The 55,213-nt window shown below is 59.5% G+C and carries 56 protein-coding genes and 1 pseudogene (2 of these 57 cut by a window edge); 26 read left to right on the forward strand and 31 right to left on the reverse strand.

Going from position 1 to position 55,213, the window contains the following annotated elements:
• Positions 1-613: the 3' end of a TonB-dependent Fe(3+) dicitrate receptor FecA gene (fecA, locus tag KKQ10_RS17345; RefSeq protein ID WP_215501787.1), read on the forward strand. 1,718 nt of this gene lie to the left of the window's left edge; only the last 613 of its 2,331 coding nucleotides appear in the window; its start codon lies off the left edge, out of view; it ends in the stop codon at positions 611-613.
• 211 nt (positions 614-824) lie between these two features.
• Here fecA and KKQ10_RS17350 read toward each other — a convergent pair whose 3' ends face one another.
• Both KKQ10_RS17350 and KKQ10_RS17355 read right to left on the reverse strand, forming a co-directional pair.
• A complete protein-coding gene (locus tag KKQ10_RS17350) occupies positions 825-1,229 on the reverse strand; it encodes an HPF/RaiA family ribosome-associated protein (protein WP_007968091.1) in 405 nt (134 codons plus the stop codon).
• A gap of 200 nt (positions 1,230-1,429) precedes the next feature.
• On the reverse strand, positions 1,430-2,377 hold the full coding sequence (locus KKQ10_RS17355) for a LysR substrate-binding domain-containing protein (RefSeq protein ID WP_215501788.1): 948 nt from the start codon (positions 2,375-2,377) through the stop codon (positions 1,430-1,432).
• A gap of 135 nt (positions 2,378-2,512) precedes the next feature.
• Between KKQ10_RS17355 and KKQ10_RS17360 the strand changes: the two genes are divergently transcribed.
• The 3 genes from KKQ10_RS17360 (at position 2,513) to KKQ10_RS17370 (ending at position 5,888) form a co-directional block, all read left to right on the forward strand.
• Positions 2,513-3,889, forward strand: a complete 1,377-nt coding sequence (locus KKQ10_RS17360) for an L-serine ammonia-lyase (protein ID WP_215501789.1) — start codon at positions 2,513-2,515, stop codon at positions 3,887-3,889.
• Positions 3,890-3,975: 86 nt separating this feature from the next.
• Positions 3,976-5,277 carry a serine/threonine transporter gene (locus KKQ10_RS17365; RefSeq protein WP_215501790.1) on the forward strand — a complete coding sequence of 434 codons (1,302 nt, stop codon included), beginning with the start codon at positions 3,976-3,978 and terminating at the stop codon, positions 5,275-5,277.
• Positions 5,278-5,570: 293 nt separating this feature from the next.
• Entirely contained in the window at positions 5,571-5,888 is a 318-nt protein-coding gene (locus KKQ10_RS17370; RefSeq protein WP_127651104.1) for a DUF3509 domain-containing protein, read from the forward strand.
• On the opposite strand, the gene KKQ10_RS17375 is transcribed toward KKQ10_RS17370, so the two are convergent.
• On the reverse strand, positions 5,885-6,385 hold the full coding sequence (locus tag KKQ10_RS17375; protein WP_003221775.1) for a phosphate-starvation-inducible protein PsiE: 501 nt from the start codon (positions 6,383-6,385) through the stop codon (positions 5,885-5,887). The genes KKQ10_RS17370 and KKQ10_RS17375 overlap by 4 nt on opposite strands.
• A gap of 339 nt (positions 6,386-6,724) precedes the next feature.
• Between KKQ10_RS17375 and KKQ10_RS17380 the strand changes: the two are divergent.
• A pseudogene (locus tag KKQ10_RS17380) lies at positions 6,725-6,979 on the forward strand (YebG family protein); the annotation flags it as partial.
• Between the two features lie 180 nt (positions 6,980-7,159).
• Here the strand turns inward: KKQ10_RS17380 and KKQ10_RS17385 are convergent.
• Positions 7,160-8,179 (reverse strand): Glu/Leu/Phe/Val dehydrogenase family protein, encoded by a 1,020-nt coding sequence (locus tag KKQ10_RS17385; RefSeq protein WP_127651106.1) that lies wholly within the window; start codon positions 8,177-8,179, stop codon positions 7,160-7,162.
• A 184-nt stretch (positions 8,180-8,363) separates the two neighbouring features.
• Here KKQ10_RS17385 and KKQ10_RS17390 point away from each other — a divergent pair, with 184 nt between their 5' ends.
• Positions 8,364-9,167, forward strand: coding sequence for a SirB1 family protein (locus tag KKQ10_RS17390; RefSeq protein ID WP_215501791.1), 804 nt, complete (start codon positions 8,364-8,366; stop codon positions 9,165-9,167).
• Between the two features lie 86 nt (positions 9,168-9,253).
• On the opposite strand, the gene KKQ10_RS17395 is transcribed toward KKQ10_RS17390, so the two are convergent.
• The 4 genes from KKQ10_RS17395 to hmgA all read right to left on the reverse strand — a co-directional run bounded on the left by KKQ10_RS17395 (position 9,254) and on the right by hmgA (position 14,029).
• Positions 9,254-10,609 carry an MFS transporter gene (locus KKQ10_RS17395; RefSeq protein WP_215501792.1) on the reverse strand — a complete coding sequence of 452 codons (1,356 nt, stop codon included), beginning with the start codon at positions 10,607-10,609 and terminating at the stop codon, positions 9,254-9,256.
• Between the two features lie 159 nt (positions 10,610-10,768).
• Positions 10,769-11,404: a maleylacetoacetate isomerase gene (gene maiA, locus KKQ10_RS17400; RefSeq protein WP_215501793.1), complete on the reverse strand. Its 636-nt coding sequence runs from the start codon at positions 11,402-11,404 to the stop codon at positions 10,769-10,771.
• Positions 11,405-11,416: 12 nt separating this feature from the next.
• The gene (fahA, locus tag KKQ10_RS17405) at positions 11,417-12,721 is read right to left on the reverse strand and encodes a fumarylacetoacetase (RefSeq protein WP_215501794.1); all 1,305 of its coding nucleotides are present in this window, start codon (positions 12,719-12,721) and stop codon (positions 11,417-11,419) included.
• A 3-nt stretch (positions 12,722-12,724) separates the two neighbouring features.
• Entirely contained in the window at positions 12,725-14,029 is a 1,305-nt protein-coding gene (gene hmgA, locus KKQ10_RS17410) for a homogentisate 1,2-dioxygenase (RefSeq protein ID WP_215501795.1), read from the reverse strand.
• 165 nt (positions 14,030-14,194) lie between these two features.
• On the opposite strand from hmgA, the gene KKQ10_RS17415 reads away from it, so the two are divergent.
• Complete coding sequence (locus KKQ10_RS17415; RefSeq protein ID WP_215501796.1) at positions 14,195-14,980, forward strand: IclR family transcriptional regulator; 786 nt, start codon at positions 14,195-14,197, stop codon at positions 14,978-14,980.
• Positions 14,981-15,010: 30 nt separating this feature from the next.
• Here the strand turns inward: KKQ10_RS17415 and KKQ10_RS17420 are convergent, their stop codons facing one another.
• On the reverse strand, positions 15,011-18,493 hold the full coding sequence (locus tag KKQ10_RS17420) for a dermonecrotic toxin domain-containing protein (protein WP_215501797.1): 3,483 nt from the start codon (positions 18,491-18,493) through the stop codon (positions 15,011-15,013).
• Between the two features lie 948 nt (positions 18,494-19,441).
• Between KKQ10_RS17420 and KKQ10_RS17425 the strand changes: the two genes are divergently transcribed.
• Together KKQ10_RS17425 and KKQ10_RS17430 are read left to right on the forward strand one after the other, a co-directional pair.
• Positions 19,442-19,888, forward strand: coding sequence for a hypothetical protein (locus KKQ10_RS17425; RefSeq protein ID WP_215501798.1), 447 nt, complete (start codon positions 19,442-19,444; stop codon positions 19,886-19,888).
• A 13-nt stretch (positions 19,889-19,901) separates the two neighbouring features.
• Entirely contained in the window at positions 19,902-20,159 is a 258-nt protein-coding gene (locus tag KKQ10_RS17430) for an immunity protein (RefSeq protein ID WP_215501799.1), read from the forward strand.
• A 52-nt stretch (positions 20,160-20,211) separates the two neighbouring features.
• Here KKQ10_RS17430 and KKQ10_RS17435 read toward each other — a convergent pair whose 3' ends face one another.
• The 5 genes from KKQ10_RS17435 to KKQ10_RS17455 form a co-directional block, all read right to left on the reverse strand.
• Positions 20,212-21,123 (reverse strand): SDR family oxidoreductase, encoded by a 912-nt coding sequence (locus KKQ10_RS17435; protein ID WP_215501800.1) that lies wholly within the window; start codon positions 21,121-21,123, stop codon positions 20,212-20,214.
• A gap of 201 nt (positions 21,124-21,324) precedes the next feature.
• Entirely contained in the window at positions 21,325-22,227 is a 903-nt protein-coding gene (locus tag KKQ10_RS17440; RefSeq protein ID WP_215501801.1) for an alpha/beta fold hydrolase, read from the reverse strand.
• The gene (locus tag KKQ10_RS17445) at positions 22,227-23,009 is read right to left on the reverse strand and encodes a class II aldolase/adducin family protein (protein ID WP_215501802.1); all 783 of its coding nucleotides are present in this window, start codon (positions 23,007-23,009) and stop codon (positions 22,227-22,229) included. Before KKQ10_RS17445 ends, KKQ10_RS17440 begins: the two co-directional genes overlap by 1 nt.
• Before the next feature lie 129 nt (positions 23,010-23,138).
• Positions 23,139-23,825, reverse strand: a complete 687-nt coding sequence (locus KKQ10_RS17450; protein ID WP_215501803.1) for an LrgB family protein — start codon at positions 23,823-23,825, stop codon at positions 23,139-23,141.
• Positions 23,815-24,201 (reverse strand): CidA/LrgA family protein, encoded by a 387-nt coding sequence (locus KKQ10_RS17455; RefSeq protein WP_127651118.1) that lies wholly within the window; start codon positions 24,199-24,201, stop codon positions 23,815-23,817. Before KKQ10_RS17455 ends, KKQ10_RS17450 begins: the two co-directional genes overlap by 11 nt.
• A gap of 97 nt (positions 24,202-24,298) precedes the next feature.
• Between KKQ10_RS17455 and KKQ10_RS17460 the strand changes: the two genes are divergently transcribed.
• Complete coding sequence (locus KKQ10_RS17460; protein WP_215501804.1) at positions 24,299-25,186, forward strand: LysR family transcriptional regulator; 888 nt, start codon at positions 24,299-24,301, stop codon at positions 25,184-25,186.
• On the opposite strand, the gene KKQ10_RS17465 is transcribed toward KKQ10_RS17460, so the two are convergent.
• Positions 25,176-25,631, reverse strand: coding sequence for a flavodoxin (locus KKQ10_RS17465; protein ID WP_215501805.1), 456 nt, complete (start codon positions 25,629-25,631; stop codon positions 25,176-25,178). The two genes, KKQ10_RS17460 and KKQ10_RS17465, sit on opposite strands and share 11 nt — an antisense overlap.
• Before the next feature lie 153 nt (positions 25,632-25,784).
• Between KKQ10_RS17465 and KKQ10_RS17470 the strand changes: the two genes are divergently transcribed.
• Together KKQ10_RS17470 and KKQ10_RS17475 are read left to right on the forward strand one after the other, a co-directional pair.
• The gene (locus tag KKQ10_RS17470; protein WP_215501806.1) at positions 25,785-26,261 is read left to right on the forward strand and encodes a PAS domain-containing protein; all 477 of its coding nucleotides are present in this window, start codon (positions 25,785-25,787) and stop codon (positions 26,259-26,261) included.
• Positions 26,262-26,316: 55 nt separating this feature from the next.
• Positions 26,317-26,922, forward strand: coding sequence for a hypothetical protein (locus KKQ10_RS17475; RefSeq protein WP_127651122.1), 606 nt, complete (start codon positions 26,317-26,319; stop codon positions 26,920-26,922).
• Between the two features lie 3 nt (positions 26,923-26,925).
• Here KKQ10_RS17475 and KKQ10_RS17480 read toward each other — a convergent pair whose 3' ends face one another.
• A complete protein-coding gene (locus KKQ10_RS17480; RefSeq protein WP_215501807.1) occupies positions 26,926-27,885 on the reverse strand; it encodes a MerR family transcriptional regulator in 960 nt (319 codons plus the stop codon).
• A 212-nt stretch (positions 27,886-28,097) separates the two neighbouring features.
• On the opposite strand from KKQ10_RS17480, the gene KKQ10_RS17485 reads away from it, so the two are divergent.
• The 6 genes from KKQ10_RS17485 (at position 28,098) to KKQ10_RS17510 (ending at position 31,189) form a co-directional block, all read left to right on the forward strand.
• Entirely contained in the window at positions 28,098-28,667 is a 570-nt protein-coding gene (locus KKQ10_RS17485; protein ID WP_127651124.1) for an antibiotic biosynthesis monooxygenase, read from the forward strand.
• A 131-nt stretch (positions 28,668-28,798) separates the two neighbouring features.
• Positions 28,799-29,509, forward strand: coding sequence for a dihydromonapterin reductase (folM, locus tag KKQ10_RS17490; RefSeq protein ID WP_215501808.1), 711 nt, complete (start codon positions 28,799-28,801; stop codon positions 29,507-29,509).
• A 21-nt stretch (positions 29,510-29,530) separates the two neighbouring features.
• Positions 29,531-30,091: a GTP cyclohydrolase I FolE gene (gene folE / locus KKQ10_RS17495; protein WP_215501809.1), complete on the forward strand. Its 561-nt coding sequence runs from the start codon at positions 29,531-29,533 to the stop codon at positions 30,089-30,091.
• Positions 30,092-30,463: a dihydroneopterin triphosphate 2'-epimerase gene (gene folX / locus KKQ10_RS17500; protein WP_047597813.1), complete on the forward strand. Its 372-nt coding sequence runs from the start codon at positions 30,092-30,094 to the stop codon at positions 30,461-30,463.
• A 98-nt stretch (positions 30,464-30,561) separates the two neighbouring features.
• Positions 30,562-30,858, forward strand: a complete 297-nt coding sequence (locus KKQ10_RS17505; protein WP_215501810.1) for a DUF1244 domain-containing protein — start codon at positions 30,562-30,564, stop codon at positions 30,856-30,858.
• Positions 30,851-31,189: a HopJ type III effector protein gene (locus KKQ10_RS17510; protein ID WP_127651126.1), complete on the forward strand. Its 339-nt coding sequence runs from the start codon at positions 30,851-30,853 to the stop codon at positions 31,187-31,189. The genes KKQ10_RS17505 and KKQ10_RS17510 overlap by 8 nt, the downstream gene beginning before the upstream one ends.
• Before the next feature lie 183 nt (positions 31,190-31,372).
• Here KKQ10_RS17510 and trxB read toward each other — a convergent pair whose 3' ends face one another.
• Positions 31,373-32,335 (reverse strand): thioredoxin-disulfide reductase, encoded by a 963-nt coding sequence (trxB, locus tag KKQ10_RS17515; protein ID WP_003221727.1) that lies wholly within the window; start codon positions 32,333-32,335, stop codon positions 31,373-31,375.
• Positions 32,336-32,646: 311 nt separating this feature from the next.
• Here trxB and cysZ point away from each other — a divergent pair, with 311 nt between their 5' ends.
• Entirely contained in the window at positions 32,647-33,399 is a 753-nt protein-coding gene (gene cysZ, locus KKQ10_RS17520) for a sulfate transporter CysZ (protein WP_215501811.1), read from the forward strand.
• A 54-nt stretch (positions 33,400-33,453) separates the two neighbouring features.
• A complete protein-coding gene (locus KKQ10_RS17525) occupies positions 33,454-34,653 on the forward strand; it encodes a glycosyltransferase family 4 protein (RefSeq protein ID WP_215501812.1) in 1,200 nt (399 codons plus the stop codon).
• 110 nt (positions 34,654-34,763) lie between these two features.
• Here KKQ10_RS17525 and KKQ10_RS17530 read toward each other — a convergent pair whose 3' ends face one another.
• The 3 genes from KKQ10_RS17530 to KKQ10_RS17540 form a co-directional block, all read right to left on the reverse strand.
• Positions 34,764-35,867: an NADH:flavin oxidoreductase gene (locus KKQ10_RS17530; protein ID WP_215501813.1), complete on the reverse strand. Its 1,104-nt coding sequence runs from the start codon at positions 35,865-35,867 to the stop codon at positions 34,764-34,766.
• Positions 35,868-36,066: 199 nt separating this feature from the next.
• Positions 36,067-36,549, reverse strand: a complete 483-nt coding sequence (locus KKQ10_RS17535) for a glutathione peroxidase (RefSeq protein WP_095190878.1) — start codon at positions 36,547-36,549, stop codon at positions 36,067-36,069.
• Positions 36,550-36,672: 123 nt separating this feature from the next.
• Positions 36,673-37,158, reverse strand: coding sequence for an FKBP-type peptidyl-prolyl cis-trans isomerase (locus KKQ10_RS17540; protein WP_025109439.1), 486 nt, complete (start codon positions 37,156-37,158; stop codon positions 36,673-36,675).
• On the opposite strand from KKQ10_RS17540, the gene KKQ10_RS17545 reads away from it, so the two are divergent.
• From KKQ10_RS17545 to yihG, 3 genes are read left to right on the forward strand one after another with little or no spacing between them, the layout of a single operon-like run.
• Positions 37,127-37,453, forward strand: a complete 327-nt coding sequence (locus KKQ10_RS17545; RefSeq protein ID WP_080593221.1) for a DUF3565 domain-containing protein — start codon at positions 37,127-37,129, stop codon at positions 37,451-37,453. The two genes, KKQ10_RS17540 and KKQ10_RS17545, sit on opposite strands and share 32 nt — an antisense overlap.
• Positions 37,454-37,513: 60 nt before the next feature.
• The gene (gene pta, locus KKQ10_RS17550; protein ID WP_215501814.1) at positions 37,514-39,613 is read left to right on the forward strand and encodes a phosphate acetyltransferase; all 2,100 of its coding nucleotides are present in this window, start codon (positions 37,514-37,516) and stop codon (positions 39,611-39,613) included.
• Positions 39,614-40,519 (forward strand): 1-acylglycerol-3-phosphate O-acyltransferase, YihG family, encoded by a 906-nt coding sequence (gene yihG / locus KKQ10_RS17555; RefSeq protein ID WP_127651130.1) that lies wholly within the window; start codon positions 39,614-39,616, stop codon positions 40,517-40,519. It begins immediately after the preceding gene.
• A 194-nt stretch (positions 40,520-40,713) separates the two neighbouring features.
• On the opposite strand, the gene cysN is transcribed toward yihG, so the two are convergent.
• The 3 genes from cysN to KKQ10_RS17570 all read right to left on the reverse strand — a co-directional run bounded on the left by cysN (position 40,714) and on the right by KKQ10_RS17570 (position 44,544).
• On the reverse strand, positions 40,714-42,612 hold the full coding sequence (gene cysN / locus KKQ10_RS17560; RefSeq protein WP_215501815.1) for a sulfate adenylyltransferase subunit CysN: 1,899 nt from the start codon (positions 42,610-42,612) through the stop codon (positions 40,714-40,716).
• Positions 42,613-42,621: 9 nt separating this feature from the next.
• The gene (gene cysD, locus KKQ10_RS17565) at positions 42,622-43,539 is read right to left on the reverse strand and encodes a sulfate adenylyltransferase subunit CysD (RefSeq protein ID WP_127651132.1); all 918 of its coding nucleotides are present in this window, start codon (positions 43,537-43,539) and stop codon (positions 42,622-42,624) included.
• A 246-nt stretch (positions 43,540-43,785) separates the two neighbouring features.
• The gene (locus KKQ10_RS17570; protein WP_215501816.1) at positions 43,786-44,544 is read right to left on the reverse strand and encodes a Nif3-like dinuclear metal center hexameric protein; all 759 of its coding nucleotides are present in this window, start codon (positions 44,542-44,544) and stop codon (positions 43,786-43,788) included.
• Positions 44,545-44,647: 103 nt separating this feature from the next.
• On the opposite strand from KKQ10_RS17570, the gene algW reads away from it, so the two are divergent.
• The 3 genes from algW to KKQ10_RS17585 all read left to right on the forward strand — a co-directional run bounded on the left by algW (position 44,648) and on the right by KKQ10_RS17585 (position 48,742).
• Entirely contained in the window at positions 44,648-45,805 is a 1,158-nt protein-coding gene (algW, locus tag KKQ10_RS17575; RefSeq protein WP_127651134.1) for a Do family serine endopeptidase AlgW, read from the forward strand.
• Between the two features lie 87 nt (positions 45,806-45,892).
• A complete protein-coding gene (locus tag KKQ10_RS17580) occupies positions 45,893-48,010 on the forward strand; it encodes a TonB-dependent siderophore receptor (RefSeq protein WP_215501817.1) in 2,118 nt (705 codons plus the stop codon).
• Between the two features lie 12 nt (positions 48,011-48,022).
• Positions 48,023-48,742 carry a DUF4198 domain-containing protein gene (locus KKQ10_RS17585; RefSeq protein ID WP_215501818.1) on the forward strand — a complete coding sequence of 240 codons (720 nt, stop codon included), beginning with the start codon at positions 48,023-48,025 and terminating at the stop codon, positions 48,740-48,742.
• A gap of 119 nt (positions 48,743-48,861) precedes the next feature.
• Here the strand turns inward: KKQ10_RS17585 and hisC are convergent, their stop codons facing one another.
• The 8 genes from hisC to mlaD all read right to left on the reverse strand — a co-directional run.
• Positions 48,862-49,914: a histidinol-phosphate transaminase gene (gene hisC / locus KKQ10_RS17590; RefSeq protein ID WP_127651137.1), complete on the reverse strand. Its 1,053-nt coding sequence runs from the start codon at positions 49,912-49,914 to the stop codon at positions 48,862-48,864.
• A 2-nt stretch (positions 49,915-49,916) separates the two neighbouring features.
• Positions 49,917-51,254: a histidinol dehydrogenase gene (gene hisD, locus KKQ10_RS17595; protein WP_003221712.1), complete on the reverse strand. Its 1,338-nt coding sequence runs from the start codon at positions 51,252-51,254 to the stop codon at positions 49,917-49,919.
• Between the two features lie 125 nt (positions 51,255-51,379).
• On the reverse strand, positions 51,380-52,015 hold the full coding sequence (hisG, locus tag KKQ10_RS17600; RefSeq protein WP_016771668.1) for an ATP phosphoribosyltransferase: 636 nt from the start codon (positions 52,013-52,015) through the stop codon (positions 51,380-51,382).
• Positions 52,016-52,281: 266 nt separating this feature from the next.
• Complete coding sequence (murA, locus tag KKQ10_RS17605) at positions 52,282-53,547, reverse strand: UDP-N-acetylglucosamine 1-carboxyvinyltransferase (RefSeq protein ID WP_115986701.1); 1,266 nt, start codon at positions 53,545-53,547, stop codon at positions 52,282-52,284.
• 22 nt (positions 53,548-53,569) lie between these two features.
• Positions 53,570-53,821, reverse strand: coding sequence for a BolA family protein (locus KKQ10_RS17610; RefSeq protein ID WP_127651140.1), 252 nt, complete (start codon positions 53,819-53,821; stop codon positions 53,570-53,572).
• 116 nt (positions 53,822-53,937) lie between these two features.
• Positions 53,938-54,243, reverse strand: coding sequence for an STAS domain-containing protein (locus KKQ10_RS17615; RefSeq protein WP_027610853.1), 306 nt, complete (start codon positions 54,241-54,243; stop codon positions 53,938-53,940).
• A complete protein-coding gene (locus KKQ10_RS17620) occupies positions 54,240-54,884 on the reverse strand; it encodes an MlaC/ttg2D family ABC transporter substrate-binding protein (protein WP_127651141.1) in 645 nt (214 codons plus the stop codon). The genes KKQ10_RS17615 and KKQ10_RS17620 overlap by 4 nt, the downstream gene beginning before the upstream one ends.
• 11 nt (positions 54,885-54,895) lie before the next feature.
• Positions 54,896-55,213, reverse strand: partial view of an outer membrane lipid asymmetry maintenance protein MlaD gene (gene mlaD, locus KKQ10_RS17625; RefSeq protein WP_007967220.1) — the 3' portion only. 150 nt of this gene lie beyond the right edge of the window; only the last 318 of its 468 coding nucleotides appear in the window; its start codon lies off the right edge, out of view — the gene reads right to left on this strand; the stop codon is at positions 54,896-54,898.

The raw sequence follows: 55,213 nt of genomic DNA on the forward strand, positions 1-55,213 counted from the left end.
CACCTGGGAACTCGGCACCCGTTATGACAACGGCGCACTGCGCGCGGAAATCGGCGCGTTTCTGATCAACTTCGACAACCAGTACGAAAGCAACCAGACCAACGATTCGGTGATTGCCCGTGGCGAGACCCGCCATCAAGGCATCGAGACCAGCGTCAATTACGCGCTGGACGACTTGAGCCCGGCACTGGCCGGTTTCGATGTGTACGCCACTTACGCCTACGTCGACGCGAGCATTCGTGAAGACGGGCCGAACAAGGGCAATCGCGTGCCGTTCTCCTCGAAACACAAAGGCACGATTGGCGTCGGTTATACCGAAGGGCCGTGGAAGCTCAACGTCGACAGCAGCTTGCAGAGCGACCAGTTCGCCGACAACGCCAACACCTCGACAGAAAGTGCCGACGGCAGCACCGGCAAGATCCCGGGCTACATGCTGTTCAGCAGCCGCGCGGGGTACGACTTCGGGCCGCAATTGTCGGATCTGAATGTGGCGGTGGGGGTGAAGAACATCTTCAACACCCAGTACTTCACCCGTTCGTTCGATGACAACAACAAGGGCAAGTACGTGGGTGAGCCGCGCACGGTGTATGTACAAACGTCTGTAGCTTTCTAAGGTATACGTCACCCACTGTGGCGAGGGAGCTTGCTCCCGCTCGGCTGCGAAGCAGCCGTAAATCCTTGGCTGTTAATGCCGTTGCAGGTTTTGGGGCCGCTTCGCAGCCCAGCGGGAGCAAGCTGCCTCGCCACACTGTTCACCAAAAGTAAAAAAAACGGGCCTGCATTCGCAGGCCCGTTCTCATTGGGTGGCTTGGAAAATCAGCGCATCAACTGTTGATCGCTGCCTGTTCGTTCTCCAGAAACTCTTCTTCCAGCAGTGCGTCATTCGCCTTGCTGAATGGCACGATGGCGGCGCGGGGTTTGCCCCGCAGTTTGCCAAACAGGTGCTCCAGCGCGTGTTCCAGTTTTTCGGCTGCACCATCGATCGCCTGTTCCAGCGAATCGGCCTTATGGGTGACGGAAATCGGTTGATGGCCTTTTGGCCGCGCTTCCAGTTGGCAGCGCAAGTCATGGGGACCTGGTTTGTCGCCGTTCTCGTCGCTCAGGTGGACTTCGACACGGGTCAGGTCTTCTTCATAACGGTCGAGCGTGCTCTCAATGGTTGTACGTACCCACTCCTCCAGTCGTTTACTGCTTTGAATATGGTTATCGCTGTTGACTTGGATTTGCATAGTTCATCCCTTATTTCAGCTAGCTCGCAAGAGGCCTTGAACAGGATTTCGTGACCCCTTGATTACAACAATCGGCCCGACTGACGAACATTTCAACCCCTGAAAAAAGATAAATATTCATTCGCAAAAAAAGCCGGACAACCGAGCAAGTCACTGGTAAGGTCGGGAGTTGGGTCGCCTCGCAACCCTGCAAAATCCGCTCACAATTGCCCGTCGTTCAACGGGTGCAAACTGCGGAAAATCCCCGCCTCCTCCACCAGCCAGTCATGCACGGCGCGCACGCCCGGGTGGCTCAGCGCCCCTGGCGCATACAGCAACACGTAACGTTTGTGATTGGGCACCGACAGCCCGAACGGCACGATCAACGTCCCGCGCTCCAGCTCATCGTTGAGTAACGTCCGCCGGGCAATTGCCACGCCCATGCCGGCGATCGCCGCTTCGATGGTCAGGTGATTGCGATTGAAGGTGTGTCCACGCCGTACGTCGGCGCCTTCGAAGCCGATCGCATTGAGATAAAACTCCCATTCCGCATATTCGTAACTGCCGCGCCAGGCCGTGATGTCGTGCAGCAGCGGGAAATGCACCAGATCCGCCGGCCCGTGCAGCGGCGGGCGTCCACGCAGCAGGCTCGGCGCACACACCGGAAAAATCTGCTCATCGAGCAAGGCTGTGGATAACAGTCCCGGGTAGCTGCCGTCGTTCAGGTCAATCGCCAGATCAAAGTCGCCCTCGTACAACGGTACGCTGCTGTCCTCGGCCACCAGGCGCAATTGGATGTCGGGATAGCGCTGTTGCAAGCGCGGCAGGCGCGGGGTCAGCCATTTGCTCAGAAATGACGGAATCGAACGCACCCGCAGAATCCCGCTGATCATTCCGGCATCCAGTCGGCGCAATTCGGCATCGATGCTGCCGTAGGCCTCATTGACCGTGATCGCCAGCCGCTGCCCTTCCGCACTCAGCTCCACACCCCGCGCCCGACGATGAAACAGGCGAAAACCCAGGCGCTCTTCCAACTGACGAATCTGCTGGCTGACCGCCCCCGGGGTGATGTGCAGTTCTTCTGCACAGCGGGTGAACGACAGGTGCCGCGCGGCACAGGAAAACACCTGCAGCCAGACGTAGGTCTGGGCATGCAATTGACGACTCATCGTTTAGTCCTGCTAAAGGCTTTCTTAGGAAGTTTCGTTGGTCACGTAGTACCGAGGTGGGCAGTATCGCCGACATTGCGCTTGGCCTACAAAAAATGGCAGCGATTCCTACTCCATTGCTTGTAAGGCTTTAGCATGGCTATCAGTGTTTTCGATTTATTCAAGGTCGGCATCGGTCCGTCCAGTTCCCATACCGTTGGCCCGATGCGTGCCGCCGCGACCTTCGCCCAGGCGCTGATCGACCAACGCTTGCTGAACGATGTGCGTCGGGTGGAAATCCGTTTGTACGGCTCGCTGTCGGCCACCGGCGTCGGCCACGCCACCGACCGCGCCACGGTCATGGGCCTGATGGGCGAATGGCCGGACAGTATCGATCCGGCGACCATCGACCCACGCATCCAGCAACTGCGCGAAAGCGGCCTGCTGCTCCTGGCCGGTCAGAAAGAAATTGCCTTCAACTGGCAGCACGATCTCCTGCTGCTGGACCAAAGCCTGCCCTACCACCCCAACGCCATGTCGCTGACAGCCTTTGGCGAAAGCGCCGAGCTGTTCACGCAGACGTACTACTCGATTGGCGGCGGTTTCATCATCGAAGCGGCGGAAGCCGAGTCCGGTGTGGCGCCTGCCGGTGATGTGGTGCTGCCGTATGAGTTTTCCAGCGCCGCCGAACTGCTGAGCCTGTGCAAGCAGCACAACCTGCGCGTGTCGGAGCTGATGATGGCCAACGAACGAGCCTGGCGCAGTGACGATGACATCCGCAACGGCCTGTTGCACATCTGGTCAGTGATGCGCGAGTGCGTCGAACAGGGTCTGCGCCACGAAGGCATCCTGCCCGGTGGTCTGAATGTGCCGCGCCGCGCCGCGAAACTGCACCGCAGCCTGTTGGAAATCGGCAAGCCGAATGTGATCAGTTCAACGCTGTCGGCGATGGAATGGGTCAACCTGTTCGCCCTCGCCGTCAACGAAGAGAACGCTGCAGGCGGGCGCATGGTGACGGCGCCGACCAACGGCGCGGCCGGGATCATTCCAGCGGTGCTGCATTACTACATGAAATTCAATCCGGACGCGTCCGACGATGACGTGGTCGCTTTCTTCATGGGCGCCGCCGCCGTCGGCATTCTGTGTAAGAAAAATGCCTCGATCTCCGGGGCCGAAGTCGGCTGCCAGGGCGAAGTCGGTTCGGCCTGCGCCATGGCGGCTGCGGGCCTGGCCGAAGTGCTCGGCGCGACCCCGGAGCAACTGGAAAACGCCGCCGAAATCGGCCTGGAACACAACCTCGGCCTGACCTGCGACCCGGTCGGCGGTCTGGTGCAAGTGCCGTGCATCGAGCGCAATGCCATCGCCGCGGTGAAGGCGATCAACGCCACGCAAATGGCCCTGCGCGGCGACGGCAAACACTTCATTTCCCTCGACCGGGTGATCCGCACCATGCGTGATACCGGCGCCGACATGCACGACAAATACAAAGAAACTTCACGGGGTGGCCTGGCCGTGAGCTGGGTGGAGTGCTGACGCGCATTCCCTGACCGCCCCGGCAGGCCGCAATCAGCGGTCTGCCAACCGTGAGCCCGAGCAAAAATAATAACGAGGCAAAAACGATGACCGATGTACGTACACCTGCTGCCGAAAATCCCGCTGTAGATCTCACACGCAACACCGAAACGGCCCACAAGGGCTGGAGCAAATTCGACACCACCTGGATGCTCGGCCTGTACGGCACGGCCATTGGTGCCGGCACCTTGTTCCTGCCGATCAACGCCGGTGTCGGTGGTTTCTGGCCGCTGTTGATTCTGGCGCTGCTGGCGTTCCCGATGACCTTCTTCGCCCACCGTGGCCTGACCCGCTTCGTGCTGTCCGGGCGTTCGGGCGACATCACTGAAGTCGTTGAAGAACACTTCGGCATCGGTGCCGGCAAGCTGATCACTCTCCTGTATTTCTTCGCGATCTTCCCGATCCTGCTGGTGTACAGCGTCGCACTGACCAACACCCTGAGCAGTTTTCTCGAACACCAATTGCACATCGCCCCGCCGCCCCGGGCGATTCTGTCGCTGGTGCTGATCCTCGGCCTGATGGCGATCGTGCGTTGCGGGCAAAACGTGATCGTCAAAGCCATGAGCGTGCTGGTCTATCCGTTCGTCGCCGCCCTGCTGTTGCTCGGTCTGAGCCTGATCCCCAACTGGAACGGTGCGTTCTTCGCCAGCGCCCAAGAGGCGATGCCGCTGTCGACGTTCCTCAAGACGATGTGGCTGGCGATCCCGGTGATGGTGTTCTCGTTCAACCATTCGCCGATCATCTCCGCCTTCGCTGTTGACCAGAAACAGCGCTACGGCGCCCAGGCCGAACGCAAGAGCAGCGGCATCCTCGCCATGGCCCACGGCATGATGGTGGTGACGGTGATGTTCTTCTGCTTCAGTTGCGTATTAGCGCTGTCGCCGGCGGATCTGGCAGCAGCGAAGGCGCAGAACATTTCGATCCTGTCGTACCTCGCCAACCACTTCCAGACCCCGGTCATCGCCTACGCCGCGCCACTGATTGCGCTGGTGGCGATCACCAAATCCTTCCTCGGCCACTACATCGGCGCCAGCGAAGGCTTTCAGGGCATGATCGTCAAGAGCCTGCGCAGTCGTGGCAAGGTGATGTCGGCGAGCTGGCTGAACCGTGCGACCGCGCTGTTCATGATCCTCAGCTGCTGGGCCGTCGCCACATTCAACCCGAGCATTCTGGGCATGATCGAAACCCTCGGCGGCCCGGTGATTGCCTGCCTGTTGTTCCTGATGCCGATGTACGCCATCCGCCGCGTGCCGGCCTTGCGCCAGTATTCGGGACAGGTGTCCAACGTATTCGTGGTGCTGATCGGCCTGATTGCACTGTCGGCGATCATCTACTCGGTTCTGCCCTGAAACGGGCCACAAATGACCAAGGCGAGCCAGGTGCTCGCCTTTTTTATGCCGTATCCATTGTCCAACAATTTTCCCGGCATGCCCCTTGCTATACCCCTGTAGGAGCTGCCGAAGGCTGCGATCTTTTGATCTGCATGACGCACATCAAGACGCTGAAGATCAAAAGATCGCAGCCTGCGGCAGCTCCTACATAAGCAACACACAGGCCACGGAATGGCCGATGATCCGGTATGGCGAACCAACCCGATCACGGCCGGTCAACAACTGCACGTTCAATCAGGCGGTGACGCATCATGGACAATCCTTTTCAGATCATTACCGATGCCTTCGCGCCGGACTATCAGATCAACCTGAGCATTCAGGGGCTGGACGGCAGCATCATGCTGACCCTGTCGAACAGCGGCCGCATCGTGGCCAAACGCATGATCAGCAGCGAACAACGCAATGATCCACAACGCTTGAGGCGGCTGGTGCAAAGCATTCAATTCGGCATCGCCATCGAACAGGGCCACAGCGCCATGGCGATCCTTGAAGCGATGACCAGCGGCAGCGGACTGCCCCCGCCACCGCAGCAAATCGACGGCCGGTCTCGACCGTCGGCTGGCCTTTAGAGTTCGCCTTTCTCGATCTCGGGGTGTTCACCGGAACCGGCGCCGAGTTTGCGTTGCGGCTTCTCGATCTTCACTGAGGGAAACTGCGACGAGGCGTAACGCACCACCAGGATCGAGAATGCCAGCAGCAGAATCCCGCCGCACAGGTAGATGATGCCCATGTCCGGCGGGTTGTGGTGCGAGACGTTGGAGATCAACAGGCGCGTCAGCGCAGTGATCGCCACGTAGATCAGGAAGCGCACCGGCATGTGGTTGGTCTTGAAATAAATCCCGACCATCGCCCCCAGTTCCAGATAGATGAACAGCAACAGAATGTCATCGATCTTGATGTGGCCCTCTTCGAGCATGCCGAGAAACTCCATCACCGCTGCCCACGCGGTCACCGCACCAATGGCGAACAGCGCCAGATAGTGGAAGGTCTCGACGAACAGGTTGCCCAGGGACTCGGCCAGTTGATGCACGTTTTGCCGCAGTTTCTCGGCCCAGTTTATTTTCACGATGATGTTCCTTAGCCCGACTCGGGCGGATGATGCGTGTTGGACGTGACGGTTTTCTGCACGTCTTGACGTTTCATGCAGAAAAGAGGCCACGCCATCATGGCGAGCCGGCGCAAAACCCGCGCCGTGGCGTTTGGTCGCACATGCCAGCCTGCACCGAACCCTGTGGGCGCGAGCTTGCTCGCGAATGGCCGCCACGCGGTCATCCCCTGACAAACCCTGAATCCGGTCTACATTAAAAAGCCACTACCCAAAGCGCAGGGATTCGCTTATCCTTTCGCTGTATATAAATACAGTATTCGCTAAGACAACTAAATGTGAAGGCATGTGAGGTGGTGAATGGCCGTCGAAGTGGTATACCGCAGCAGCCGAGATCTGGAGCGCTTGTTCATGGATAAAGCCGAAGCTGACCGTCATGACAAAATGCTCGAACTGGCCGAGATGCTGTCCGAAGTGTTGCAAAAAGCCGTTCCGTCGCTGAACGAGCAGCAGGTTGAAGAGGTCGGGATCTACATGGCGAAGAATCGCGATGTATTCGCCAAAGCCTTCAAGAGCCAGCCTGATGCGCTGTCGGAGCTGATCAACGCACCGGCCGAGCCAGTGGCTGAAGTGGCTGATGCAGCAGAGACGGCTGAAGCACCGGCCAAACCGGCAAAAGCGGCGAAAGCTGCCAAGTAATCATCGCCTGATCAAAAGATCGCAGCCTTCGGCAGCTCCTACAGGGAATACGCATTCCAAATGTAGGAGCTGCCGAAGGCTGCGATCTTTTGCTTTTCAGCGATACAAAACCTTCTCCGCCAACTCATCTGCCACCCGCGCCGGCGAGCGTTTTTCGGCCTGCGCATGGGCGAACACTTCGGTCAGTCGCGAAGAAATCTTCGACAGGTGCGCGGTGATCGTCCCCAGCTCTTCGCCGCGATGTTTGAGTGAAACGTAGATCAGGCCACCGGCATTGATCACATAATCCGGCGCATAGAGGATGCCGCGCCGCTCCAGTTGATCGGCTACGTCCAGATGCGTCAGTTGATTATTCGCCGAACCTGCCACCGCCGAGCAGCGCAGTTGCGTCACCGTATGACTATTGAGAACCCCGCCGAGGCCGCACGGGGCAAGAATGTCGCAAGGCGTGCTGAGCAACGCATCGTTGGCGATCGGATGCGCGTTGAGCTGCTCCATCGCCAGTTGCACCTTGCCGTGATCGATGTCGCTGACCAGCAGTTCAGCCCCCGCCGCGTGCAGTTGTTCGGCCAGCGCGTAACCCACGTTGCCCAAGCCCTGAATCGCCACGCGCAGGCCTTCGAGATTGTCACTGCCCAACCGCGCCATGGCCGTGGCACGAATCCCGGTGAACACGCCCATCGCCGCATGCGGTGCCGGGTCGCCGGCCGAGGTGGTGCTGGTGACGTGTTGGGTCTGCTGGGCGATGCAATCCATGTCCGCCACCGAGGTGCCGCTGTCGATGGCGGTGATGTAGCGGCCGTCGAGTTGCTCGATGCAGCGACCAAACGCTTCGAACAACGCCGCGCGATTTTCCACATGCGCCGGGCGCACGATCACCGCAACGCCGCCGCCCTGGGCAAGTCCGGCCAGCGCTGCCTTGTAGCTCATGCCCTGCGCCAGGCGAATGGCATCCTCGACCGCAGATTCATCATTGGGATAGGCAAGATAACGACACCCGCCCAGGGCAGGCCCGAGGCGACTGTTATGAATGGCAATGACCGCCTTCAACCCGGTGATCGGGTCAACGCTGAGGTGCAGCGATTCCAGGCGAGTGCTTTGCATGAGAGCGAACATCGGCAGGCTCCCGAATCACTTCTGGTAGACGCCAGTATAGGCTTGCGCCCAAAAATTGCTGAAGCGCACCGGAATAAGCGCCCACGTCGACGGTGACTTTGCGGCATAACCAGAAACCGGCCAGGGTCAGCACTGGACGAATGACACGGACGGGGCTAAAACGAGGCATTCCCCGGAGATTCAGATGAGCCCGCGCCAACGTTTTTTCGAGTGTCTGCACCGTTCACCGCCCGCGCTGTTCGAAGCTGCGCTGTGGATGGCCGCCGAGCACGAAAAGACTTTGGACCCTCAGGCGTTGCAGGAGGATTTCAAAGACCTGCAACAGCGCGTCAGCTACGGCTTGCCCATGCTGCCGGTCAGCGAACTGGCGCAGCCGTTGTTGCGGCGGATGAATGATCTGGGATTCGCTCAAGACGACTTTCTGCCACTGCGCCCACAGGCCGCTCTGGTGCATAAAGTGCTGCAGACCCGGCGCGGCCAGCCATTGGCTCTGGCACTGATTGCGCTGGAATTGGCGCGCGGCCTGGAGATCCCCTTGGTCGGGGTGAACTTCCCCGGGCACTTTTTGCTGCGAGTACCCGGCGCCGACCATTTGCTCGATCCCTGTGGCGGGCGCCGTCTGTACCCAAACGATTGCCGTGAGTTGTTGCAGCGCCAGTACGGTGCGCACCTAAAGCTCAACGCCGATCATCTGGCCACCGCCACCCCGCTGCAGATGCTTCAGCGCCTGTCACGCAACATGCGACAGCTGCATCTGGCGCACGAGGATTACATCGCCGCGCTGATCGATGCCGAACGCGTGCTGGAACTGGGCAGCGCCAGCGCCGCCGACTATCTGGCCCGCGCCAGCCTGTACCAACGCCTGGACTGCCCGAACGCCGAGCGCTTCGATCTGGAACATGCCTTGCTGCTCAGTGACGATCCGATTCAGCGGTTGCGCCTGACCGAACGCCTCGGGCACCTCCCTCCGAATTCCGTTGTTCATTAAAAAGCAAAAGATCGCAGCCTTCGGCAGCGCCTACAGGGGAATGTATTTCAATGTAGGCGCTGCCGAAGGCTGCAATCTTTTGCTCTTCAGGTTTTGACAGCCCCACCACTTCCAACTACCGGGACAAAATCGGAAGGTGCGCGCACCTGGATGATCAACAGCGCCGCGATGACCGCCGGAATCGCACAGAAGAAGAAAATCTGCGCCACCGGAATGTGCATCGCCAGCAGCATGCTGCCCAACAGCGGCCCGAGTATCGAACCGAATCGCCCTACCCCCAGTGCCCAGCCAGTACCCGTGGCGCGCACATGGGCCGGGTAGAAGTTACTGGCGAAGGCGTTCAGCGTCAGTTGTCCACCGATGATGCAGAAGCCGGCCGCAAACACGCAGGCCACCAGATAACGCGGATTGTCGTGATTCAAACCCAGCAGAATCGTACACAGCGCAGCCCCGGCCAATACCGCGCAGAGCAGGCGTACCTTGCGTTTCAAGCGGTCGGCGAACCACGCCATGCACACAGCGCCCAAGGTGCCGGCGAACAGGAACATCGAGGTCACCAGGTTCGCTTCATTGAGTGTCAGGCCGCTTTCGAGCAACAGCGTCGGCAGCCAGCTGATCATGAAATACAACAGAATCAGGCTGACAAAAAACGTTGCCCAGATCAGCAGGGTTGGTCGCGCATAGCCGTTGCGGAATAACTCGACCACCGTCAGTTTGCTGCCCTGCTCACGCTCGTTCTGCTCGACCGAGGCGGTCGGCGGTTGCCAGTCCGGCAGCATTCGCGCGGTGACTTTGCGCAGGCGCGCATAGGGCGGTGCGTCGCGCAGCAGACGCGGCAACGATTCCGGCAGCCTCCACCAGAGGAACGGAAACAGCAGCAGCGGTGTGACGCCACCGGCGAGAAACACCGCTTGCCAGCCGAAGCGATCGATGAACCCCGCGGCGACAAAACCGCCCGCCGCACCACCGAAGGAAAAACCACAGGCCGCCAGCGTCACCATCAAGGTGCGCAGACGCGGGGGCGAGTATTCCGACATCAAGGCCATGGCACTGGGCATCGCCCCGCCCATGCCGATCCCGCAGATAAAGCGCGCGATCATCAGAGTGTTCAGCGAATTGGCAAACACCATCAGCACGGTGAGGCTGGCGTAGATCAGCACGCAGGCGAGCAGAATCCGCCGCACGCCGAAGCGGTCGGCCAGTGGCGTCACCGCGAGCGAACCGAGCGTGAGGCCCAACAGATTGGCGCTGAAAACAGGCCCGAACGCGGCTTTCTCCAGCCCCCAGTCCTGCGCCAGGGCCGGCACCACATAACCCAGCACCTGGGCGTCATAACCGTCGGTGACCAGCAACAAGGCAAGCAGGATCAAGAGCAACCACTGATAGCGGGACACGGGACGGGCGTCGAGTGCCGCACGGAAGCTGGCAATCTGGTTGTGCATCGCAAGGTACCTGTTTTTGTTTTTATGATTTTTGTGTACGGCGCTGATCCCTTGCAGGAGTGAGCCTGCTCGCGATGGCGTCCTCACATCCAACCTGGATGCGACGGTTAAACCGCTATCGCGAGCAGGCTCACTCCTGCATTGGGACAGTGTGAAGCTTTACGGGGTATCAGGTTGATTAGCCGGATGCGCCTTGATGAACGCCGGATGTTCATCCGCCAGCGCCGCCACCCGACGAATCCGTGGATAAGCCTCTAGCGACACATTAAAACGCTCGGCCGCGTACAACTGCGGGATCAGGTACACGTCCGCTACGCACGGCCACTCGCCGAAACAGAAACCGCTGTCGCCGATCAACTGCTCGACGGTCGTCAGCCCTTGACCGATCCAGTGCGCAATCCACTCCACCACCTGCGGCTCTTCGTGCCCCGACTGGCGCAGTCGATTGAGCACGCTGACGTTATGCAGCGGATGCACATCGCAGCCGATCACCGCCGCCACACCGCGCACATGAGCGCGGGCAGCGAGGTCTTCCGGCAGCAGGGGCTGCTGTGGATAACGTTCTTCCAGGTACTCGATGATCGCCGGCGACTGAATCAGCAACTCGCCCTCATCGGTACGCAAGGCCGGCACCCGACCTTGCGGGTTGATCGCCAGATACGCCGCTTGCCGATGCTCGCCACCGGACGGCGCGATCAGGTTGACCGGCAGCGCCTGATAGTCGAGGCCCTTCAGCGCCAGCGCGATACGCACCCGGTACGACGAAGTGGAGCGGTAGTAGGTGTAGAGATCCATGATCCGCTCCTGTCAGCGCGCCGCCAGCACTTTGCCGCGGCACTCGCCGAAACCGATCGAGGCAAAACCGTCACGAGCGCAACGCGCGCGCAGGATGACTTCGTCGCCGTCCTCTAGGAATTTGCGCACTTCGCCGGAGGCCAGTTCGATCGGCTTTTTGCCGCCCTCAGTGATTTCCAGCAGGCTGCCGAACTGACCGCTTTGCGGGCCGGACAAGGTGCCCGAACCGAATAGATCACCGGCCTGCAACTGGCAACCGTTGACGCTGTGATGCGCGACCATTTGCGCGACAGTCCAGTACATGTAGCGGGTATTGCTCAGGGTCAGGCGATGGGCCGGCAGCTTCTGCTCGCGCATGGTTTCGGTGAGCAGCAGCACTTCCAGCTCGATGTCGAAAGCACCACCGTCCTGATCGCGTTTGTCGAACAGGTATGGCAGCGGTTGCGGATCACCTTGCGGACGCGCCGGTTGCGCGGTGCGGAACGGCTCCAGCGCTTCGGCGGTCACCACCCATGGCGAAACACTGGTGATAAAACTCTTGGACAGGAACGGGCCCAGCGGCTGGTATTCCCAGGCCTGGATATCCCGGGCCGACCAGTCGTTGAGCAGGCAGAAACCGGCGATGTGCTCGGCGGCGTCGCCGATGGCGATCGGCTCGCCCATTTCGTTGCCCGGACCGATCCAGATACCCAGCTCCAGCTCGTAGTCCAGACGTGCGCACGGGCCGAACGTCGGCTCGCTCGCACCGGCCGGCAGGGTCTGGCCTTTCGGGCGGCGCACATCGGTGCCGGAGGCGCGCACCGTGGAGGCGCGACCGTGGTAACCGATCGGCACGTGCTTGTAGTTCGGCAGCAGTGGATTGTCCGGACGGAACAGTTTGCCGACGTTCTGTGCGTGCTCGATGCCCACATAGAAATCGGTGTAATCGCTGATGCGCGCCGGCAGGTGCATCTGGCAATCGGCGGCCAATGGCAGCAGTTTTGCGCCTTGAGCTTCGATGGCTCCACGATGGCTGCTGCCCTCGCTGAACAACTCCAGCAGGCGAGTGCGCAACGCGACGCGAGCCTCACGCCCGAGGTCGAAGAAGGCGTTCAACAGCCCACCGTGCATGGCCTCGACTGCACTGCGAGCGACACCGTCGAACAGCCCGGCTTCGAGCGCCACCTGCAGATCGAAAATGTGTTCACCGATCGCAACGCCGGCACGCGGCGCCGAGCCGTTGAGGCTGAACACGCCCAGCGGCAGGTTCTGCAACGGGAAATCCGCGTGGCCGTTGGCCGAAGCAACCCAACTGCGGGTAATGGAAGTCTGAGTCATGGGTTATCTCCGGGTCGGGTCGAACGTGGCGGGCAGCGTGGCCCAGCAGGCGTCGTAATGGGATTGCAGTTGCGGGCAGTCGAGAGCGAAGCGGCTTGGGCGCAGCACCTGACTGGTCTCGAACATGAAGGCCATGGTGTTGTCGATCTTCGCCGGCGCAAGGTCAGCGTTGATCGCTTTGGTGCAGGTCTCGCCGTCCGGGCCGTGGGCGCTCATGCAGCTGTGCAACGAGGCACCGCCGGGCACGAAGCCTTCAGCCTTGGCGTCGTACTCGCCCTGGATCAGGCCCATGAACTCGTTCATCAGGTTGCGGTGGAACCACGGCGGACGGAAGGTGTTCTCGGCGACCATCCAGCGTGGCGGGAAGATCACGAAGTCGAGGTTGGCCAGCCCATGCACGCTGGTCGGCGAGGTCAGTACGGTGAAGATCGATGGATCGGGATGATCGAAACTCACCGTGCCGATGGTGTTGAAGCGGCGCAGGTCGTATTTGTACGGCACGTTGTTGCCGTGCCAGGCGACTACGTTCAGCGGCGAATGATCGAGCTCAGTGCCCCACAACTGGCCGAGGAATTTCTGCACCAGCGTCGTCGGCCGCTGCAGGTTTTCGTAGGCGGCGACCGGGGCCAGGAAATCCCGCGGATTGGCCAGACCATTGCTGCCGATCGGCCCCAGATCCGGCAGGCGCAGCGGCGCGCCATGGTTCTCGGCAACGTAACCGCGAGCCTGCGGATCAAGCAGTTCGACACGGAATTTCAGTCCGCGCGGCAGCACGGCGATCTCCAGCGGCGCCACCTCCAGCACACCGAGTTCGGTGGCAATGCGCAGCCGCCCCAGTTGCGGCACCAGCAGCAGTTCGCCGTCGGCGTTGTAGAACACCCGCTCCATCGAGCGATTCGCGCAATAGTTGTAGATGCTGATCCCGGCAGGCTTTTCCGCCGCCGAGTTGGCCACCATGCCGATCAGGCCGTCGATGAAGTCGGTCGGCTCGGCGGGGATCTCCAACGGATTCCAGCGCAGGCGATTGGGGGTCACTTCACCCAACGGGCCGCCGGCCAGTTGCCGCTCCAGTTTGACGAACGCCGGGTGATTGGCTGACGGCTGAATCCGGTACATCCAGGTGCGCCGCGCTTCACTGCGGGTCATGGTGAATGCGGTGCCGGAGAGCAATTCGGTATAGAGGCCGTACGGGGCTTTTTGCGGGGAATTCTGGCCGATGGGCAATGCGCCGGGCAACGCTTCACTGCTGAACTCGTTGCCGAAACCGGACTGGTACGCCAGCTCCGACGCGTTTGAATCGAGGTTCATGGAGCCTCCTGAACAGGGAGTCGGCAGTGGCCCATCGCTCTGGCTCAGAGGTTTCGGCACGCCGGGGTTGTTATTATCGTAATTCGATTACGCATAACGTAATTTGCTCACTATCCAGCGTCAAGCTATAAAGACGCCCATTCGTTTTCGGATCCCGACCGCACCATGGAAAAAACCAGCGACAGCAACGGCAAACAGAAAGTCCGCTCCGCCGAGGTCGGCACCGACATCCTCAAGGCCTTGGCCGAATTGTCGCCCTCCACGTCCCTGTCGCGTCTGGCCGAACATGTACAAATGCCGGCGAGCAAGGTGCACCGTTACCTTCAGGCACTGATCGCCAGCGGGTTCGCCGAACAGAACGCCGCCACCAACCATTACGGCCTCGGACGTGAAGCACTGCGCGTAGGCCTTGCCGCCCTCAACAGTATGGACGTGCTCAAAGTCGCCGCCCTGCCCTTGGCCGAGTTGCGCGACGAATTGAATGAAACCTGCTTTCTGGCGGTGTGGGGCAATCAGGGTGCGACCGTGGTGCACATCGAGCCGGCGGTGCGTGCGGTGACGGTGGTCACGCAACTGGGGTCGGTATTGCCGTTGCTCAGCTCGTCGACCGGGTTGGTGTTCAGCGCCTATCTGCCGCATCGGGAAACCGATGAACTGCGCGAGCTGGAAATCGCCGTCGCCGATCATCCGCTGGCCGATGAAAAAACCTATGCCAGCCTGTGTGAACAAATCCGCGAGCGCGGCCTGCATCATGTGCACGGTCTGTTGATGCCGGGCGTGGACGCGCTGTCGGCGCCGGTGTTCAACGCGGTCGGGCAGATCGTCGCCGTGCTGACCATCGTCGGTCCGACCTCGCTGTTCCACGCCGACGAGAACGGCCCGGCGGCGCAGCGATTGCTGGCAGCCGCGCAGGCCGTGAGTTGGCGCATGGGGTACGAGAAAGCCCATTGATTCCTGCGATCTCCACGCGCCAGCCTGGGTTCAGCGCACTATCGTTTTGCTGATGCTTGACGCTTGATCCTTCAGCAACTCAGTGAAGAAATCGATCAACTGCTGATCTGCCGTTTTGTGACCCGCCGCCTCAGCGACGAATTGCGCCGCTGACCGAGCGTCATCGACCAAGCTGAGAAACGTTCGCTGAACGTTAGTCAACTTCTTGATCACCTCTACACTCTCGCCGGCTTTGGCTGCCTGGCCGAGCGTAAACAGACCAATCAACGCTTGCGCGCCATGTCCCAGGGCCGCCGAGTAGTCACCTCGTCTTTGCGCCTGTGCTCCGTCGTAAATACTTTTCATCATCTGAACCGCGACGACCACGGTGCCAATGGGTGGCACAACGAGACTGATGACACTCGCTACCTTGATCAAGCCATCGTAAATCAGCCCCGCAATAATCTCCTTCAAACTGGTGGTTCGCTCTGCGATATCACTCTGCACACGTTCGACTCTCCGATCGTGGAACGTGAAGAGATTGTGCAGCCTGGCGCGTTGCTGCGTCTTGATCGGAGGCCGGGTATCCACGGTCGCGACAAGGTCATCAAAATAATTATTGATCACTTCTCGATCGATCAGCGCAACCCGATCAAAGTAATAATTCCGCATAGGGCCAAATCGGTAACGAATGGAGGGAATGAAATCGCTGATTGGTCGATAAGCTACACCATCCGGTGCGTCCGGCGTATATAACCAGTTGTGGAACTGGCTGGCGATGTTCAGCCGAAGGATATAGACACCTGCAACAGTGCGGTCGTGGTCTTTTGTGAGACCCAGTTTATCGATATTGAATTCGTATAATCCTTCATCACCTTCCTCGATGGTCTTAATGACCGGGTAGTGATAGACATCTTCCTTCAAACTTCCGACAACACGTTGTAGAGCAGAAAACACCTCAGACCCAAACCTGCCATCGACATAGTTGGCGAGAATATCGTAGTGCATCTGACAGCGAACTTTCTTGGCGTGGACGGCGCGTTTGAATGCGTAGTCGGGATGCTCCCTGTCCAGATAGTCATTTCCGAGCATTGCCCTATATCTGTCGCCAGGGCGGAATGTTTTCGATAACGAGGAAAGATCGCGAATATCCAGTTGATCGATCGCAGGATGGCCACCCGTCAAAAAATACCTGGGGTCATATTTGCTCGGATATGCAGGATTGGCAGCTTCAAACGAAAGGCCTTCGATGAGCAGATCCGTGACACTTTTCTGAAAGTCGTCAGTCTGGACAATAATCTGATCGGGATTGACTTCGACACTTTGTCCTCGTGTATACAGCAGGCTTTCAAGGTTCTGTTTTACCGCATCGTAAGTAAAGCGTTCGTAAGAAGGGAAAGCATTGTCCCGCGCCTCAATGGTGGAGAGCGCCTTGAGCTCGGTGTTCAATCGAGCATAGCGTTTGCGTGCCTCGATCCCCAAGTACCGGTAAGGCGCAGGCGCGATAGCCTTGTGTAACGCAAGTTCACTCTGATAAGCGATATTGACGTCATTGAGCAACGGTACTGCGCCATTTGGGAAAAGTTCAGGGTATTGGGTATCCAGCCTGTACAGGTAATAGGTTGAGTCACGGCTGACACCTTGCAGCGTTCCGGCATCGTTCAAATAGTCCGGATGAATCAATGACGCCGCGTATTCACGGTCAGCGGTCATGGCCGACTCAAACCAGTCGTTCAGCACGAATAAATCCGCAAACTTCATGAAAGCAAATTTACCTTCAGGCGTCCTCAGGTAAACCAGATACGTCGTACTTTCCCGTGCAAGAAACACCATCACATCTTTCAACGGTGGCCCTGGAAACTTCAGACTCAGTTTTATTCCACGTATTGACACCGACAGGTCACCAGCCAACGCCGCTTCAATCACTTTTGCATCGGCATCACTGTAGACCCCAGAATGACGGGCAATGAAAAGCGCGAACGCCATCTTGCTACGCATATGGTCGCGGTAGGCCTGTGCAAACTCCGGCGATGGATCAGTGGGGAGACTGGATACAAACTGCGAGCGCAAGTTGATGTTGCGCAACCATCTCTCAAGTGCTGCTGCGGAAAATCCGCTACCGAGCGGCAACCCCTCGATACTGAGTTCGGCTTTGTAGCTCTCCTCATGCAGGCCAAAAATGAGGAACTCCATCAGGGTCCGGCTATCGATCTGCTCGATGGTGCGCCCACCCAGTTGCATTTTATGGAGGCTTCGTACCTCTATCGTCTCGGCATTCAGTTGCTCACCGAATGCACTCATTGCCCACTCGGAAAAACACCGCAAGACATAGTCTTTGAACGAGAAACTCTTGTCGAAAACCACTTGGTAGCTGGCGTGGTATTTCTCCATCGAATACTCAAGTTCGACGTAACGCTGCTGAATACTTTCACCGCCACTCTTCAACCAGAGTGGCCATTCCGTACGTTTGAGTTCTGCCTGTAACTGATTAAAGCGACGACCGATGTCATCACGCATCACCGTCAACACTTGATTGTCCTGCAATATCAGGCTGAACGCTTGAGTCTGTTCCTGCCGATCACGCATAAGGTTTGTAACTGTGTCGAGTTGTCCTTTCAGATAAGTCTCAACACAATAGGCCGCAACATTCTGCGTTGTTTTCGGAAAAGCAAATTCGCTACCAGACGCTGACACACGCGCCAGCAACTTATCGCGCAATTCAAAATTGCTGTTGAAATACTCGAAGCCATGGCCTGGCGCATGCATGACATAGCCCGTGGACTCGTTGACCAACTTCATTTCCGAATCCGTTCGCATCACATTATTAAGCACAAACCCCGGCCCCAGCGAAGATCGATAGTCGGGTTCAGGGTTGAACTCTATTTTGTAAGCACCCGCTCCGCTCTCCAGGCCCAACAAGTAGCTAAAGCGTGCCGCCATGCCATGGTCTATTACACCGGCCATGGCTTTTAAAGAAAGCTCTGCGGCAAGTACATCAAGATAGGCTTGCTGAAATGCCTCTTTATTCGTCTGCAGTGATTCTTCAGCGACCGCGGATTTTTCGGGGGCTGCCCAATATTTACGTATTTCCGAACGCAGGCTGCTTTCCAGGTTCCGTAACGCATAGGTAATAGATCCCTCGGCGTCAATAATACTGAACCCTTCGACTCTCATCTGATCGCTAACGGTATCGGGCAGGTAAAACACTCCATCTCCGCCGCCACTCAGATAGTTCGGCAATACATTGTTATCAAGACAATGGAGCAAGACATCAGAAAGCTTGCCCAAGGGACGCGTTTCAAGCTCATACGACCGGTCCGTGATATTGATGTAAACATTATCGATATCAATGGCCTTATTTCGACGTTGCAACTCTTGCCGCAGTGCCTGTCGAGCGATTTGCCGAACTGTCGGGATCGCATCCACAATTGCGAACACTCGACTCTGCACGGCGTTAGCCTTCTCCCACTCCGCTCGCCAGGTAACTTCCTCACCTTCAGAGCCGCGCATCAAACTTTTGTACAACTTATCCATCTTGAGATCCTATCTTTCATATTCAGTGATTGCGACATACCGCGTCACCGGGAAAGCGAAAGATAGATTCATTTTCCGAAAACAAGAAGAACCAGTTCATTTCAATAAATATAGATTACAAGCCATTAACAAAAACACAAAACCACACATCTATGACGACAACTTCAAAAATAAAAATACGTGCTCTATCATTACCGAGAGCAACAAATTCAATTATCCGAAATATAGAACGAAGCGACATGTTTTTGGCTGCGAATACGCTGCCCAGTCCGTGCAGGGTGCCGTGGTGCGATCAGACTGTTACATGCCCCGTAACAGTGCATATCCGGAATTGCTATTTTTCCTTTGGGCTCGAGACCTTATTCTGAGCGGGCTTTCACGGCACACGCCGTACAGCACGAAGCCTTGGCCAGTGAGCAACTCGCACCCAGGCTGACCGATTTCAGATCAATCGAATCTTCGATTGATCGCCCCGGTGTTCACTGACGTTGATTTGTAGCTCCTTGATCCAACGTCTTACCTTGGCCGCTGCGTTTGCAGCGGCCTTTTTTATGCCTGATGAAAAACAGGCATCCCGTCCTACAAGAAACCTCCGAAAAATCCATCGGAAACTTCTTATTGCATAGCAGTACGCAACCCCGTCCTTTTACAAACCCTCGAAAGTTCACTCAACACTACAAGCAATAACTCACGGAATTCTCAGACTTTTGAACTCAGGCTTTGTTGTAACTTGAAACGACTCAAGCATTGCCCGGCAACAAGGATCGCATCGCCTGCAGCAGTGAGCTCTTGCACAAACCAATAACGTCATCACGCACATTCAAAAGGATATGAATATGCAAAATCCACCGAGGCTGCCCGACAGGCCTGGTTATCTTCAAATCGATACTGCGCTGGAAATAAAAGGCGTTGCACCTGACCATATGCGGCCAGGCCCGCGTACTTCGAATGACAATGGTGTTCAGCAGTCCGTACGCGGGAGGTTACGTCAAAGGGAAATACAGCGGTCGGATTTACAATCCAGAGCAGTCTGGTGGACCAATACTTGATCTGGACTGGCACACAGCGGTCATCACAAACGCTGGAGTCATTGCGGTGAAACTACACGTAGCGAGGTTCAACCAATCAGATGCTAACGACGTCATGATTCAAAGATTAGAGAGAATTTGGAACGGGGATTTGAATCATACTGACACTGATCTGCGCTACTACACTCACGAATTGAGAGAGCTTGAGCGATACAGAAATTTTGGCTATAGCGATACCACATCCCCCTCTGATGAGTCTCCGATATGGAACAATGCGCACACCGCGACACTAGAGGACTACAAACTCGGCAGCGAATTGACTCTGCTCTACAACGAAGAGGCAATCAACGCAATGAACGCTCAATGAGGAGTTTCGGCCAATGAGCACTGTCGAGAAAATCATAAAAAACGAACCGATTGCGGAAGTCATTTCACTCTTCGCGCTATGTTTTCACCCCATGCGCATCGATCAAATGTATGTACGCTATCGCAAGGACACTATTTCCCATGGTGTCTTTGTAGACACATACAACTCGTTATTCAGAGACGGCGTCTTGTCTTACGATGAAAATGGAAAAACAATCAAGGGTCCTAATTGGACACCGCCGGCATTCATGACAGAAAAACGTTACGACTAAAACAGAAAAAACCACCCGACCATCACTTCCATTGATCGGGTGGCTTAAGTAGCTAAAGCGAATACTTCTGCAAATTTGCCATCATCTCTTTCAGCGCCTCGATATTGTCCTTCGGATGCGCCGCGCCTTCGAAATTGCAAATCTGCTGCCAATGCGCCGCCACATCTTCCGGCGAGAAGCCAACACGCGGATCGAATCCGGCGCCGAGGCTGCGCTCCCAGCGCACCTTGCCCATCCAGCCGCCGCCGACCTCGAACAAACCGGACGTTTCCTCGCATTGTTCACTGGCCAGGTACACCACCAGCGGGCTGACCAGTTCCGGTTTGAGCTGTTCGAACACTTGCGGTGGAATCAGGCCCTCGGTCATGCGCGTGCCGCCGGTAGGCGCGATGGCGTTGACCAGGATGTTGTTCTTGCGCCCTTCAATAGCCAAGGTGCGGGTCAGGCCATAGAGGCCGAGTTTGGCCATGCCGTAGTTGGACTGACCGAAGTTGCCATAGATGCCCGAGGTCGAGGCGGTGAAGATCACCCGGCCGTAGTTTTGCTCGCGCAGGTGCGGCCACGCGGCGCGGGTGACTTTGTAGGCGCCTTCGACGTGGACGCGATAGACCAGATCCCAGTCGGCGTCGTCCATTTTGTGAAACGTCTTGTCGCGCAGGATCCCGGCGTTGTTCACCACCACGTCGATACGGCCAAAGGCATCGAGGGCGTTCTGCACCAGTTTGTCGCCGTCGGTGACCGAGTCGTGGTTGGCCTCGGCAATGCCACCGGCTTCGCGAATTTCCGCCACCACGCGATCGGCGGCGGAGGCGTTGGCGCCTTCGCCCTGGGTCGAGCCGCCGAGGTCGTTGACCAGCACTTTGGCGCCGTGCCGGGCGAACAGCAAAGCGTGCGCACGGCCCAGGCCACCGCCGGCACCGGTGACGATCACGACTTTATCTTCGAAACGTACGGACTCATTCATCGCAGGAACTCCAGCAGGCCGAGGGACAGTGACCCCGAGTGTCAGGCACGGGGCTTTCGGTCACAACGAATACGGCTGAGGCTGAATAGTGCGCGATAAGGCTGGGGGATGATGAACCAAAAAATCAAAAGATCGCAGCCTGCGGCAGCTCCTACACCGATCTTCTGCAGGAGCTGCCGCAGGCTGCGATCTTCTGATCTTTCAGGAGCACGCCACTTTGCGCGGCGGCAACGCCAGGTGATCTCGAAACGCCAGGTAATGCTTGAGCACCTGCACCGGCGCTTCGATCTGTGGATAGTGGCCAATGCCCGGCAACAACACGGTGTCGGCGTCGGCAATCAACTGCCGGTAACGCTCGACCATGTGCGCCCCGGAGATCGGATCGACTTCGCCATCGATCACCCGCAGCGGGATCTCATCGCGCTGCATGGCCGCCACCCAGCGGTCGCGCTGCACCCGGCGCTCGGGGATATAGCCGATCAGTTTGTGCATGATACGTGGACCGCGATGGGTCTCGATCAGGCTCCAGAAATCATCCAGTTCGCTTTCAGTAGGGCCGGTCTGCGGGCCGAAGATCTGCCGGAAACTTTTCACCAGGCCATCACGGGTGAAGGCCCGGCCGATCATCCAGCCCAACGGGCTGAGCAGCAGTTTTTGCATCAGCACCGGGCGATGGGTTTCCGGGAACAGCCCGCCGTTGAGGAATACGCAACTGGCGACCGCGATCCGGTTTTCGTAATGCCGGGCGAGCAGTTCCTGGGCAACGCTGTCGCCGTAATCGTGGGCCAGAATATGCAGCGGTTGCTCGACCTGAAGATGCGCCAACAGCGCCTGTTGCAGGTCGGCCTGCTCCAGCAGGCTGTAACTGTGATTCAACGGTTTGGCCGAATCACCGAAACCGAGCATGTCGCAGGCGATCACCCGATAACGTTGGGTCAATGGCTGCCACAGGTAGTGCCAGTCCCAACTGGCGGTCGGGAAACCGTGGATCAGCAGCAGCGGCTCACCCTGCCCCGCCGTCCAGTAACGGATCGACTGGCCGCGAAAGACAAACGTCCAGCTGCGCTTGCGCCAGACACACAGAGGAATCTCGGCAAGAGGCATTAGAGTTTATATCCGGGGTCTTGTTTATCGAGTTTGCGCAGCAACGCCGGCCAGGCCAGCGCGCCGCCCATGCCTTGAGCGCTTTTGGTCACGCCGGCGATCATCGCTTTGGCGCCCGCCAGAATCTGCGGTTCGATGGCGATCAGTTCCGCGCCGCCGGTTTGCGCCATGACCTGAATGTCGCAGGCGCGCTGGAAGGTGAACATCATCAGAAACGTATCGGCGATGGTGCCGCCACAGGTCAGTAACCCGTGGTTGTGCAGCATCAGAAAATTGTTGTCGCCCAGATCGGCCTGCAAGCGGGCCTTTTCTTCGTGGTTCAGCGCCACGCCTTCATAGGCGTGATAGGCCAGACTCGACAGCACGAACAGCGATTGCTGACTGATCGGCAACACCCCTTGTTTTTGCGCCGACACCGCGACACCGGAGGCGGTGTGGGTGTGCAGCACACAGATCACATCGTGCCGCACTTCGTGCACGGCGCTGTGGATGGTGTAACCGGCGGGATTGATCTCGTAGGGGCTGTCCATGAGCTTGTTGCCGGCCTGATCGACTTTGACCAGGCTCGACGCGGTGATCTCATGGAACATCAAGCCGAACGGGTTGATCAGGAAGTCTTCGGTGCCCGGAACCTTGGCGGAAATGTGGGTGAAGATCAGGTCGTCCCAGCCATGCAGCGCGACCAGACGATAACAGGCGGCGAGATCGACCCGGGTCTGCCACTCCGCAGCACTGACCTGATCTTTGACATTAAGGGACGACTGGACCGGGGCTACGCTCACTGTATGCACCTCTGTTCTTGTTGTCTGGCACGTGTGAGCAGTCTAGTCAGCCCCCGGAACTCACGTAGTTGCATTGGCAGCCAGCTTGATGACTGAGCGGGTCAGCAATGCAATCTCCTTGGATCCATGTCAAAGCAACGACGCCAACAAAGGCGCGGCGAACAGATTGAGCAGCCCGGTCAGGACCATCACCAGCCCCGCCACCGAGCCTTCCTCACCGCCCACTTCATGGGCCCGACTGACGCCGGCACCGTGCGCGCCGACCCCGAACAACGCACCGCGCGCCAAGGCACTGCGCAGCGGTAACCACTTGAGCAATACCCCGCCGAGCATCGCGCCAAAGACCCCGGTAAACATCACGAACACCGCGGTCAATTCCGGCACGCCTCCAAGATCCTGCGCCAGCGGCATGGCGAACGGCGTGGTGATCGAACGCGGCACCAACGACATCGTCACCGAACTGTCCAGTGCCAACGCCTTTGCCAATCCGAACGAGGTGGCGATGGAAGCGGTGCTGCCGGCCAGCATGCCGAGCAGCAGCGCCGACCAATGCTGCATCAGCAGACGCCGCTGCTGCCAGATCGGCACGGCGAAGGCGACCGTGACCGGGCCGAGCACCAGCATCAACCAGTGGGTGTTGCTGGCGTATTCGGCATACGCCGTGTGCAGTGGCACCGCGAGGGCCAGCAACAGCGCCGGCACCAGAATCAGTGGCGACAGCAAATAACGCCCGGTGCGCCGATAGATCCAGCGGCTGAACAGGTACGCCAGCAAGGTGAAGGCAAGCCAGAACATCGGCATCAGTTCAAACTTCATGGGAACGCCTCATTCGCACAGCCAACTCCACGGTGAACGCGGTCACCAGCATCACCATCAGGGTGCTGACGCCGATCACCAGCAGGATCCGCCAGCCGTCATTGCGCAGCAGCGCGCCGTAATCGAGCAGGCTCATCAACGCCGGAATAAAGAACAGCAGCATCTCGGCCATCAACAGCCCAGCGCCCAACTGCAGCGCGGCCGGTTTGACCCAGCCGAAGGCGAACGCCAGCAGCAACAGGGCCATGCCGATTACGCCACCGGGAATCGGCCAGGCCAGCCATGCGGCGATCCGGCAACCGAGCAGGTAGAGGCCGAGTAACACGGCCAGTTCGGCCAACAGACGGGAAAGATGCTTGAGTGGGGCGGGTTTCATGATTTTTGCTCCTGACAGGGGCTTATTTTACGAAGCCGACTGTCATCCCCGAAGCGAATTGTTAGACTCGAAGCCATTCCAAAATGGAATCAGGTAGATGGAATTCAAACAGCTGCGCAGTTTTGTCGAAGTCATGCATCAGGGCGGCTTTACCCAAGCGGCGAAAACCCTGCACATCAGCCAGTCGGCGGTGAGCAAACAAGTCGCGCAACTCGAACAGAGCCTGGGCACGCCGCTGCTTGAACGGCTGGGTTCACAACTGCGCCTGACCGCTGCCGGCAGCGTGGTGCTGCAACGGGCCGAAGGCATGTTGCGCCTGCGCAATGAGCTGCTCAGGGAGCTGGACGATCTGAGTCATCTGGCGCGCGGGGAGTTGCGCCTCGGCTTGCCGTTGCTGGGCAGCGACGCGCTGTTCGCCGGGCTGTTTGCCGAGTACCGGCGGCGCTATCCGAACATCAGCATTCAACTGCTTGAAGGCGGCAGTCGCAACGTCGAGCAAGCGGTGCTGAGTGGCGAACTGGAGTTGGGCGGCAGCTTGTTGCCGAAAGACCCGCAGTTCGACTTTCAGCCGTTCTGCGATGAGAAACTCGATGTGCTGCTGCCGGTGGATCATCCGCTGGCGGCACGCGGCGAGATTGGCCTGGAGGAATTGGCCGAGACGCCATTCCTGCTGTATCAGCGCAGCTTCGTGCTCAACGATCGCCTGCTGCAGGCCTGCCAACAGATGGGTTTCACCCCCAAGGAAGGCGGGCGCAGCGGGCAGGCGGATTTTCTCGTCGCCTTGGTGGCCGCCGGGCAAGGCGTGGTGTTGCTGCCCAGCGTGGTCGCCCGGGCACTGGAGCGCCCGGGCGTGGTGCGCCTGACCTTGCGCGCGCCAGACTACTTGCGCTGGGACATCGCCTTCATCTGGCGTCAGGGCGCCTATCTGTCGAAAGCCGCCCAGGCCTGGCTGGCATTACTGCGCGAGCGCGCGGTCAGCCCTTGAGGGTGGCGATCAATTGCGCCAGCCATGGTTCGGCGTCGGTTTCCGGCGTCACGCTTTCGCTGGCGTCCAGACGCAGCATCTCCTGCACCTCACGCACGCCGAGCTCAGCGAACAATTCGCGCATCAGCTCGCCGCCACCGCAGAACGTATCGCCATAACTGGCATCGCCCAAACCGATCACCGCACCCGGCAGGCCACGCCAGGCCATGGGCAGTTGATCGCGAATGCTTGAGTACAACGGCTGCAAGTTGTCCGGCAGCTCGCCCATGCCGGTGGTCGAAGTCACGGCGAGCAACGCTTCAGGGCCGAACGCCTGGATGTCCGCCAGGCTGGCGCGTGGGTTGTAGAAGGTTTCAAAACCGGCGTCTTTCAGCAGGTCTTGCGCATGACGGGCGACTTCTTCGGCCGTGCCATAAACCGAGCCGGAGAGGATGGCGACTTTCATCAATCTGATCCTGAAGCTGAAAAAAATGAGCCGGGATAGTAGCAGCCCGACACAAAAGCCGCGATCCGCGCTCAATTAGCGGTGGTGGCCGGTAGACAGCGGCGTTGGAACTTCTAGAATGCCAGCCAACATCAACACTGAACGGATTCATTGATGATCAATGCCAGCCTGCTGCAAATGGTGATCAACGCGTCGAATGACGGAATCGTGGTAGCCGAGAAGGAAGGTGAACAGGACAACATCCTGATTTACGTAAACCCGGCCTTCGAGCGCCTGACCGGTTACACCAGCGAAGAGATTCTTTATCAGGACTGCCGCTTTCTGCAGTCCGGAGACCGTGATCAGGCCAGCCTGACGCTGATCCGCGACACCTTGCGCGATGGCGGCTCGTGCCGGGAAATCCTGCGCAACTACCGCAAGGACGGCACGCCGTTCTGGAACGAACTGTCGCTGTCGACGGTGAAAAATGCCGACGACGGCCAGACCTATTTCGTCGGTGTGCAGAAAGACGTCACGGTTCAGGTCAAGGCGCAACAACGCGTCGCGCAACTGGAAGCGCAGGTGGCTGCGCTGCAAGCCGAACTCTCCGCCTTGAAAGCGACGAACGGCGAAAACAAAACTGCGAACTAACTGTCAGTAACTACAATCACCAATGACTTTGTAACTATTTCTTTCGAGCCAGGCCATGCAACGCGACGCCCTCTTGACCCAGGATGAGCTGGATTTCATCCAGACCATGCAGCACAACCCGCAGCTCAATGTGCGGGATGCAACGTCGAGCCTGCTGGTCAATGGCGGTTCGCAGATCCGTGACCTGCTCACGCGCCTGGCCGCTCATGAACAAGTGACCATTCAGGCCAACTTCGAAAATCAGCAAATGACCTTCCCGCTGCATCTGGTGGAAGACGAATTCCACGCCTTGCACCTGCGTCTGGGCGTGCCGAGCATTTACGAAGACGGGCCGATGGTTCGCCCTTGGCGACTGACCCTCGAAGAGCCAGTGGCGCTGGAAAATGCCAAGGGCCAACCGGGCATGATGTGGGTGCACGAGGTGTCGCACAAAGGCGTGCTGCTGGAAATGCGCAACAAGACCAAGCCACCCAAGCATTTCGCCCTGTGGTTCAGCCCTTCAGGTTATGAGCGGATTTCCCTGCGTGGCAATTTCGAGCGGGAAACCGAGCACGGTTTCTTCGCCTACGCGCTGAGCCAGACCGATGCCGATGAAACCGAGCGTCTGCGCCAGTTCATCCTGCAACAACATCGCCTGACTCACCCCGCCCTGCACACCTGAGTTTCAGGTATCGAGTTTACCCGCGAGAAATTGCGTCAGGCGCTGCAGCATCGTGGCGCCTTCGTTGCCCAGGCAGCCGATCGGCGAACCGGCCAGGGCGTCTTGCGCCAGATCCGCCGCATCCCCGGCCAACAACAACGGACAATCGAGACTCAGCGCCAGCCGATTCAGGCGTCGCGGCAGCTCCGCTGTCGGCGCATGATTGGAAAACAGCACCAATGCCTGAGGTTTGATCTTTTCGCAGACCAGGGTCAACTCGTCGAACGGCTGCTCCGTCGTCAACACCCGCACCCCGGTTTCTCCACCGCTGAGAAACAGCGCCGCCACCAGCAATTCCAGTTCACGGCAATGCCCTGCCAGGGCGCTGACGATGATTTTGCGCGGCTGCGGCTTGCGTAACACGAGGATCCGCCCCAACACCCGGGTGCGCAAAAAACCATCGAGAAACAGCCATTCACTGGTTTGCCCGAACGCTTCGCGATGCTGAAGCAGGCGTCGCCACAGCGGCAACAGAATGTCCTGGAACACCACCGGCAATGGGTAGGATGCAAAGATCTGCGAGTAGACCCGATCCAGTTCCAGATCGTCGAAAGCGCTGACCGCACGCTGCACCTGGTCCTGCCACTGTTGATAGTCCGCCTTCACCTGGTCATCGGAAATGATCTGCGACAGCGCCTTCAGCGGTTCGGTCTTGGCGAGAATCTTGCCAACCTTGCTGACCGCTACCCCACGGTCGATCCACTCGACAATGCTGCGCACACGCTCAATATCGGTCATCGAGTACAGCCGATGCCCACTTTCGGTGCGTACCGGCTCAATCAAACCGTAGCGGCGCTCCCATGCTCGCAGCGTGACCGGGTTCACCCCGGTCAGCCGTGACACTTCACGAATGGGGAACAGCTCTTCGCGTTCGAGCGCGGCAGATGCCTGCGAAGCAGGGCTAACGTCCGTGATAACAGCCATTATGCAGGTGTGTCCGCTCATCAGATTTGGATCCCATTCTACATCCGATGTCCTCTATCGGTTCAACCCATGAACAGGAACGAAAGTCTCTGAAACTGTCATCAAAATCAGGAATAATCCTTGCTTGTTGAAAAGCGCAGGCCCCTACCCCCAGCCTGCGTATGGCGAAACTCCTACCCGGAGCGACGCACTTGGAAATACGGAGATACAAAATGTCTACTTCCCCCGTCACGCTGATGGTGGCGCGTCGTGTCGCCGACGGTCGCTATCAGGAGCTGATTGCCTGGCTGCGCGAAGGCGAACAACTGGCCACTGACTTCCCCGGTTACCTGGGTTCCGGCGTGCTCGCACCGCCGCCCGGTGACAACGAATTCCAGATCATTTTCCGCTTCGTCGACGAGCAGACCCTGCACGCCTGGGAGCACTCGGCCTCACGCACCGCGTGGCTGTCGCGGGGCAGCGATCTGTTCGCGCATCCCAAAGAACATCGGGTCAGTGGCATCGAAGGCTGGTTCGGCGCGGCAGGCCAGCGACCCCCACGCTGGAAACAGGCGGTGGCGATCTGGCTGGCGTTCTTCCCGGTATCGCTGCTGTTCAACTTTGTCCTCGGGCCGTTGCTCGCCGAGATGAGCCTGTTGCCGCGCGTGTTGATCAGCACGGCGTGCCTGACACCGTTGATGGTGTACTTCTTCATTCCGTTGTCGACGCGGTTGCTGGCGGGTTGGTTGAACAGCGCGCCGACGCGTCCTTTACCGGTGACACCTTCTGCACAAAATCGCTAAAAGATCGCAGCCTCGTCGCACTCGACAGCTTCTATAGGGTGGATGCGCCTCTGTAGGAGCTGCCGAAGGCTGCGATCTTTTCGGCAGCGTCGCTGTTATAGTTTTTGCTCCAACCGCGACGCGAGCCATTCATGACCACTTCCTCCGCCCCGATCCTCATCACCGGTGCCGGCCAGCGTGTCGGTCTGCACTGCGCGCGGCGTTTGCTCGAAGACGGCCACAGCGTCATCTTCACCTACCGGACTGAACGTCCGGGCGTGCAGACACTGCGTGATCTGGGTGCTGTCGGGGTATTCGCGGACTTTTCCAGCGAGGCAGGGATTCTCGCCTTTATCGCTGAACTGAAAACCCACACGGAGCGCCTGCGCGCGATCATCCACAACGCCTCCGAATGGCTGGCGGAAACACCGAACAACGAAGCCGAAGCCTTTATGCGCATGGTCAACGTGCACATGCTTGCGCCGTATCTGATCAACCTGCACTGCGCCGACCTGCTTCAGCGCTCGACGCCTGCGGACATCATCCACATCAGCGACGACGTCACCCGCAAGGGCAGCAGCAAGCACATCGGTTATTGCGCCAGCAAGGTCGGGCTCGACAGCCTGACCCTGTCGTTCGCCGCGCGTTATGCGCCGGCGATCAAGGTCAACGGCATCGCGCCAGCCCTGCTATTGTTCAATCCCGACGACGACGCGGCGTACCGTGCCAAGGCCCTGGCCAAATCCGCGCTGGGCACCGAGCCCGGCAGCGAAGTGATCTATCAGAGCCTGCGCTATCTGCTCGACAACCCTTATGTCACCGGTACGACCCTGACCGTCAACGGCGGAAGGCACATCAAATAATGCCTTGCTGCGAGGATGTCCATGACCCGTTCCCTGCCCGAGAATTACCGCGAGATCCTCATCGGCCTCGGTGAAAACCCCGACCGCGAAGGCCTGCTCGACACCCCGGTGCGCGCGGCCAAGGCCATGCAGTACCTGTGTCACGGCTACGAACAGAGTGTGGATGAGATCGTCAACGGCGCGCTGTTCGCCTCCGACAGCGACGAAATGATCATCGTCGCCGACATCGAGTTGTACTCATTGTGCGAACATCACCTGCTGCCCTTCATCGGCAAGGCCCATGTGGCTTATATTCCGACGGGCAAGGTGCTGGGGCTGTCGAAGATCGCGCGGCTGGTGGACATGTTCGCCCGGCGCCTGCAGATTCAGGAAAACCTCACCCGGCAGATTGCCGATGCGGTGCAGCAAGTCACCGATGCCGCCGGCGTCGCGGTGGTCATCGAGGCCCGGCACATGTGCATGATGATGCGCGGTGTCGAGAAACAGAATTCGACCATGAACACCTCGGTCATGCTCGGCGCCTTTCGCGACTCGAGCAACACCCGCCAGGAGTTCCTGCAATTGATTGGACGGAGCAAGTAAATGTCACAACTTCAACCGGGAATGGCGCGCATCCGGGTCAAGGATCTGCGCTTGCGCACCTTTATCGGAATCAACGAGGACGAGATCCTCAACAAGCAGGATGTGCTGATCAACCTGACCATCCTCTACGCCGCGCAGGAAGCGGTGCGCGACAACGATATCGATCACGCGCTGAACTACCGCACCATCACCAAGGCGATCATCGCCCACGTCGAGGGCAATCGTTTTGCGCTGCTCGAACGCCTGACCCAGGAACTGCTGGATCTGGTGATGAGCAATACCGCCGTGCTGTACGCCGAAGTCGAAGTCGACAAGCCGCATGCGCTGCGTTTTGCCGAGTCGGTGTCGATCACCCTCGCGGCAAGCCGCTGAGCTTCAAGCTTCGAGCTGCAAGCGGTAAGCTAAAGGCACCCACAACCCAATCTTGCAGCTCGCAGCTCGCCGCTCGAAGCTGTCTCGCAGAGACCCCCATGACCGAGCAACAACGCCTCGAACTCGAAGCCGCCGCCTTCCGCCGGCTGGTCGCCCATCTGGACAGCCGCAAGGACGTGCAGAACATCGACCTGATGAACCTTGCCGGGTTTTGCCGCAACTGCCTGTCCAAGTGGTACAAGGCCGCCGCCGATGACCGTCAGATCGAGGTCAGCCTCGACGACGCCCGTGAAGTGGTTTACGGCATGCCTTACGCCGAGTGGAAAGCCCAATACCAGCAAGAAGCCAGCGCCGAACAACAGACGGCGTTCGCCAAAGGAAAACCCAATGAGTGATCTGAACACCCTGCGCGCCAGCCTCAAGAGCGGCGAGCACCTTTTCGCCGACACCCTGGCGTTCATCGCCGCTGGTTACGACTATCAGCCGCAAGCGTTCAACAACGGCGGCGTGGAAAACGCGGCCGGGCAGAACGAAGGTTCGTGCAAGACCCTGGGGCTGGCGCTGCTGGAAGGCTTGAGCGATGAAGAAGCGCTGCTGGCGTTCGGCGAACATTACCGTTCGGTGGTGGCGACGCCTGAGGGCAGCGATCACGGCAATATCCGGGCGCTGATCAAGCACGGTCTGGCCGGTGTGAAGTTCACCGCCCAGCCGCTGACCCGTCGCTGATTTCATATCCGACACAACCCCTGTAGGAGTGAGCCTGCTCGCGATAGCGATCTTACATTCAACACATGAGTTGCCTGATAAATCGCGATCGCGAGCAGGCTCGCTCCTACAATGGAACTGCGTTGTGCCAGAAATCACGGGCATAAAAAAACCGGCCGAAGCCGGTTTTTTTGTGTCTGCGATTTAGAACGAAGCGTTCTGCAGACCGTCCAGGTAACGCTCGGTGTCCAGTGCCGCCATGCAGCCGGCGCCGGCCGAGGTGATGGCTTGACGGTAAACGTGGTCAGCCACGTCGCCGGCAGCGAAGATGCCTTCGACGCTGGTCGCAGTGGCGTTGCCGTCACGGCCGCCCTGCACCACCAGGTAACCGTCTTTCAGGGTCAGTTGGCCTTCGAAAAGCGAGGTGTTCGGGGTGTGGCCGATGGCGATGAACACGCCGTCGACCTTGATTTCGTCGAAGCTGCCGTCGTTGTTCTTCAGGCGCGCACCGGTCACGCCCATGTTGTCGCCCAGCACTTCGTCGAGATTGGCGTTCAACTTGAGAATGATCTTGCCTTCGGCCACGCGGGCGTTGAGCTTGTCGATCAGGATCTTCTCGGCGCGGAAGGTTTCGCGACGGTGGATCAGGGTCACGGTGCTGGCGATGTTGGCCAGGTACAGCGCTTCTTCAACAGCGGTGTTGCCGCCGCCCACCACCGCCACTGGCTTGTTGCGGTAGAAGAAACCGTCGCAGGTCGCGCAGGCAGAAACGCCTTTGCCCATGAACGCTTCTTCCGACGGCAGGCCCAGATAACGAGCGCTGGCGCCGGTGGCGATGATCAGGGCGTCGCAGGTGTAGGTCGCGCTGTCGCCGGTCAGGGTGTACGGCTTGGCAGCGAAGTCCACGGCGTTGATGTGATCGAAAACGATCTCGGTTTCAAAACGCTCGGCGTGCTCACGCATCCGCTCCATCAGTGCCGGGCCGGTCAGGCCGTGCACGTCGCCCGGCCAGTTGTCGACTTCGGTGGTGGTGGTCAGTTGACCACCGGCCTGCATGCCGGTGATCAGCAGTGGCTTGAGGTTGGCACGGGCGGCGTAGACCGCAGCACTGTAACCGGCAGGGCCGGAACCGAGAATAATCACTCGCGAATGACGGACTTCAGACATGACCTGCTCCTGTTGACCGGGCCGAAAGACTGGCGCGGAACGCCGGACTGCCGGCGGGAATAAAAAAGGACTGTGGATAACCTTGGGGAAGGCATGAGCTCGACAGTCCTGTAAAAAGTTGGGTGCAGCGTATCGAGGGGGGCAAGATTAAGGAAATACGGTTTAACAATCCAGCTCATAGGTGGTCTCTATGCGCACACACTGACGAGATGGACGTCTTTGTTACAGTGCATGTCGATCACTCTGCCGCGCTTTCACCACTGGTGCAAAGCCGGTAAGGTCGGCGCGTTTTCCCTTGCTCGGAGCACCTTATGCCCGCCCCTGTTCTGTCCGGCCCGCAATACCTGCGCGAAGGCCTCAAACTGGTTCTCAGCCCAGGCCTGCGCCTGTTCGTGTTGTTGCCGCTGGCGATCAATCTGGTGCTGTTCGTCGGATTGATCTATCTGGCTGGCCATCAGTTCAGCCTGTGGGTCGACAGCCTGATGCCGTCGCTGCCCGACTGGCTGAGCTTCCTCAGCTACATCCTCTGGCCACTGTTCGTGGTGCTGGTGGCGCTGATGGTGTTCTTCACCTTCACCATGCTCGCCAACGTCATCGCCGCGCCGTTCAACGGTTTTCTCGCGGAAAAGGTCGAAGTGGTGGTGCGCGGCACCGATGATTTCCCGGCGTTCAGCTGGGGCGAACTGATCGCGATGATCCCGCGCACCCTCGCCCGGGAAATGCGCAAACTCGGCTACTTCCTGCCGCGCGCGATCGGCCTGTTCATCCTCTCCTTCATACCGGTGGTGAACATTATCGCCGCACCGCTGTGGCTGCTGTTCGGCGTGTGGATGATGGCAATCCAGTACATCGACTACCCGGCGGACAACCACAAACTGGGCTGGAACGAAATGCTCGCCTGGCTGCGCGAAAAGCGCTGGCAGAGCATGAGTTTTGGCGGGATCGTCTATCTGGTGCTGCTGATTCCAGTGGTCAACATCCTGATGATGCCGGCCGCTGTCGCCGGAGCGACGCTGTTCTGGGTGCGCGAACGCGGTGCGGAGAACCTCGTCACACAACGCTAAGCCGGTCACCAACGCCCAGTCACAAATCCATCATCCGATCGTCACAGGCACGACATGGCCTCAGCCGACACTGAGGTCATGACGACAGCTCTACATATCACTCTGATCAGCGAAACCTTCCCACCGGAAATCAACGGGGTGGCCAATACCCTTGGCCGTTTGTGCGATGGATTGCGCGCGCGCGGGCATCAAGTGGAGCTGGTGCGGCCGCGTCAGGCCAGTGATCCGCAGCGCAGCGAGGATGACGCGCTGCTGCTGTGTCGGGGCTGGCCGTTGCCCGGGTACCCGGGGCTGCAATGGGGCCAGTCGTCGATGCACAAACTGCTGCGGCGCTGGAAGCGCCATCGCCCGGATGTGCTGTACATCGCCACCGAAGGCCCGCTTGGCTTGTCAGCGTTGCGGGCGGCGCGGCGCCTGGGGATCTCGGTGGTCAGCGGTTTTCACACCAATTTCCAGCAGTACACCAACCAGTACGGGCTGGGTTTGCTGACGCGCTTGCTGACCCATTACCTGCGCTGGTTCCACAACCGCTCGGCGATGACCCTCGTACCCAGTGTCAGTCAACGACTGGAACTGGAGCGCCGCCAGTTCGACCGCCTCGCTTTGCTTTCACGAGGTGTGGACAGCCAGTTGTTTCACCCAGCCAAGCGACTGAACGGTTTGCGTGAGCAATGGGGCCTGAGCGAGCAGGACATCGCGGTGATTCACGTCGGCCGCCTGGCCCCGGAGAAGAACCTCGGCCTGCTCAAGCGTTGCTTCGACACACTGCGTAGCACTTATCCACAGCGCAACCTGAAGCTGATCGTGGTCGGCGACGGCCCGCAACGGCTTGCGCTGGAAAAGGAGCTGCCGGAGGCGATTTTCTGTGGCTCACAACGCGGCGAAGCGCTGGCCGCGCACTATGCCTCGGGGGATATTTTCCTGTTCCCGAGCATGACCGAAACCTTCGGCAACGTGGTGCTCGAAGCGTTGGCTTCCGGCCTGGGAGTGGTGGCGTACGATCAGGCCGCAGCGGCGCAGCACATTCGCCATGGCTACAACGGTGTGTTGGCGATGCCCGGTGATGAAGAGGCGTTCTGCGATGCGGCGGCATGGTTGCTGGAGGAGGATGAGACGTTGCGTTGCGTGCGCCTGAATGCCCGCCAGCATGCCAGCCGTCAGGGGTGGGCGGCGATCATCGAGCAGTTTGAAAAGCATTTGCGTGGGGCATGTGTGGGGGAGCAGGTGTTGCCGAATGCGCAGACATTGCCTTAGGTTTCTGCAGATTTTGAAACAGCCATCGCGAGCAGGCTCACTCCTACAATTTGGAACGCATTCCAGTGTAGAAGTGAGCCTGCTCGCGAGGGCGTCGGTACTGACAGCGCTTAAACCAGCGTCATCAACGCCTCACGGCTGAACGGCAGAATGTCCTGCTCACGCCCTTCACGGACTTTCAGCGCCCAGTCCGGATCCACCAGCAGCGCACGGCCCACCGCCACCAGATCGAACTCGTCGTTGTTCAGACGCTCCAGCAGTTTCTCCAGGCTCGCCGGTTGCGCGACCTTGTCAGTATTGACCATGAACTGCAGGAACTCGCCATCCAGGCCGACGCTGCCAACCGTGATGGTCGGCTTGCCGGTCAGCTTGCGCGTCCAGCCGGCCAGGTTCAGCTCGGAACCGTCGAACTCAGGCTCCCAGAAACGCCGCGTCGAGCAGTGGAAAATGTCCACACCGGCATCGGCCAGCGGCTTGAGGAATTCACCCAGGGCCTCCGGGGTCTGCACCAGACGTGCGGTGTAGTCCTGCTGTTTCCACTGCGAGAAGCGGAAAATGATCGGGAAACCCTCACCGACCGCAGCGCGCACCGCTTGAATCAATTCGATGGCGAAACGCGAACGGTTGGCCAGGCTGCCGCCGTACTCGTCGGTGCGCTGGTTGCTGCCTTCCCAGAAGAACTGGTCGATCAGGTAACCGTGGGCGCCGTGGATCTCCACGCCGTCCATGCCGATGCTTTGCGCATCCTTGGCCGCCTGGGCGAATGCGGCGATGACGTCCTGAATGTCCTGCTTGCTCATGCCGTGCACCACGACCTGACCGTCCTTGAGTTTTTCCGACGGGCCGTAACCCGGCACGCTGGCGTCCGGCTCGGTGCCGATGCGGCGCACGCTGCCCACGTGCCACAGCTGCGGAACAATCTTGCCGCCCTCGGCATGCACCGCGTCGACGACTTTTTTCCAGCCGGCCAATGGCGCGTCACCAAAGAACTGCGGCACGTTCGGGTAACCGTTGGAGGCAACGTGGCCGACGGTGGTGCCTTCGGTGATGATCAGGCCGACGCCGGCGGCGGCACGGCGACGGTAGTACTCGATGACTTTGGAGTTGGGTACGCCGCCCGGGGAAAACGAGCGGGTCATCGGCGCCATGACCACACGGGTCGGCAGTTCGAGGGTACCGAGGTGGAACGGTTTGAACAGGGCTTGGACCGGCATTGGAAGGCTCCGCAGGGAATGACTTTATGACGGCGATAATATGGAGAGTCGCAAGCCTTGAACAGCATTATTGATTTGGGTGATCAAGGATCAAAAGACACAAAGCAAAAGATCGCAGCCTTCGGCAGCCCCTGCCTGTAATCGAATTACCGAATCACTGTAGGGGCTGCCGAAGGCTGCGATCTTTTGATCTTGCTGTTCAGCTCAGCGCTTTTTCAATCGCGTGAACAATGGTCGGATCATCCGGCGCAGTGCGCGGCGAGAATCGCGCCAGCACCCGGCCGTCCTTGCCGAGCAGGAATTTCTCGAAGTTCCAGGTGATGTCACCGGGAAACTCCGCGCCCTCGCCCGCCAGCAGGCGGTAGAGCTGATGACGGTCGTGACCGTTGACTTCGAGTTTGCTCGACAACGGAAAGGTGACACCGTAGTTGAGGCTGCAGAACTCTTGAATTTCCTGTTCGCTACCAGGTTCCTGACCGGCAAACTGATTGCACGGCAGGCCCAGCACACTGAAGCCTTTGCCTTTGAATTGCTGGTAGAGGTTTTCCAGTGCCGCGTACTGTGGGGTCAAGCCGCATTTGGAGGCGACGTTGACCACCAGCACGACTTGGCCCTTGAAAGGCGCCAGCGGTAGCTCCTGACCATCCAGGGCTGTCAACTTAAGGTCGTGAAAAGCACTCATGACGTACTCCAGGATTCCCGTGTTCTACTCGAAACAGCCACTTGGCGAGACCACCAAGGACAGCCGCGGACTAAAAAGGCGCCCGCAGGCGCCTCTCCAGTACTCGAAGCTTAGCGCAGAAAATCAGTGGTGATGGCCACCTTCGCCATGGACGTGGCCATGAGCGATTTCTTCCTGGCTGGCATCACGGATATCAACGACCTTCACTTTGAAGTTCAGGCGCTGACCGGCCAGTGGGTGGTTACCGTCGACGGTGACGTCGTCGCCGTCCAGGTCACGGATGGTCACGATCTGCATCTGGCCGTCCGGCGCCGAAGCGTGGAATTGCATGCCGACTTCCAGCTCGTCAACGCCTTCGAACATGCTGCGGCTCAGGGTGCTGACCAGTTCGGCAGCGTATTCGCCATAAGCGTCTTCCGGCTCAACGGAAACTTCCAGCTCGTCACCAACAGCTTTGCCTTCCAGGGCTTTTTCCAGGCCCGGGATGATGTTGCCTGCGCCTTGCAGGTAGACCAGCGGAGCGCCGCCGGCGGAGCTGTCGATGACCTCACCAGCGTCGTTGGTCAGGGTATAGTCGATGGAGACAGCCTTATTGGCGGCGATCAGCATGGGGCGAGACCTTTTGCATAAGAATATAGAAAGGCCAAGTTTAGCGAAGCAATCGCGCGAAAGCGAACACAACCCGGACAAACGGGATTCGACGATCACCGGTTTCCATCAGGACGAGGACGGTCACTGGGTGGCCGAGCTTTCCTGTGGCCACACCCAGCACCTGCGCCACCAGCCGCCATGGCAATCGCGCGCCTGGGTCCTCGACCCGGCGCAACGTATTGAAAAAATAGGCCAACCCTTTGCCTGCGGTTGGTGCGCACAAGGCTCGGTTAGCGATAACCTTGGCGACTGAATTTCGGTAGGCAGTCACGTATAGATCGCCACCATTGCCATGCACCCTTAGAGAATCCGCATGCAAACTTTTTTTATCGCACCCACCGATTTTGGCGTGGGCCTGACCTCCATCAGCCTCGGGCTGGTGCGTACCCTGGAGCGGGCCGGACTGAAAGTCGGCTTCTTCAAACCGATTGCCCAGCCACATCCGGGCGACACCGGCCCCGAGCGTTCCACCGAACTGGTGGCGCGCACCCACGGCCTGAAACCGCCGCAACCACTGGGCCTGGCCCATGTCGAGCGGATGCTTGGTGACGGCCAGCTCGACGAACTGCTCGAAGAAATCATCGCCCTTTATCAGCAAGCCGCCATCGGCAAAGACGTGCTGGTGGTCGAAGGCATGGTGCCGACCCGCAGCGCCAGCTACGCCGCGCGCGTCAACCTGCATCTGGCGAAAAGCCTGGATGCCGAGGTGATTCTGGTCTCGGCGCCGGAAAACGAAGTCCTCGCCGAACTCTCCGGCCGCGTGGAATTGCAGGCGCAATTGTTCGGTGGCCCGAAAGACCCGAAAGTCCTCGGGGTGATCCTCAACAAGGTCAAGACCGACGAGAGCATGGACGCCTTCGCCGCGCGTCTGAAGGAACATTCGCCGTTGTTGCGCAGCGGTGATTTCCGCCTGCTCGGCTGCATTCCGTTTCAGCCGGAACTCAACGCACCGCGCACCCGTGACGTCGCCGACCTGATGGGCGCGCAGGTGCTCAACGCCGGCGACTACGAAACCCGGCGCATGACCAAAATCATTATTTGCGCGCGCACCATGCGCAACACCGTGGAGCTGCTCAAGCCCGGCGTGCTGGTGGTGACCCCGGGTGACCGCGACGACATCATCCTCGCGGTCAGCCTCGCGGCGCTCAATGGCGTACCGCTGGCCGGCCTGTTGCTGACCAGCGACACCCTGCCCGATCCGCGCATCATGGACTTGTGTCGTGGCGCGTTGCAGGCCGGTTTGCCGGTGCTGTCGGTGAGCACCGGCTCCTACGACACCGCCAACCTGCTCAACGGTCTGAACAAGGAAATCCCCATCGATGACCGCGAACGCGCGGAGATCATCACCGATTTCGTCGCCAGCCATCTCGACGCCAAGTGGCTGCATCAACGCTGCGGTACGCCGCGAGAAATGCGCCTGTCGCCCGCCGTGTTCCGTTATCAATTGATTCAACGGGCGCAGTCGGCGAACAAGCGCATCGTCCTGCCCGAAGGCAGCGAGCCGCTCACCGTGCAAGCGGCGGCGATCTGTCAGGAGCGCGGGATCGCCCGTTGCGTGTTGCTGGCCAAACCCGAGGACGTCGAAGCCGTGGCCCGCGCTCAGGGCATCGAGTTGCCGCCGGGGCTGGAAATCCTTGATCCGGACCTGATCCGCGAACGTTACATCGAGCCGATGGTCGCCCTGCGCAAGAGCAAAAGCCTCAACGCGCCGATGGCCGAACAGCAACTGGAAGACACCGTGGTGATCGGCACGATGATGCTCGCGCTGGATGAAGTCGACGGGCTGGTGTCGGGTGTGATCAACACCACCGCCAACACCATCCGCCCGGCCCTGCAACTGATCAAGACCGCGCCGGGCTGCACGCTGGTGTCCTCGGTATTCTTCATGCTGTTTCCCGAAGAAGTGCTGGTTTACGGTGACTGCGTGATGAACCCGCACCCGAGCGCAACAGAACTGGCCGAGATCGCTCTGCAAAGCGCCGACTCGGCGGCGGCATTCGGCATCACCCCACGGGTGGCGATGATCAGCTACTCCAGCGGCGAATCCGCCAGCGGTGAAGAAGTCGAGAAAGTCCGCGAAGCCACCCTGCTCGCCCATGAGCAACAGCATTCGCTGCTGATCGACGGCCCGCTGCAATACGATGCGGCTGCCAACGCAGAAGTCGCCCGGCAACTGGCGCCGAACAGCCAGGTGGCCGGTCGCGCCACGGTGTTCGTGTTCCCTGACCTGAACACCGGCAACACCACCCACAAAGCCGTGCAACGCAGCGCCGACTGCGTCAGCCTCGGCCCGATGCTGCAAGGCCTGCGCAAACCGGTGAACGATCTGCCGCGCGGCGCGCAGGTCGACGACATTGTCTACACCATCGCCCTGACCGCGATTCAAGCCGCCAACCGACCTATGGATGTGTAAATGCTGGACTTTCTCCCTGCACCGCTGCGCGGCGTGATCGCCTCGTTGTTGCTGGCGCTCAATACGATTCTGCTGTGCTCGTTTCTGTTCTGCGTGGCGCTGATCAAAGTGCTGCCGTTCGACCTCGCCCGACGCGCCTCGCTGTGGCTGATGAGCCACACCCACGAAGCGTGGATCAGCAACAACAAGGCCTGGATGAACCTGGTGCGCCGCACGCGCTGGCACGTCAGCGGCCTGCAAGGCCTGGACTACCAACACTCGTACCTGATCACCAGCAACCACCAGAGCTGGGTCGACATTCTGGTGCTGCAATACGTGCTCAACCGGCGTATTCAGCCGTTGAAGTTCTTCCTCAAGCAGGAGTTGATCTGGGTCCCGGTGATCGGTCTGGCGTGGTGGGCACTGGGCTTTCCGTTCATGAAGCGCTACTCCAAGGCCTATCTGGAAAAGCACCCGGAAAAGAAAGGCAAGGACCTGGAAACCACGCGCAAGACCTGCGCGAAATTCCGCAACAACCCGGTGGGGATTTTCAACTTCGTCGAGGGCACGCGCTTCACCGAAGGCAAGCATGCGCAGCAGCAATCACCGTTCAAATACCTGCTCAAGCCCAAGGCTGGTGGCATTGCGTTTGTGCTGGACGCGATGGGTGAACAACTGGAGTCGATCGTCAACGTGACCATCCACTACCCAGGCGGGCGTCCGGGCTTCTGGGATTTGTTGTGCGGCAATGTGCGCGACGTGGTGGTGCACTTTGAAGAGCTGCGGATTCCGCCGGCGTTCATCGGCAAGAACTACGATCAGGACGGCGAATACCGCCTGCAGTTTCAGGGCTGGATCAATCAGCTGTGGCAGGACAAGGATGCGTTGCTGGAACAGATGCACCGCGAGTATCCAGCCAAACGCTAACCCCCTGTAGGAGTGAGCCTGCTCGCGATAGCGGTGGATCCGCCACCGCAAATGTTGAATGACACACCGCTATCGCGAGCAGGCTCACTCCTACAGTTGACCGAATTAGCCTGAAATAAAAAGCCCGCCGATGATTGCTCATCGACGGGCTTTTTCTTGTAGCTCGAAGCTAGAAGCTTGCAGCTGCTTCTGTCTTAGATCGCGCCACGCTTGCGCAGCAGATCCAGCACTTGCTTGACGCTTTCTTCCAGCGACAGCGACTGAGTGTCGATCACCAGATCGGCGTTCAGCGGCACGTCGTACGGGAAGGACTCGCCCGGGATGTTGTCGCCACCGGCGGCATACAGACCTTGCGGATCACGCTCGGCGCACACGGCCGGCGAGGCCTGCACGTAAACGGTCAGCAGACGATCCTTGCCGATCAGCTCCTTGGCCTGCTCACGCCCTTCGGCACTCGGTGCAACGAACGCTGCCAGTGTCAGCAGGCCTGCCTCGTTGAACTGACGCGCCACGTGCGCGGCACGACGCCAGTTCTCGGTACGGCCGGAACGATCCTGTGGCAGGCCTTTGTTCAGGTCCTGACGCAGGTTCTGTCCATCGAGCACGAACACCGCACGGCCCATGTCGAACAACTTGCGCTCGACCGCATAGGCCAGCGTGCTCTTGCCGGCGCCCGACAGGCCACTGAACAGTACGGTCGCCGGTTGCTGGCCGAAGCGTTGGGCACGCTCTTCAGTGGCAACATGCGCCAGTTTGCCGTGGTGCGAAGCCGTCCCATGAGCCACTGGCTGAGCGACGATCATGCCGGCGCCGACGGTGCCGTTGGTCAAACGATCAATGACGATGAATGCGCCGGTGGTGCGGTTGCTGTCGTAACCGTCGAGGGCGATCGGCGCGTCGAGCGCGATCTTCACCTTGCCGATTTCGTTGAGCTGCAACGCGCTCGCCGGGCCTTCTTCGAGGGTGTTCACGTCGACCTTGTTGACGATGCTGGCAATCGAGCCCGGCACGTAACTGGTGGCGCGTTTGATGTCGTATTTCTTGCCCGGCAGCATCGGCTCTTCAGCCATCCACACCAGCATCGCTTCGAAGCTGTCGGTGACCGGCGGCACGTTGTCGGCATGCACCAACAGGTCGCCACGGGAGATGTCGATTTCGTCTTCCATGGTCAGCGTGACAGCCTGACCGGGACCTGCGTGCTCCAGCTCACCTTCGAAGGTGACGATGGATTTCACCCGGCTGCTCTTGCCCGACGGCAGAACAACCACTTCGTCACCCTTGTGCACGATGCCGCTGGCCAGGGTGCCGGCGAAACCGCGGAAGTTCAGGTTCGGACGGTTGACGTACTGCACCGGGAACCGCAGATCGGTGAAGTTGCGGTCGCCCGCCACTTCCACGGTCTCGAGGATTTCCATCAGCGACTGGCCGGTGTACCACGGCGAGCGCTCGGACTTGTTCACCACGTTGTCGCCCTTGAGAGCGGACATCGGCACGAAGTGCATGCTGGTCGGCTTCATTTTCAAGCCTTCGGCGAACTTCAGGTAGTCGGCCTTGATCGACTCGAACACGCCCTGATCGAAGTCTTTCAAGTCCATCTTGTTGATGGCGACGACGATGTGCTTGATGCCCAGCAGCGAGGCAATGAAGCTGTGGCGACGGGTCTGGGTCTGCACGCCGTAACGGGCGTCAACCAGGATGATCGCCAGGTCACAGGTGGACGCACCGGTGGCCATGTTGCGGGTGTACTGCTCATGGCCGGGGGTGTCGGCGATGATGAACTTGCGCTTGGCGGTGGAGAAATAGCGGTAGGCGACATCGATGGTGATGCCCTGTTCACGCTCGGCCTGCAGGCCGTCGACCAGCAACGCCAGGTCGATGTCGTCACCGGTGGTGCCGACTTTCTTCGAATCGCGGGTGATGGCCTCCAGGTGATCTTCGTAGATCATCTTGGAGTCGTGCAGCAGGCGCCCGATCAGGGTGCTCTTGCCGTCATCGACGTTACCGCAGGTCAAAAAGCGCAGCAGCTCTTTACGTTCGTGCTGGCCCAGGTAGGCGAGGATGTCCTCGCTGATCAAATCAGATACGTGCGACATGACAACCCCTTAGAAATAACCCTGACGTTTCTTGTCTTCCATCGAGCCTGCGCCATCGTGGTCGATGACCCGGCCCTGGCGCTCGGAAGTTCGCGTCAGGAGCATTTCCTGAATGATGTCCGTGAGGGTTTCAGCCTCGGACTCCACCGCGCCCGTCAACGGGTAGCAGCCAAGGGTACGGAAACGCACTTTCTTTTTGACGATGCGCGCCTTGTCCTCATCGGACAGGTGTTCGAGGATACGGTCGTCGTCGATCATGATCAGCGTGCCGTTCTTCTCGATCACGTCGCGCTCGGCCGCGAAGTACAGCGGCACAATCGGGATGCCTTCGAGGTAGATGTACTGCCAGATGTCCAGCTCGGTCCAGTTCGACAACGGGAACACACGAATGGATTCGCCCTTGTTGACCTTGCCGTTATAGACGTTCCACAGCTCCGGACGCTGGTTTTTCGGGTCCCAGCGGTGCTTGCTGTCGCGGAACGAGTACACGCGCTCTTTGGCGCGGGACTTCTCTTCATCGCGACGGGCGCCGCCGAAAGCTGCGTCGAAACCATGCTTGTCGAGTGCCTGCTTCAGGCCTTCGGTCTTCATGATATCGGTGTGCTTGGCGCTGCCGTGGGTGAACGGGTTGATGTTCTGCGCCACGCCATCGGGGTTGATGTGGGTGATCAGATCCAGACCCAGTTCCTCGACCATCTTGTCGCGGAACTTGTACATCTCCTGGAATTTCCAGCGAGTGTCGACGTGCATCACCGGAAACGGCAGTTTGCCCGGGAAGAACGCCTTGCGTGCCAGGTGCAGCATCACGGCGGAGTCTTTACCGATGGAGTACAGCATCACCGGGTTGTCGAACTCGGCGGCCACCTCGCGGATGATGTGGATGCTTTCCGCCTCCAGCTGTTTCAGATGCGTCAGTTTGTCGACCATGGCTACTCACGAAAGCTTTCTTATGAACGGCCAGCGGGCCGTGTTCGAGCGGGGAATCCTAGCACAGCGTCCTTCTTCTAATCAGGGCGCAAGCTAGAACGAAAGAGCATATGAATATGCCCACCCGTTTGGGCGATGCCCCCTGTAGAAGCTGCCGAAGGCTGCGATCTTTTGATCTGGTCTTTTAAAAAACAAGATCAAAAGATCGCAGCCTTCGGCAGCTCCTACACAGGGGAGTGGTGCTCGTCAGATCGGGTTGGGGCAATCGATGAAGATGTGTTCGAGTGCGAAGCGCTTCGCCAGATAATCGCCCAACGCTTGCACGCCGTAACGCTCGGTGGCGTGGTGCCCGGCGGCGATGAAGCTGATGTCGTTTTCCCGAGCGCTGTGGAAAGTCTGCTCGGAGGCTTCACCGCTGAGGAACAGATCGACGCCCGCCGCCACGCCCTGATCGATATAGCCCTGACCGCCACCGGTGCACCAGCCGACCCGGCGGATCATCGCGCTGCCTTCGACCAGCAGCGGCTCGCGGCCCATGACGTCTTGCACCTTGCGGGCGAAATCACGCGGGGTCATGGGTTCGCTCAGCGAACCGACCAGACCGACAATCTTCAGGTTGTCCGGATCCAGCGGCCCTTCGACGGTAATGTCCAGTTGACGCGCCAGTTGCACGTTGTTGCCGACCTCCGGGTGCAGGTCCAGCGGCAAGTGGTAGGCGAGCAGACTGATGTCGTGCTTGAGCAAGGTCTTGAGCCGGCGCTGCTTCATGCCGGTGATGCACGAGTTCTCGCCTTTCCAGAAATAGCCGTGATGCACCAGCACCAGATCGGCTTCGGCCTCCACTGCGGCGTCGAGCAAGGCCTGACTGGCGGTGACGCCGCTGACAATGCGCATCACCTGCGGACGGCCTTCGACCTGCAGGCCGTTGGGGCAATAATCGGCAATTTTTGCACTGCCAAGGTAACGGTCGGCTTCTTCGACGAGGGTGCTGAGGGCGACGGCCATGAAAGACTCCTAAATATCCCGTTCAGAGGCGCGCGCGGCCTCGTATAATGCGCGACATTATGGGCGGTCTGACCCCGCCTGCAACTTTTCCAGGACGTGCTTAATGCTCAAGGCGCTGCGTTTTTTCGGCTGGCCGCTGTTGGCCGGTGTGCTTATCGCTCTGTTGATTATTCAGCGTTACCCGCAGTGGGTCGGGCTCCCGAGTCTCGACGTCAACCTGCAACAGGCTCCGCAGACCACCAGCGTGCAGCAGGGGCCGGTGTCCTATGCCGACGCGGTGACCACCGCCGCGCCATCGGTGGTCAACCTCTACACCACCAAGGTCATCAACAAACCGGCGCACCCGCTGTTTGAAGACCCGCAGTTCCGACGCTTCTTCGGTGACAACTCGCCGAAGCAGAAACGCATGGAATCGAGCCTCGGTTCCGGCGTAATCATGAGCCCGGAAGGCTACATCCTCACCAACAACCACGTGACCACCGGCGCCGATCAGATCGTTGTCGCCCTCAAGGACGGTCGCGAAACCCTCGCCCGGGTGATCGGCAGCGATCCGGAAACCGATCTCGCGGTGCTGAAGATCGACCTGAAAAACCTCCCGGCGATCACTGTCGGCCGCTCCGACAACATCCGCATCGGCGACGTCGCACTGGCCATCGGCAACCCGTTCGGCGTCGGCCAGACCGTGACCATGGGCATCATCAGCGCCACCGGGCGTAACCAGTTGGGCCTGAACAACTACGAAGACTTCATCCAGACCGACGCAGCCATCAACCCGGGCAACTCCGGCGGCGCGCTGGTCGATGCCAACGGCAACCTCACCGGCATCAACACCGCGATCTTCTCCAAGTCCGGCGGCTCGCAGGGCATCGGTTTCGCGATCCCGGTGAAACTGGCGATGGAAGTGATGAAGTCGATCATCGAGCACGGCCAGGTGATTCGTGGCTGGCTCGGCATTGAAGTACAACCGTTGACCCAGGAACTGGCTGAGTCGTTTGGCCTGTCCGGGCGGCCGGGGATTGTAGTGGCGGGGATCTTCCGCGACGGTCCGGCGCAGAAGGCCGGCCTGCAACTGGGTGACGTGATTCTGAGCATCGATGGCGAACCGGCCGGTGATGGTCGGCGTTCGATGAACCAGGTCGCGCGGATCAAACCGACCGACAAGGTGACCATTCAGGTGATGCGCAACGGCAAAGAGCTGAAGCTGACCGCTGAAATCGGCCTGCGTCCGCCTCCGGCACCGGTGCAGGAAAAAGAAGAGTAAGACGATATTCGCGCCAATGGCGCGAATAGAATACATTCTCAAAAGGCATGTTATATTGTTTCAATTTAAACATTGGAACAACATAACATGTCGTCTCGAAAAAGGGCTTCCCTGCTCCGCCTGACCCTGGGTTTGCCCCTTGGCTTGCTGGGCGATCCGGTCTTCGCCGAAGAACCGCAACCGCTCGAACTCGACGCCATCAGCGTCACCTCCGACTACGAATCCGCCACCGGTCCGGTCCAGGGCTACCGCGCCACGCGGTCTTCGAGCGCGACAAAAACCGACACCGCGATCCGCGATATTCCGCAAGCGATCAGCGTGGTACCGGCCAGCGTGCTCAAGGATCTGGGCAGCACCCGCGTCGAGCGCGCACTGGACTTTGCCGGCGGCGTATCGAAGCAAAACAACTTCGGCGGCCTGACGCTTTACGAATACAGCGTGCGCGGTTTCACTACCTCGGAATTCTACAAGGACGGCTTCAGCGCCAATCGCGGTTATCCGAGCACACCCGACGCGGCCAATATCGAGCGCATCGAGGTACTCAAAGGCCCGGCTGCCAGCCTTTATGGCCGAGGCGATCCGGGCGGCACGGTGAACATCGTCACCAAAAAGCCGCAACCGGAAGCCTTTACGACGTTGCAAACCAGCGCCGGCAGCTGGGACCGCTATCGCACCGCACTGGACATCAACACCCCGCTTGATGAACAGGGTGATGTGCTGTCGCGGGTCAACCTCGCGGTCGAGGACAACCACAGCTTTCGCGATCATGTCGACAGCCAGCGCGTGTTCGTCGCGCCCTCGATCAGTTGGCAACTGAACCCGGACACGTCGCTGTTGGTTGAAAGCGAAATCGTCCGCCACAGCTCCACCTTCGACCGCGGCATTGTCGCGCCCAACAACAAGTGGAACGGCGTCTCGCGCTCGACTTTTCTTGGCGAGCCGAACGACGGCAATATCGACAGCCACAACAACCTGCTTCAGGCCACCCTCGAACATCACCTCAATGATCGCTGGAAGTTGCGTCTGGCCAGTCACTACAAGGAAGGCAAACTCTGGGGCGACGCCTCCGAATCACGCCCGCTGAACGCCGATGGCCGCACCGTCAACCGCCGCTATCGCGAACGCGACACAAACTGGCACGACAGCATCACCCAGCTCGAATTGCGCGGCCTGTTCGACCTCGGTTCCTGGCAGCACGAAATGCTGATCGGCACTGAGTATGAGAATTTCCGCAAGAACGAACGCGTCACCACCATCGCCGGTGGCCCGTACGCCATCGACATCTACCGACCGATCTACGGCCAGCCGAAACCCGGTGGCACACGCTCCGGCACAGACTTCTTCGAACACGTAGAAAGTCACGCACTGAACTTGCAGGATCAAATCGTCTTCAACGACAAACTACGCGCAATGGTCGGCACGCGTTTCGAACATTTCGAGCAGCACATCGACGATCACCGCCGTAACGCCAAGAGCAGCCAGCGCCACGACGCCCTCACGCAACGCGCCGGACTGCTCTATCAACTGACACCCGACACCGGCCTGTTTGCCAACGCCTCGACCTCGTTCAAACCCAACAACGGCCTCGACGCTGCGGGCAAGTCATTCGATCCGGAAGAAGGCGTCGGTTACGAAGTCGGCATCAAGAACGAGCTGTTCGACGAGCGCCTGAGTAGCACCCTCGCCTTCTTCCATATCGACAAGGAAAACGTCCTGACCCTCGACCCGAGCACTGATTCCAGCCGCGCGATGGGCAAGGCGCGCAGTCGCGGTTTCGATTGGCAAGTGACCGGGCAAGTGACCGACGCCGTGCGGGTGATCGGCGCCTTTGCCTACATCGATGCCGAGGTGACTCAGGGCGACGCGGTGATTCCCTCCGGCAGCCGCATCCTCGGCGTGGCCAAGCGCAGCGGCAGTCTGCTGGGGGTTTACGAGTTTCAGGACGGCTATTTGCGCGGCTCGGACGTCGGCGCGGCGTTCACCTATGTCGGCGACCGCTCCGGTGAGGCCGGCAGCGACTTCGAATTGCCGGCTTACCAGACTATCGACTTGCTGGCCCATTACAAGGCCAGCGACAACGTCACCGTCGGCCTCAACCTGAACAACCTCTTCGACGAAAAGTATTACGAGCGCTCCTACAGCAACTATTGGGTCAACCCCGGCGAGCCGCGCAATTTCACCGTCAGCCTGACACTCAACCTGTAAAAGGACGTCACCATGCAATACGGCAAATCCCTTGTGTTCATCGCAGCGCTGTTCGCCGGTCAGGTCTCGGCCCATGGCCTGTGGACAGAGCAACGCCGCGGCCATATAGAAGTGATCTACGGCCACGGCGCCGAAGACAATGCGTTCAAGGCGCAGAAAATCAGCGGTGCCTGGGCGTATGACACGGACGGCAAGATGATCCCGGTGAGCGTCGAGCGCCTGGCAGATCATGCACGCCTCAAACCGCTGAAAGCGCCCGCAGTGATGGCCGTGGCCCTGAACAACGGCATGTGGTCGCAAACCGCTGACAAGAAATGGATCAACGAAGGTCGCAGAAAAGTGCCGGGCGCCATCGATGCGACGGAGACCTTCAAGTACAGTCTGGCGATTTATCAGCCGGGGGCAAAGCTGCCGAAACTGGATCAGATCAAGTTGCTGATCCTGCCGGAGGTTGATCCGTTGACGGTTGGGCCGGGCAAGTCATTGCCGGTGCGGGTATTGCTCGATGGCAAACCGGCGGCAGGGGTGAAGTTGATTGGCGACTATCGCAGCGCGCCGAACACGTTGAGCGCCGAGACTGACAAGGATGGCCGCGCGCAGGTGCTGGTGCGTAATGAAGGGTTGAATGTGATTGCGGCGCAGGTTGAGGTGCCAGTGAAGGACAGTGCCGATGTGAACAGTCGCGGGTTGTTCACCTCACTGACCTTCCTTGGCGAAGCGCATCACGAATAACCCATACAAATCCCCTGTAGGAGTGAGCCTGCTCGCGATTTCGGTGTGTCATTCAAATCACATGTTGAATGCTGAAACGCATCGCGAGCAGGCTCACTCCTACAGGGTGCAGCGGTGATTCAGAGATCGCCGAGGCCATCGATCAGCGCCTGGTTCTGCTCCGGCGTACCGATCGAAATCCGCAGGAACTGGGCAATCCGCTCCTGCTTGAAGTGACGCACGATCACGCCTTGCTCACGCAGTTTCGCCGCCAGGCCCGCTGCATCATGTTGCGGGTGACGGGCGAAAATGAAGTTCGCCGCCGATGGCAACACTTCAAAGCCCTTGGCCTGCAACTGTGCGATCACCCATTCACGACTCTCGATCACCAGACGGCAAGTCTTGTCGAAGTACTCGCGATCGTCGAACGCCGCCGCCGCGCCGACAATCGCCAGGCGATCCAGCGGGTAAGAGTTGAAGCTATTCTTGATCCGCTCCAGCGCTTCGATCAGATCCGGGTGCCCCACTGCCAGCCCCACCCGCAGGCCAGCCAGCGAACGGGACTTGGACAGGGTCTGCGTGACCAGCAGGTTCGGGTAACGGTCGACCAGGCTGATCGCGGTTTCGCCACCGAAATCGATGTAAGCCTCATCCACCACCACCACCGAATCCGGGTTGGCCTGGAGGATTTGCTCAACCGCTTCCAGCGCCAACAGGCAACCGGTCGGTGCGTTCGGGTTCGGGAAAATAATCCCGCCGTTCGGTTTGGCGTAGTCCGCCGGGTTGATCTGGAACTGCGCGTCCAGCGGCACTGCATCGTATTGAATGCCGTACAAACCGCAGTAAACCGGGTAGAAGCTGTAGCTGATATCCGGGAACAGCAGCGGCTGCTCGTGTTGCAGCAGACCGTGGAAGATGTGCGCCAGCACTTCGTCCGAACCGTTGCCGAGGAATACCTGATTGCTCTGCACGCCGTAGTAGCGGGCGACCGCGGTTTTCAGCAGATCGCCGTTCGGGTCCGGGTACAGGCGCAGGTTATCGTTAAGCTCGGTCTGCATCGCCGCCAGCGCTTTGGGCGACGGGCCGTACGGGTTTTCGTTGGTGTTGAGTTTGACCAGTCTGGTCAGCTTCGGCTGTTCGCCCGGCACATAAGGCACCAGATCCTTGACGAACGGGCTCCAGAATTTACTCATGTTCATTCCCCCTGCCCTTGAAGAAAGTCTGCGTCTTTGATGCGGTATTCGGCGCTGCGTGCGTGCGCGCTCAGGGATTCGCCACGGGCCAGCACCGAAGCGGTCTTGCCCAGCTCGGAAGCACCGGCTTCGGAGCAGAAGATGATCGACGAACGTTTCTGGAAGTCGTACACGCCCAGCGGCGAGGAGAAGCGCGCGGTGCCGGACGTCGGCAGCACGTGGTTCGGGCCGGCGCAGTAATCGCCCAGTGCCTCGGAGGTGTGACGGCCCATGAAAATCGCGCCAGCGTGACGGATCTGTGGCAGCCACGCCTGTGGATCGGCAACCGACAGCTCCAGGTGTTCCGGCGCGATGCGGTTGGCGACTTCGATGGCCTGGGCCATGTCGCGCACGTGAATCAGCGCGCCGCGACCGTTGATCGAGGTTTCGATGATAGTCGCGCGGTCCATGGTCGGCAGTAGCTTGTCGATGCTGGCGGCGACCTTGTCGAGGAACTCGGCGTCGGGACTGACCAGAATCGCCTGGGCGTCTTCGTCGTGTTCGGCCTGGGAGAACAGGTCCATGGCGATCCAGTCCGGATCGGTCTGGCCGTCGCACACCACGAGGATCTCCGAAGGGCCGGCAATCATGTCGATGCCGACCTGGCCGAACACGTGGCGCTTGGCGGTGGCTACATAGATGTTGCCAGGCCCGACGACCTTGTCCACTTGCGGCACGCTTTCGGTACCGTAAGCCAGCGCGGCAACCGCTTGGGCACCGCCGATGGTGAACACCCGGTCAACACCGGCGATGCACGCCGCCGCCAACACCAGCTCATTGATTTCACCGCGCGGGGTTGGTACGACCATGACCACTTCGGTCACGCCGGCGACCTTGGCCGGAATCGCATTCATCAACACCGACGACGGGTACGACGCCTTGCCGCCCGGCACATACAGGCCGGCGCGATCCAGTGGCGTGACCTTCTGGCCGAGCACGGTGCCGTCAGCCTCGGTGTAGCTCCAGGAATCCTGCTTCTGTTTTTCGTGGTAGCTGCGCACACGGGCCGCAGCTTTTTCCAACGCTTCGCGCTGCGCCACAGTGATGCGGGTCAGGGCCAGTTCCAGACGCTCGCGCGGCAGGATCAGGTCAGCCATCGAGGCCACTTCGAGGCCGTCGAATTTCTGGGTGAACTCGACCAGCGCCGCGTCACCGCGTTCGCGCACAGCCTTGATGATGTCCAGCACTCGCTGATTGACCGAGTCGTCAGACACACTTTCCCAGCTCAGCAGATGATCCAGATGATGCGCGAAATCCGGGTCAGCAGCGTTGAGTCGGCGAATTGCAGTCGGTGCGGTCATAGCGAGAGCCTCATAGGAATGGCAAAAACTCAGGCGCCCTAACTTAGCAGTCGTTTCCGCTTGGGCACCTGAGATTCTGGCTATGAGGCGGATAGACGGGCGCGACTCAGCGTCGCGCAGGTGAATCAGCCGCGGTGTCGCGATTCCACTGCGTTGCGCAGGGTATCGATCAACGCCTGGATTCGGGCGTGTTGCATCTTCATCGAAGCCTTGTTGACCACCAGGCGCGAGCTGATCGTGGCGATCAGTTCCTGAGGTTCCAGGCCGTTGGCGCGCAGGGTGTTGCCAGTGTCGACCACGTCGATGATCTTGTCCGCCAGACCGATCAGCGGCGCCAGTTCCATCGAGCCATAGAGCTTGATGATGTCGACCTGACGGCCCTGCTCGGCGTAATAACGCTTGGCGACGTTGACGAACTTGGTCGCCACGCGCAGACGGCCCTTGGGCTCGGCCGCGCCGATCTTGCCGGCGGTCATCAGCTTGCACTGGGCAATCTGCAGATCCAGCGGCTCGTACAGGCCCTGGCCGGAGTATTCCATCAACACGTCTTTACCGGCGACGCCAAGGTCGGCCGCGCCATGCTCGACATAAGTCGGCACGTCGGTGGCACGCACGATCAACAGACGTACGTCATCCTGAGTGGTGGGGATGATCAGCTTGCGGCTCTTGTCCGGATTCTCGGTCGGCACAATGCCCGCTTCAGCGAGAAGCGGCAGGGTGTCGTCAAGGATGCGGCCCTTGGACAGTGCGATGGTCAACATGGGAAACGTCAGTCCTTATCAAGGTACTCATGCCCGGTCGCAATTGGCGCCGGACACACATCGAGCCGGGACCGGCTCGACTCAAAACAAATTCCCCATGTGGCGTTACAGCTACTGCGCTCTGCAATCCTACGTTGAAAACCGGCTCGAAATGCTCATTGACTAAAGTCAACTCCGCTTTCTCGCCAGTTTTCGCCTTGTCTTGCTTTCGCTCATGACGCTGTAACACCACATGGTGGACACCTCCCTGTGTCCTCATGCAGCGGTTAGCCCGGTACGCGACGGATCTTGGCGCCCAACATCTGCAGTTTTTCTTCGATGCACTCGTAACCACGGTCTATGTGGTAGATGCGGTCGATCAGGGTATCGCCTTCGGCCACCAGGGCCGAGATCACCAGGCTGGCCGATGCGCGCAGGTCGGTCGCCATCACTGGCGCGCCCTTCAGCACTTCGGTACCTGTAACGATGGCCGTGTTGCCTTCGACCTGGATCTTGGCGCCCATGCGGTGCAGTTCATACACGTGCATGAAGCGGTTTTCGAAGATCGTCTCGATCACCGCACCGGTGCCTTCGGCAATGGCGTTGAGCGAGATGAACTGGGCCTGCATGTCGGTCGGGAACGCCGGGTACGGCGCGGTGCGCACGTTGACCGCTTTCGGACGCTTGCCGTGCATGTTCAGCTCGATCCAGTCTTCACCGCAGGTGATTTCTGCGCCGGACTCGCGAAGCTTTTCCAGGACCGCTTCGAGAATGGTCGGATCGGTGTCCTTGACCTTCACACGGCCACCGGTGACCGCAGCGGCCACCAGGTAGGTGCCGGTTTCGATACGGTCAGGCATGACCTTGTAGAAACACGAACCCAGGCGCTCGACGCCATCGATGGTGATGGTGTCGGTGCCGGCGCCGGAGACCTTGGCGCCCATGGCGTTGAGGAAGTTCGCCAGGTCGACGACTTCAGGCTCGCGCGCGGCGTTTTGCAGCACGCTGCGACCTTTGGCCAGGGCAGCCGCCATCATGATGTTCTCGGTACCGGTCACGCTGACGGTATCGAAGAAGAAGTGTGCACCGCGCAGGCCACCTTCAGGCGCCTTGGCCTTGATGTAGCCGCCTTCGACGTCGATCACCGCGCCCATGGCTTCGAGGCCACGGATGTGCAGGTCGACCGGACGCGAACCGATGGCGCAACCGCCAGGCAGCGCGACTTCGGCTTCACCGAAGCGGGCGACCATCGGGCCCAGCACCAGAATCGACGCACGCATGGTTTTCACCAGTTCGTACGGTGCGATCAGGGTCTTGATGGTGCGCGGATCGATTTCGACGCTGAGTTTCTCGTCGATCACAGGCTCGATGCCCATGCGACCAAACAGCTCGATCATGGTGGTGATGTCGTGCAGGTGCGGCAGGTTGCCAACGGTCACCGGGCCATCGCACAGCAGAGTAGCGGCCAGAATCGGCAGGGCGGAGTTCTTCGCCCCGGAGATACGGATTTCGCCATCAAGACGAACGCCACCGGTAATAATCAATTTATCCATAAGAATCTCGACGCCCTAGGGCTCAGGTGCGCTCGGCCCAGGCCGCGCGGCTGAAAAATTTCATAGTGACCGCATGGATGCTGCCATCGGCGATCCACGGGTTCAAATGGGCATAAATGCTCTGCTGACGCTTGACCGGGCTCAATGCCGCCAGTTCATCGCTAATCACGTTCAGCTGAAAGTTGCAGCCTTCGCCCTCAACTTCTACCTGCACTTGTGAAAGAGTCTCGGACAGCTTTTCTTCAAGGAAACTCTTAACTTCGTTGGCCTGCATGCTCAACCTCAATCGGCGCCCTGTGCGCACGGGTCGGACATCATACAAAAAAGCCCCGCGCCTGCGAACCCCGCATTGGCAGGACTCTGACGGGGGGCTTCTTTATCGATGCGGGTTCAGGGGTGCGCCAGCAACTCGGTCAGTTCACTGACCTGAGCGATTTCGCGCATGTCTTCCGGCATCGCGCGGATGCTGACAGCCTTGCCGGCCGCCTGGGCATCGCGCATGAAGCACAGCAGCAAGGACAAGCCGACGCTGCTGGACTTCTTAACTGCCGAGCAATCGATCACCAGCGATGCCGCCTTGCTGGACTTGATCAGCGCCTGGCCTTCCTTGCGCAGATCGGGACCGGTGCGATAGTCCAGCACTCCGCTGAGCAATAGCTCGTCGACATCACTCATACGAACTGCCGCCTCATTCATTGCGCTGGCTTCTGTTCGGTGGATTCCTTGGCCTTGGCCACCTCACCCGCCCAATTGTTGATGGTCTTGTCCAGATCGTTGCCGTTGCGCTGCATCGCGTCGGCGAACTGGTCACGGAACAGCTTGCCGATGTTGATGCCGTTGATGATCACGTTACGCAGTTTCCACTCGCCACTGATCTTCTCGAGCGTGTACTGCACCGGATAGATCGCGCCGTTGCTGCCCTTGACGGTCATGTTGACGCTGGTGCGGTCGCCCGACTCGTCCTTGGCAGGATCAACCGTGATGCCCTGGTTGTTGTACTCGAGCAAGGCGTTGCCGTAGAACTGGAACAGGCCTTTCTTGAAGTTTTCCTGAAAGCGCTGCATCTGCGCAGGCGTGGCCTTGCGCGAATACTTGACCGTCATGATGCTTTTGGAAATGCCTTCAGCGTCCACCACCGGACCGACGATGGTATTCAACGCCGTGTAGAAATCCTGTGGATCCTGTTTGTACTTCTCTTTGTTGGCCGACAAGTCGGCCAGCATCCGGTTCGTGGTGTCCTGAATCAGATCGTGCGCCGACTGTCCGGGCGCAGCGTTGGCCAGCAACGGCAGTGCCGCGAGCAACACCAACAGGCCACGTCGCAAGGTAGAGATCATTCAAAAGCTCCTCATTTGGCGTCTTTGCTAACGGTATTGAGCAGGAATTTACCGATCAGGTCTTCCAGTACCAGAGACGATTGGGTGTCGTGGATGGTTCCCCCATCCTTCAGGCGGGTATCTTCGCCGCCCACACTGATACCGATGTACTTCTCGCCCAACAGGCCAGCGGTCAGGATAGACGCAGTGGAGTCGGTCGGCAGGTTGTCGACCTTTTTATCCACTTGCAGGGTTACCCGACCGGTGAAGCTGTCGCGATCCAGATCGATGGCCGTGACCTTGCCGATGGTCACACCGGCCATGGTCACTTTGGCTCTGACCGTCAAACC

It is taken from the genome of Pseudomonas sp. MG-9 (genome assembly GCF_018729515.1).
Classification (GTDB): Bacteria; Pseudomonadota; Gammaproteobacteria; order Pseudomonadales; family Pseudomonadaceae; genus Aquipseudomonas; species Aquipseudomonas serboccidentalis.

What these genes read in the sequence shown, in the direction of transcription:
- KKQ10_RS17350 (WP_007968091.1), bottom strand. Translation starts at nt 1,229, where the DNA reads ATGCAAATCCAAGTCAACAGCGATAACCATATTCAAAGCAGTAAACGA.
- KKQ10_RS17355 (WP_215501788.1), bottom strand. Translation starts at nt 2,377, where the DNA reads ATGAGTCGTCAATTGCATGCCCAGACCTACGTCTGGCTGCAGGTGTTT.
- KKQ10_RS17360 (WP_215501789.1), top strand. Translation starts at nt 2,513, where the DNA reads ATGGCTATCAGTGTTTTCGATTTATTCAAGGTCGGCATCGGTCCGTCC.
- KKQ10_RS17365 (WP_215501790.1), top strand. Translation starts at nt 3,976, where the DNA reads ATGACCGATGTACGTACACCTGCTGCCGAAAATCCCGCTGTAGATCTC.
- KKQ10_RS17370 (WP_127651104.1), top strand. Translation starts at nt 5,571, where the DNA reads ATGGACAATCCTTTTCAGATCATTACCGATGCCTTCGCGCCGGACTAT.
- KKQ10_RS17385 (WP_127651106.1), bottom strand. Translation starts at nt 8,179, where the DNA reads ATGTTCGCTCTCATGCAAAGCACTCGCCTGGAATCGCTGCACCTCAGC.
- KKQ10_RS17390 (WP_215501791.1), top strand. Translation starts at nt 8,364, where the DNA reads ATGAGCCCGCGCCAACGTTTTTTCGAGTGTCTGCACCGTTCACCGCCC.
- KKQ10_RS17395 (WP_215501792.1), bottom strand. Translation starts at nt 10,609, where the DNA reads ATGCACAACCAGATTGCCAGCTTCCGTGCGGCACTCGACGCCCGTCCC.
- maiA (WP_215501793.1), bottom strand. Translation starts at nt 11,404, where the DNA reads ATGGATCTCTACACCTACTACCGCTCCACTTCGTCGTACCGGGTGCGT.
- fahA (WP_215501794.1), bottom strand. Translation starts at nt 12,721, where the DNA reads ATGACTCAGACTTCCATTACCCGCAGTTGGGTTGCTTCGGCCAACGGC.
- hmgA (WP_215501795.1), bottom strand. Translation starts at nt 14,029, where the DNA reads ATGAACCTCGATTCAAACGCGTCGGAGCTGGCGTACCAGTCCGGTTTC.
- KKQ10_RS17415 (WP_215501796.1), top strand. Translation starts at nt 14,195, where the DNA reads ATGGAAAAAACCAGCGACAGCAACGGCAAACAGAAAGTCCGCTCCGCC.
- KKQ10_RS17420 (WP_215501797.1), bottom strand. Translation starts at nt 18,493, where the DNA reads ATGGATAAGTTGTACAAAAGTTTGATGCGCGGCTCTGAAGGTGAGGAA.
- KKQ10_RS17425 (WP_215501798.1), top strand. Translation starts at nt 19,442, where the DNA reads ATGACAATGGTGTTCAGCAGTCCGTACGCGGGAGGTTACGTCAAAGGG.
- KKQ10_RS17430 (WP_215501799.1), top strand. Translation starts at nt 19,902, where the DNA reads ATGAGCACTGTCGAGAAAATCATAAAAAACGAACCGATTGCGGAAGTC.
- KKQ10_RS17435 (WP_215501800.1), bottom strand. Translation starts at nt 21,123, where the DNA reads ATGAATGAGTCCGTACGTTTCGAAGATAAAGTCGTGATCGTCACCGGT.
- KKQ10_RS17440 (WP_215501801.1), bottom strand. Translation starts at nt 22,227, where the DNA reads ATGCCTCTTGCCGAGATTCCTCTGTGTGTCTGGCGCAAGCGCAGCTGG.
- KKQ10_RS17450 (WP_215501803.1), bottom strand. Translation starts at nt 23,825, where the DNA reads ATGAAGTTTGAACTGATGCCGATGTTCTGGCTTGCCTTCACCTTGCTG.
- KKQ10_RS17455 (WP_127651118.1), bottom strand. Translation starts at nt 24,201, where the DNA reads ATGAAACCCGCCCCACTCAAGCATCTTTCCCGTCTGTTGGCCGAACTG.
- KKQ10_RS17460 (WP_215501804.1), top strand. Translation starts at nt 24,299, where the DNA reads ATGGAATTCAAACAGCTGCGCAGTTTTGTCGAAGTCATGCATCAGGGC.
- KKQ10_RS17465 (WP_215501805.1), bottom strand. Translation starts at nt 25,631, where the DNA reads ATGAAAGTCGCCATCCTCTCCGGCTCGGTTTATGGCACGGCCGAAGAA.
- KKQ10_RS17470 (WP_215501806.1), top strand. Translation starts at nt 25,785, where the DNA reads ATGATCAATGCCAGCCTGCTGCAAATGGTGATCAACGCGTCGAATGAC.
- KKQ10_RS17475 (WP_127651122.1), top strand. Translation starts at nt 26,317, where the DNA reads ATGCAACGCGACGCCCTCTTGACCCAGGATGAGCTGGATTTCATCCAG.
- KKQ10_RS17480 (WP_215501807.1), bottom strand. Translation starts at nt 27,885, where the DNA reads ATGGCTGTTATCACGGACGTTAGCCCTGCTTCGCAGGCATCTGCCGCG.
- KKQ10_RS17485 (WP_127651124.1), top strand. Translation starts at nt 28,098, where the DNA reads ATGTCTACTTCCCCCGTCACGCTGATGGTGGCGCGTCGTGTCGCCGAC.
- folM (WP_215501808.1), top strand. Translation starts at nt 28,799, where the DNA reads ATGACCACTTCCTCCGCCCCGATCCTCATCACCGGTGCCGGCCAGCGT.
- folE (WP_215501809.1), top strand. Translation starts at nt 29,531, where the DNA reads ATGACCCGTTCCCTGCCCGAGAATTACCGCGAGATCCTCATCGGCCTC.
- folX (WP_047597813.1), top strand. Translation starts at nt 30,092, where the DNA reads ATGTCACAACTTCAACCGGGAATGGCGCGCATCCGGGTCAAGGATCTG.
- KKQ10_RS17505 (WP_215501810.1), top strand. Translation starts at nt 30,562, where the DNA reads ATGACCGAGCAACAACGCCTCGAACTCGAAGCCGCCGCCTTCCGCCGG.
- KKQ10_RS17510 (WP_127651126.1), top strand. Translation starts at nt 30,851, where the DNA reads ATGAGTGATCTGAACACCCTGCGCGCCAGCCTCAAGAGCGGCGAGCAC.
- trxB (WP_003221727.1), bottom strand. Translation starts at nt 32,335, where the DNA reads ATGTCTGAAGTCCGTCATTCGCGAGTGATTATTCTCGGTTCCGGCCCT.
- cysZ (WP_215501811.1), top strand. Translation starts at nt 32,647, where the DNA reads ATGCCCGCCCCTGTTCTGTCCGGCCCGCAATACCTGCGCGAAGGCCTC.
- KKQ10_RS17525 (WP_215501812.1), top strand. Translation starts at nt 33,454, where the DNA reads ATGGCCTCAGCCGACACTGAGGTCATGACGACAGCTCTACATATCACT.
- KKQ10_RS17530 (WP_215501813.1), bottom strand. Translation starts at nt 35,867, where the DNA reads ATGCCGGTCCAAGCCCTGTTCAAACCGTTCCACCTCGGTACCCTCGAA.
- KKQ10_RS17535 (WP_095190878.1), bottom strand. Translation starts at nt 36,549, where the DNA reads ATGAGTGCTTTTCACGACCTTAAGTTGACAGCCCTGGATGGTCAGGAG.
- KKQ10_RS17545 (WP_080593221.1), top strand. Translation starts at nt 37,127, where the DNA reads ATGGAGACAGCCTTATTGGCGGCGATCAGCATGGGGCGAGACCTTTTG.
- KKQ10_RS17540 (WP_025109439.1), bottom strand. Translation starts at nt 37,158, where the DNA reads ATGCTGATCGCCGCCAATAAGGCTGTCTCCATCGACTATACCCTGACC.
- pta (WP_215501814.1), top strand. Translation starts at nt 37,514, where the DNA reads ATGCAAACTTTTTTTATCGCACCCACCGATTTTGGCGTGGGCCTGACC.
- yihG (WP_127651130.1), top strand. Translation starts at nt 39,614, where the DNA reads ATGCTGGACTTTCTCCCTGCACCGCTGCGCGGCGTGATCGCCTCGTTG.
- cysN (WP_215501815.1), bottom strand. Translation starts at nt 42,612, where the DNA reads ATGTCGCACGTATCTGATTTGATCAGCGAGGACATCCTCGCCTACCTG.
- cysD (WP_127651132.1), bottom strand. Translation starts at nt 43,539, where the DNA reads ATGGTCGACAAACTGACGCATCTGAAACAGCTGGAGGCGGAAAGCATC.
- KKQ10_RS17570 (WP_215501816.1), bottom strand. Translation starts at nt 44,544, where the DNA reads ATGGCCGTCGCCCTCAGCACCCTCGTCGAAGAAGCCGACCGTTACCTT.
- algW (WP_127651134.1), top strand. Translation starts at nt 44,648, where the DNA reads ATGCTCAAGGCGCTGCGTTTTTTCGGCTGGCCGCTGTTGGCCGGTGTG.
- KKQ10_RS17580 (WP_215501817.1), top strand. Translation starts at nt 45,893, where the DNA reads ATGTCGTCTCGAAAAAGGGCTTCCCTGCTCCGCCTGACCCTGGGTTTG.
- KKQ10_RS17585 (WP_215501818.1), top strand. Translation starts at nt 48,023, where the DNA reads ATGCAATACGGCAAATCCCTTGTGTTCATCGCAGCGCTGTTCGCCGGT.
- hisC (WP_127651137.1), bottom strand. Translation starts at nt 49,914, where the DNA reads ATGAGTAAATTCTGGAGCCCGTTCGTCAAGGATCTGGTGCCTTATGTG.
- hisD (WP_003221712.1), bottom strand. Translation starts at nt 51,254, where the DNA reads ATGACCGCACCGACTGCAATTCGCCGACTCAACGCTGCTGACCCGGAT.
- hisG (WP_016771668.1), bottom strand. Translation starts at nt 52,015, where the DNA reads ATGTTGACCATCGCACTGTCCAAGGGCCGCATCCTTGACGACACCCTG.
- murA (WP_115986701.1), bottom strand. Translation starts at nt 53,547, where the DNA reads ATGGATAAATTGATTATTACCGGTGGCGTTCGTCTTGATGGCGAAATC.
- KKQ10_RS17610 (WP_127651140.1), bottom strand. Translation starts at nt 53,821, where the DNA reads ATGCAGGCCAACGAAGTTAAGAGTTTCCTTGAAGAAAAGCTGTCCGAG.
- KKQ10_RS17615 (WP_027610853.1), bottom strand. Translation starts at nt 54,243, where the DNA reads ATGAATGAGGCGGCAGTTCGTATGAGTGATGTCGACGAGCTATTGCTC.
- KKQ10_RS17620 (WP_127651141.1), bottom strand. Translation starts at nt 54,884, where the DNA reads ATGATCTCTACCTTGCGACGTGGCCTGTTGGTGTTGCTCGCGGCACTG.